Origin of the sequence: Anaeromyxobacter diazotrophicus, from assembly GCF_013340205.1 — a bacterium.
Lineage (GTDB): Bacteria > Myxococcota > Myxococcia > Myxococcales > Anaeromyxobacteraceae > Anaeromyxobacter_A > Anaeromyxobacter_A diazotrophicus.
Genome location: NZ_BJTG01000002.1, coordinates 447,408 through 502,439, shown reverse-complemented (window position 1 = coordinate 502,439; position 55,032 = coordinate 447,408). Strand labels below are relative to the sequence as shown.

Below are 55,032 nucleotides of genomic sequence, written 5' to 3'. Positions count from 1 at the left end.
CGCTACAACGCTGCGCCGATGACCCCTACCCCGCGCCGCGTCCGGGCCGGCCTCGCGCTCGGCGTCCTCTCGGTCTCCTGGGCCGCCATCCTGGTCCGGCTGGCCGACGCGCCGGCGCTGGCGGTGGCCGCCTGGCGCCTCGTGCTCGCCGGCGCGGCCGCGCTCGCCTTCGCGCTCCTGCGGCGCCGCGCCGAGCTCGGCGCGCTCGACCGGCGGGCGCTGGGGCTCCTCGCCGGCGCGGGGCTCGCGCTGGCGCTCCACTTCGCCACCTGGGTGAGCTCGCTCCGGCTCACCTCGGTGGCCTCGTCGGTGGCGCTCGTCACCACCCAGCCGGTGTGGGTGGCGCTCCTGTCGCGCGCGCTCCTCGGCGAGCGCATCGCGCCGCGGGTGGCGGGCGGGATCGCGCTGGCGGTGGCCGGCGGCGCGGCCATGGCGGGGGGCGACCTCGCGCTCGGCCCGCGCGCGCTCGCGGGCGACGCGCTGGCGCTCGCCGGGGCGGTGGCGGCGGCGCTCTACTTCGTGGCCGGGCGGCGGGTCCGGGCGCGGCTCTCGCTCGGCGCGTACGTGGGCGTGGTCTACCCGGCCGCCGCGCTCGGCCTGCTCGCGCTCGCGCTCGCGGCGGGCACGCCGCTCGCCGGCTACGGGGCGCGCACCTGGGCCGCGCTCGCGCTCCTGGCCGTGGTGCCGCAGCTCCTCGGGCACTCGCTCCTCAACTGGTCCCTGCGCTGGCTCTCCGGGACCTTCGTGGCGGTCACCATCCTGGCCGAGCCGGTCATGTCCACCGTGCTCGCCATCCCGGTGCTGGGCGAGCGGCCGACGGCGACGCAGCTGGTGGGCGGGCTGGTGCTGCTCGGGGGGGTGGTCCTGGCCGCGAGCGGCGAGCCGGCCGCCCGCGAGGTGGCGGCGGACGAGGCGGGCTGACCGATCGACCTCGCGGGCCGGCGGGCCGGAGGCGCGTCAGACCCGCTGCAGGAGCCCGGGCAGCGACTCCCCGACGCCGTCGATCATGAACTGGATGGCGATGGCGGCGAGCAGGAGGCCGCTGGCGCGCTCCAGGATGTTGAGCCCGGTCCGGCCGAGCACGCGGTCGACCTGCACCGCGCCGCGCATGATGAGGTAGGCCGCGAAGGCGGTGATCGCGATGGCGGCCAGCACCGCCAGCGCGTGCCAGGCGTGCGCCGAGCGGGCGCGCCCCATGAGCACCACCACCGTCGCGATCGAGCCGGGGCCGGCCAGGAGCGGCATGGCGAGCGGCACGATGGCGACGTCGTCCTTGGACACGCCCGACTCGACCTCGCCGGCGGTGATGCGCGCCTCGGAGGGCCGGGTGCGGAGCATGTCGACCGCCATGATGAGGAGCAGCACGCCGCCCGCGATCTTGAAGGCGCCCAGGCTGATGCCGAGCACCCGGAAGACGACCGCCCCGGTGAGCGCGAAGCCGGCCAGCACCGCCCCGGCGGCGAAGGCCGCCCGCCGCGCCGTCTCGCGCTTGCTGGCCGCGTCGTCGCCCGCCGTCATGGCGAGGAAGAACGGCACCGCCGCGAACGGGTCCACCACCACGAAGACCGCGGAGAGGCAGACGAAGGCGAAGGTGAAGAGCTCTCTGGTCACGTGGTCCTGGCGAAGCCGCTCCGCCGAATCGACCACACCTTCGAGATGGCTTCCAGCACGATCCGCCGCGACATCTTCGAGTGCCCCACCCGGCGGTCCTCGAAGACGATGGGGGTCTCGACCACCCGGAACCCCTTCTTGACGGTCCGGTAGGTGAGCTCGATCTGGAACGCGTAGCCGGAGCACTCGACCGTGGGGAGGTCGATGGCCTCGAGCACCTCGCGGCGGAAGCACTTGAACCCGCCGGTGAGGTCGCGGACGGGCAGCCCGAGGATGGTGCGGGCGTAGAGCGAGCCGCCGCGCGAGAGGAGCTTGCGGCCGAGGCCCCAGTTCACCGTCCCGCCGCCGGCGACGTTGCGCGAGCCGAGGACGAGGTCGGCCTCGCCGGCCAGCTCGATCATGCGCGGCAGGTAGCGCGGGTTGTGCGAGAAGTCGGCGTCCATCTCCAGCACGAGCGCGTACCCGCGCTCGAGCGCCCAGGCGAACCCGGCCAGGTACGCCTTGCCCAGGCCGGCCTTGCCCGGCCGGTGGAGCACGTGCAGGCGCGGCTCGGCCGCGGCGAGGCGGTCCGCCAGCTCGCCCGTCCCGTCGGGCGAGTTGTCGTCGATGACGAGGATCTCGAGCTCGGGAGAGGCGTCCAGGATCGCCCGGACGATGGGCTCGAGGTTCTCGCGCTCGTCGTAGGTGGGCAGGCACACCAGCGCGCGCCGTCGGTTCGGTGAGGAGGTCATGTCGTCTCGAGGTGGGTGAGCAGTTCTTCCGCCACGCGGCGCGGGGCCCCAGGCTCCCCGAGCGAGGCGCGCACCTCCGCCAGTCCGCGGAGCTGCTCGGCGCGCGCGGCGCCGTCGTCGAGCAAGGTGAGCACCTCGGCCGCCATGCGCTCGGGCGACGCCTGGCGCTGCAGCAGCTCCGGGACCAGGGTCCGCCCGGCGAGGAGGTTGACGAGCGCGAAGTGCGCCAGCCGGACGAACAGCCGGCCGACGAGGTAGCTGAGCCACGACAGCCGGTACACCACGACCATCGGGCGCAGCATGAGGGCGGCCTCGAGCACCGAGGTCCCGCTCTTCACCAGGGCGGCGTCGGCGGCGCCGACCGCCTCGTCCACGCGCCCCGGCGCGAGCTTGACGTCGAGCGCGGCGTGGCGCGCGAGGAAGGGCCTGAGGGCCGCCTCGGAGAGCGTGGCGGCGACCGGCACGACGAACTGGACGTCCGGGTGGGCGGCCCGGATCCGCTCGGCCGCCTCGAGCATGGGCGGGAAGATGCGCTCGAGCTCCGAGCGCCGGCTCCCCGGCACGAGCGCGACCGTCGTCCGGGAGGGCGCGAGCCCGAGCGCGGCGCGGTAGCCGGCCGCCGGGCCGGGGGGCGGCCGCTCGAGCAGCGGGTGGCCGACGAAGCGGGCGGAGACCCCGGTGCCGGCGTAGAACCGCTCCTCGAAGGGGAGGATGCACAGCATCCGGTCGACCACCCGCGCGATGGTCTTCACGCGCCCGCGCCGCCAGGCCCACACCGAGGGCGACACGTAGTAGACGACCGGGACCCCGGCGCGCTTGAGGCGCTTCGCGAGGGGGAGGTTGAAGTCGGGCGAGTCGACGAGGAGCGCCACCCCCGGGCGGCGGGCCGCGGCGGCCGCCGCCAGCTCGCCCAGGATGCGGAGGATGGCGGGGATCCTGGGGAGCACCTCGGCCACGCCCATGACCGACATCTCCTCCGCGTCGCGCAGCGCGTCGAAGCCGGCGGCCCGCAGCCGGGGGCCGCCCATCCCGAAGGCGCGCAGGCCGGGCCGGAGCAGGCGCAGCTCCTCCAGCACGCGCGCCGCGTGCAGGTCGCCGCTCGCCTCGGTGGCGACGATGAGGATCTCATCCGTTCCGGCCATGCCGGCGCGGCTTATAGCACACGGGCGCGCGCCTTCCCCGCGGCGCGTGTCCCTCGTTCGCCGCGCCGCCGGCGCGGCGGGTCCAGGGGGCCACGCCCCGTGCGAGGTCCTGACGGGAGGGGCGGGTTCCGCGTAGAGAGGTGCCGTGAGCGGCCGCCGGCGTAGCGCGATGTCGCCCGCGCGGATGGTCCTCGCGTACGCCGTCCTCGGCGTGGCCTGGATCTTCGCGACGGACAGCTTGGTCGATCTGCTCGGCGCGCCGCCGGAGTGGCGCGCGCCCCTGCACGCGGCCAAGGCCCTCGTGTTCCTCGCCGGGACGGGCCTGCTGCTCTACGTCCTCCTGCGGGGCCAGCACGCCGAGCTGCGCGTCCACGACGAGGAGCTGCGGACGGTCCTCGACAGCATGCCCGACGCGGTGCTGGTGGTGAACCGCGAGGGGCGGGTGGTGGACGTGAACCGCGCCGCGGTCGAGCTCGCCGGCGCGCGCGATCGGCAGGAGCTGCTCGTGCCGCTGGGCGCGCTGGTCGAGCGGGTCGACCTCCGGCACGCGGACGGCCGGCCGCTCGACGTCCCGCGCCTCGTGCTCCGCCGCTCCCGGGCGCCCGAGCGGGTGAGCGGCTTCGAGGCGCTGGTGCGGCGCTTCGACGGCCGCGAGCTCTTCATCAGCATCTCCTCCTCGCCGGTGCGATCGCGCCAGGACGGCCCGGCGCGCCTGGCGGTGGCGGTGGTGCGCGACATCAGCGAGGTGCGGCGCTTCGAGGAGATGCGCGAGGACTTCCTCGCCACCGCCGCCCACGAGTTCAAGACCCCCCTGGCGGTGGTGAAGGCCTACGCGCAGCTCATGCACAAGCGCGGGCAGGGGGACGCGAACGCCCTCGAGGTCATCGCGCGCCAGATCGACCGGATGACGCGGATGGTGCAGCAGCTCCTCGACGTGTCGCGGTTCCGCGTCGGGGCGGCCGAGCTGTCGCGCGAGCGGTTCGACCTGCCGCGGCTGGTGGCGGAGGTGGCGATCACCGTCCGGACCGAGGTGGAGGGCCGCCGGATCCTGGTCGCGCCCGCCCCGCCCACCCACGTCCTGGCCGACCGCGATCGCATCGGGCAGGTGGTGGCGAGCCTGCTCGAGAACGCGGTGCGCTTCTCGCCGCAGGGCGGGGACGTCGAGGCGGAGATCAAGCGCCTCGACGCGGAGGCGGTGGTCTCGGTGCGCGACCACGGCCTCGGCATCCCCCGCGAGCGCCAGGCGCGGGTGTTCGAGCGCTTCTACCGGGCGCACGCCGGCACCGACCACGACTACGGCGGGCTCGGCATCGGGCTCGACGCCAGCCGCGAGATCGTCGCCCGCCACGGCGGCCGGATCTGGTTCGAGAGCTCCCCCGGGCAGGGCTCCACCTTCTCCTTCAGCCTGCCGCTCGCGCCGGAGGAGGCGGCATGAGCGGCGGCGTGCTGGTGGTGGAGGACGACCCCGACCTCCTCTCCCTGGTCGAGATGATCCTCCGCGACGCCGGGCACGAGGTGGCGGTGGCGAGCGACGGGCTCCAGGCGCTGGCCCGCGTCGAGGAGCGCATGCCGGCGGTCATCCTGCTCGACATGCGGATGCCGGTCATGAACGGCTGGGAGTTCGCGCGCGAGTACCGCGCCCGCTACGGCCACCCGGCGCCCATCGTGGTGGTGACCGCCGCCGAGGACGCGCGCGCCCGCGCCCAGGAGATCGGCGCGGACGCCTGGCTGGAGAAGCCGTTCGACCTCGACGACGTGGTGCGAATGGTCGATCGCTTCGCGGCGCCGCCGGGCGGCACCGCGCACGCGCCCTGAACCGCGCCGCCCGGCGGCGGCTCTGATGGGTGGTGGACGGCGGCCCTGGTCCGCTAGATCCTCGCCCCTCCATGACCGACCCCAGCCCGCAGCCCGCCGCCCCCGCCGCCGGCCAGCCCGTGCCGCCCCGCGACCCCGTGTGCGGCATGCTGGTCGACCCCGAGCACCCGCAGGGCGGCACCGTCGAGCGCGGCCGGTACCGGTACCACTTCTGCAGCGCCCGCTGCCGCCAGGCGTTCGAGGCGGAGCCGGAGCGCTGGTTCGCGCTCGACCCGGTCTGCGGGATGGAGGTGAACCCGAAGGCGCCCAAGGGCGGCTCCCTCGAGCACGGCGGCCGGACCTTCCACTTCTGCAGCATGAAGTGCCTCGCCAAGTTCCAGGCCGAGCCCGAGCGCTATCTCCTGCACGGGCCGGGCGGGATGCCGAAGGACGCGCCGCCTCCGGCGCCGCCCCCCGGCGGCCAGGTGGTGTGGGTCTGCCCGATGGATCCGGAGGTGCGCGAGCCGGAGCCGGTGCCGTGCCCGATCTGCGGCATGGCGCTCGAGCCGCTGGTGGTCGGCGGGATGCCCTCGCTGGGCGAGAAGAACCCGGAGCTCGAGCGGATGAGCCGGCGCTTCTGGCTCGGCCTCGCCCCGGCCGCGCTGGTCCTCGCCCTCGCGATGAGCCACTGGCTCCCGGCGGGCTGGTCGGCCGACCACCTGCTCGGCCCGCGCGTGAACGCGTGGCTGCAGCTCGCCCTCTCCGCCCCGGTGGTCCTCTGGGGCGGGTGGCCCTTCTTCGAGCGGGCCTGGCTGTCCCTGCGCACGCGGCACTTCAACATGTTCACCCTGATCGGGCTCGGGACGGCGGCCGCCTTCGGCGAGAGCGCGCTCGCCACGCTCCTCCCCGCCAGCGCGTTCCCGGAGGCGTTCCGCGGGGCGCACGGCGCGGTGCCCATCTACTTCGAGTCGGCGGCGGTGATCGTGGAGCTGGTGCTGCTCGGCCAGGTGCTCGAGCTGCGCGCGCGCGGCCGCGTCTCCGGCGCGCTCCAGGCGCTCCTCGGGCTCGCCCCGAAGACCGCGCGGCGCGTCGCGCCGGGCGGCGGCGAGGCGGACGTCGCCATCGAGGAGGTGACGCCCGGCGACCTCCTCCGGGTCCGGCCCGGCGAGAAGGTGCCGGTGGACGGCACCGTGGTCTCGGGCGGCTCGGCCGTCGACGAGTCGATGGTCACCGGCGAGAGCGTCCCGGTGGAGAAGGGCCCGGGCGACCGCGTCACCGGCGCGACGATCAACGGGACCGGCAGCTTCGTGTTCCGCGCCGAGCGCGTCGGGAAGGACACCCTGCTGGCGCAGATCGTCCGCATGGTGGCCGAGGCGCAGCGCAGCCGCGCACCCATCCAGCGGCTCGCCGACACCGTGGCGGCCTGGTTCGTGCCGGCGGTGGTGGCGAGCGCCGCGCTCACCTTCGCCGCCTGGGCGCTCCTGGGCCCCGAGCCGCGCCTCGCCCACGCCCTCATGAACGCGGTGGCGGTGCTCATCATCGCCTGCCCCTGCGCGCTGGGGCTCGCGACGCCCATGGCGATCATGGTCGGCACCACCCGCGGCGCGCAGGCCGGCGTGCTGGTGAAGAACGCCGAGGCGCTGGAGCGGCTGGCGCGCGTCGACACCCTCCTCGTCGACAAGACCGGGACGCTCACGCTCGGCAAGCCGCGCCTCGCCCGCGTCGAGGCGACCGGCGCGGTCCCCGAGGCCGAGCTGCTCCGGCTCGCCGCCGCGCTGGAGCGCGCCAGCGAGCACCCGCTCGCGGCGGCGGTGCTGGCGGCCTCCCGGGAGCGGGGCCTCCCGCCCGCGGAGGCGCGCGCCTTCCGTTCGGTGCCGGGCAAGGGGGTCGCGGGCGAGGTCGACGGGCGTGCGGTCGCCCTCGGCAACGCGGCGCTCCTCGCCGAGCTGGGGATCCCGGCCGGCGACCTCGCGGCGCGCGCCGACGCGCTGGCGGCCGGCGGCGCGACGGTGGTGCTGGCCGCGGTCGACGGCGCGGCGGCCGGGCTGCTGGCGGTGGCGGACCCCGTGAAGCCCGGCGCCCCCGCGGCGGTGAAGGCGCTCCAGGCCGGCGGCGTCCGCGTGGTCATGGTGACCGGCGATCGGCGGGCCACGGCGCTCGCGGTGGCGAAGGAGCTCGGCATCGACGAGGTCGAGGCGGAGGTGCTGCCCGGCGACAAGGCGGCGGTGGTGGCACGCCACCAGGGGGCGGGCCAGCGCGTCGCGATGGCGGGCGACGGGGTCAACGACGCCCCGGCGCTGGCGGCCGCGGACGTCGGCATCGCCATGGGCACCGGCGCCGACGTGGCCATCGAGAGCGCGGGGCTGACGCTCCTGCACGGCGACCTCGCCGGCATCGTCCGGGCGCGGCGCCTGTCGCGCGCCACCCTCCGCAACATCCGGCAGAACCTGTTCTGGGCCTTCGCCTACAACATGGTCGGGGTGCCGGTGGCGGCCGGCGCGCTCTACCCGTTCTCCGGGATCCTGCTCTCGCCCATGATCGCCTCGGCCGCGATGAGCTTCTCGTCGGTGACGGTCATCGCCAACGCGCTGCGGCTCAAGCGGGCGCGGCTCGGCTGATCAGAGGCCCCACGCCACCGGGGCGTCGACCGCGTCCGGCCCCTCGTCGGGCGCGGCGAGGTTCGAGACCGCGACCCCGAGCGCGAGCGCGATCATCACCGCGATCGCGACCAGCCAGCCCCGCCCCTCGCTCGAGCCCCCCTCGCCCGCGACGTCGAACGGCAGCACCTCCCGAACCGCGTTGGCCATGGCATCCTCCTGGCGGGAGGACGCGGGAGCTCGCTGGATGCGACTCGGTGGGACCCAAGGAGGATCCGTGCCGCGCAGCGCCCGCGCGCGCACGAGGCGCCATTGCGGAGCGCCGCACCCAGGCGCCGCGCTCGCCGGAACGCGCCCACCGGGACCTCGCCCGCGGCGAGGACTGACCGAAGCACCGCGGCGCGCGCGCGAGCGAGTGGCGGCGGGGTTACACGCTTCGCGCCTCGGTGCGGGCGCTCTTGGGAGGCCCCCTCTCCCGCGCCCCCCCGCTTCGCGGGTCATCATTCATCACATCTCGAGGAGGGCATCCGTCTCAGCGGCCGTCGGTGGGCTTGGCGGGCCGGCGGACTGCGGGCAGAGAGGGGCGCGGCAGGATGGGCGGCCGGGCCCGCGCTGGCGGCCCGGCCTGGGACGGGCCTGAGCCGAGGCCGGCTCCCCCTCCCTGTGGGAGTGGTGCGTCCGCGCCCTCCACCTCAGCGAGGGGGCGGCGGGGCGGCGCATCGCCGCCATGCGCGTGCTGCGGCGGTGCCCGGGGCTCGCAGAGCCCCTGCGCGACGGGCGCCTCTCCCTGTCCACCGCCGCAGCGCTCGGGCCCGTGCTCACGGAGGGAAACTGGGAGGAGCTCGTCGGGCGCGCCGCGTACAAGACCAAGGTGGAGACGGAGCAGCTCGTCGGGTCGCTGCAGCCGCGGCCGGCGCCGCGGGAGGGGCCGACAACCTGAGGCTGTGTTGCCGCAGTCACAATTCGCTGCACGCCGAGCACGTCTTCGGGAGGGAGCACATGGACCAGTTTCGGAAGGGCGCGGACCGTAGCGCTCCACCAACTATCGCCAGCGGAAGCACTTCTGGGGCGTGCGGCACGGGCGCTGAGACGGTTGGCTCGGCGTGAACGCTCGGACAGCGCAGCACCGGATCGTGAGCCGATCTTGCGGCCGGCGCCGCGGCCGGGGAGTGACGCCTCGCTGGCGAAGCTCGCCGGACGGTGCCCTGCCTCGATGGGGCGGCGGCCGCGAGACGGGCACGCACCTCTCTGCTGGCTTTGACGGGCCGGCAGAGACTTGTGGGCAATCATGAGCTTCGCGGGGCGAGGGGAGCAGGACTCGCGACCGACCCCGACCCCGACCCCGACCCCGACCGCGACCGCGACCGCGACCGCGACCCCGATCGTGAACCGCGCGACCTCACGCGCCCGCCCGCCCCTTGAAGCGCTTCAGGCGCACCGCCTCCTCGCGGGCGCGCTCCTCCAGCGCCAGCGAGACCCGGCGCGCCTCGGCGGCGAGGCGCGGGGCGACGAGCTGCTCGAGCGCGTTCACCCGGCGCGTCGTCTGCTGGAGCTCCTCGCCCAGCCGCTCGAGGTAGAGCTCGCGCGAGGCGATCTCGAGCAGCACCTCCAGCACCTCCTCGTGGCGGGTGGCGGCCTCGGCCGCCGCGAGGCCCCAGCGCGCGGGCGGCGCGCCGCGGGCGTCGGCGGCCCGCCGCAGGCGCGGCGCGCTCACGCGGTGCACCGGCACGCCCCACACCCGCCGCTCCTCGACGCTGACCGGGATCTCCCGGGCCGCGCCGTCGCCCAGGGAGGCGAGCGCGGCGTCGCCCTCGAGGGCGCGGGCGAGGACCAGCGCCCGCTGCGCCTCGCGCAGCGAGGCGTCGAGCCGGTCGCGCCCCGCCACCGCCTCGCGGAGGAGCTTGAACATCTCGGCCGCCAGCACCTCCCGCTTGCCGCGGAGCAGCCGCGCCCCCTGCCGCGCCAGCCCGAGCCGGGCGCGCAGCGCGAGCAGCGCCATGCGGGTGGTGGCCTCAGGCATCGCGCTGCGCCTCGGGGTGGTGGCGCGCCGCCAGGTCCTCGCGCCGCACGCGCGAGAGCGAGCTGGCCGGGAACGCCGCGAGGAGCCTCCAGCCCAGGTCGAGCGTCTCCTCGAAGCTGCGGAAGACCTCGCCCTGGCCCACCAGCTCCTGCTCGAAGCGATCCGAGAAGGCGACGAACCGCCGCTCCTCGTCCGAGAGGCCCGCCTGCCCCACGATGGCCGCCATCCGGCGCACGTCGCAGCCGCGGGCGTGGCAGGCGTACAGCTGGTCGGCCAGGCCGCGGTGGTCGGCGCGCGTCTTCCCCTCGCCGATGCCCTGGTTCATGAGGCGCGCCAGGGAGGGGAGGACGTCGATGGGCGGGTAGACGCCCTTCTGGTCGAGCTCGCGCGAGAGCACGAGCTGCCCCTCGGTGATGTAGCCGGTGAGGTCGGGGATGGGGTGGGTGAGGTCGTCGTCCGGCATGGTGAGGATGGGGAGCTGCGTCACCGAGCCCGGGCGGCCGAGGAGCCGACCGGCGCGCTCGTAGAGGCTCGCGAGGTCCGTGTACATGTAGCCGGGGTAGCCGCGCCGGCCGGGCAGCTCCTCGCGCGCCAGCGCCACCTCCCGCAAGGCGTCGCAGTAGGCGCTCATGTCGGTCATCACCACCAGCACGTGGAGGCCGTGGGCGAAGGCGAGGTGCTCGGCGACGGTGAGCGCGCAGCGCGGCGCCAGCAGCCGCTCGATGGGCGGATCCTCCGCCCCGTTCACGAAGGCCACCGTGCGCCCCTGGGCCCCCGACGCCGCGAAGGAGGCGAGGAACGCCTCGCGCTCGCGCCAGGAGGCGCCGACGGCGGCGAAGACCACCGCGAACGGCTCGCCCTCCCCGGCCGCGGCGCCCGGCCGCCGCACCCGCGCCTGGGCCACGATCTGCGCCGCCAGCCGGGCGGCGGGGAGGCCGGCGCAGGAGAACACTGGCAGCTTCTGCCCGCGCACGAGGGTGTTGAGCCCGTCGATGGCCGAGATGCCGGTCTCGATCGGCTCCTCCGGCTTCCCGCGCCGCACCGCGTTCATGGGGCTGCCGGCGAGGGGGAGCCGCAGCTCGGGGATGGGCGGGGGCAACCCGTCCACGGGCCGGCCCAGGCCGTCGAAGGCGCGGCCGAGCATGGCGCGGGCGACGCCCAGCGAGGCCACCCTGCCCGTCAGCACGACCTCGGCCCGCGAGGGCGCCAGCCCGCGCGTCTCCTCGAGCACCTGCACCACCGCCCGCTCCTCGGCCAGGTCGATCACCTGACCGTGCCGCTCCGGGGCGCCCTCCACGCGCAGGCGCACCATCTCGCCGAGCCGCGCCCCGCGCGGCCGCTCCACGAACAGGAGCGGCCCCTCGAGCGCGGTGGCGGTCCGGAGTCGGGGGGTCACGAGGTCCATGGCGCGCCTCTCACCGCTTCCGCGGCCGCCGCCGCGATCTCCGCCTCGGACAGCTCGCCCAGCCGGGCCAGCCCCGAGCCGTCGGCGGCGCGCAGCACCGCCTCGAGCGGCGCGCCCTGCCCCAGCGCGGCCGCCGCCGCGGCGTGGAACCCCAGCAGCGCCGAGAGCATGGCGCGGGCGCGGGCCGGCGGGGTGGAGCGGTCGACCGGGTGGTAGGCGTTCTGCCGCAGGAACCCCTCGCGCACCAGCCGCGCCGCGGCGAGCAGGAGCCGCTCCTCGTCCTGCAAGGCGTCCATCCCGACGAGCTGCGCGATCTCGAGCAGCTCGCGCTCGCGCGAGAGGAGCCGCAGCGCCTCGGCCCGCAGCCGCCCGAACCCCTCCCCCGCCTCGCGCTCGAACCAGCCCGCCACCCCCGGCGCGTCGAGCGACCAGCTCCGGGTCCAGTCCACCGCCGGGAAGTGGCGCCGGTGCGCCAGGTCGGCCGAGAGGGCCCACACCGCGCCGGTGGCGCGCAGGAAGGCCTGCGTCACCGGCTCGGAGAAGTCGCCGCCCGGGGGCGAGACCGCGCCCACCACCGTGATCGAGCCCTCGCCCGCGCCGGAGAGCGGCACGGCGCGCCCGGCGCGCTCGTAGAGCTGCGCCACCCGGCTGCCGAGCGAGGTGGGGTACCCCTCCTCGCCGGGGAGCTCCTCCAGCCGCGCCGAGATCTCGCGCAGCGCCTCGGCCCAGCGCGAGGTGGAGTCGATCATGAGCGCGACGCGCAGCCCGAGGTCGCGGAAGTACTCGGCCAGCGTGAAGCCGGTCGAGATGGACGCCTCCCGGCCCGCGACCGGCATGTTGGAGGTGTTCACCACCATCACCGTGCGGCTCATGAGCGGGCGACCGGTGCGCGGGTCCTCCAGCCGCGGGAACTCCTCCAGCACCTCCGCCATCTCGTTGCCGCGCTCGCCGCAGCCGACGTAGACGATGACGTCGGCGGCGCCGAACTTGGCGAGGGCCTGCTCCAGCACGGTCTTGCCGGTGCCGAAGCCGCCCGGGACGATGGCCGTGCCCCCCTCCGCCACCGGGAAGAGCACGTCCAGGATGCGCTGCCCGGTGAGGAACGGCACCTCCGGCGCGAGCCGGCGCAGGACCGGCCGCGGCCGGCGCACCGGCCAGCGGTGCATGGGCGCGAGCGCGCGGCCGCCCTCGAGGATCACCACCGGCTCGTCCACCCGGACCTCGCCGGCGCGCACCTCCGCCGCCACCCCGTCCGCGTCGGGCGGCGCGAGGACCGGCTCGTCCTCCTCACCGCCCGCGGCACGGACCACCCCGAGGCGCTGCCCGCCCCGCACGGGGTCGCCGCGGCGCACCTGCGGCGTGAAGGCGAGCCGCCGCGCGCGGTCGAGCGCCGGCGCGCGCTCGCCGCGCCCGAGGAAGTCGCCGCTCCGGGCGAGGACGTCGAGCGGCCGCTGCAGCCCGTCGAAGATGCGGCCGAGGAGCCCGGGCCCGAGCTCGACCTCGAGCGGCGCGCCGGTGGGGGTCGCCGGCTCGAGGAGCCCGAGCCCGGCGGTGTCCTCGTACACCTGCAGCGTGGCGAGCTCGCCGCGCACGCGGATCACCTCGGCGGTGAGGCGCTCGGCGCCGACCAGCACCACCTCGTTCAGGCCCACCGCGCCGAGCCCGCGCGCGACCGCCATCGGCCCGGCCACCCTCACCAGCTCACCCGGCATGGGGCCCCTCCCCGAGCTTCACGTGGTAGCCCACCGCCCGCCGCACGATGGCCGCGACGAGCTCGCGCCCGCGCCCGGGCTCCGCGTGCCGGCGCGGCAGCGAGAAGGGGATGAGCACGGGCAGCTCCTGGCCGCGCCGGCGCGCCCGCAGCGCCTCCTCGGCCTGGGGGAGCAGCCCCGCCTCGACCGCCACCACCGCCAGCCCGGGCCGGCCGAGCAGCGCCGCGAGCGCGCGCGGCTCCTCGCCCGGCGCGATCTCCTCGACCGGGGCCCCGGCGAGCCGGAAGCCGAGCCCGTCGCCCGGGCGGACCGCCACCGCCAGCCCGAGATCGGGGTGCGCCGGCCGCGGGGAGGTCATCGCGCCGGGCCCTCCACCAGGTCGAGGAGCGCCTCGCCCGGGAGGCCGTGCTCCTGCCCGAGCCGGACGACGCGGAGGCGGCGCGCCTCGCCGGCGCGGGCCGCCAGGTAGGCGAGCGGCGGCGCGATGGAGAACGGGCGCGCCCGCGCCTCGCGCAGGAGCCACCGCTCGCGGCGTCGGGCGAGGAGCTCGGCGGCGCGGGCGGGCTCGGCGAGGGCCGCCGGGTCGGCGCCGAGCCACCGCGCGAGCGCCTCGCGGCGGCTCGCCGGCGCCTGCTCGAACAGGCGCGCGAAGGCGGGGGCGTCGAGCGCGCCGCCCGCGACGAAGAGCTCGTCCGGGCGCGCCGGCGCCTCGACGGCGAGGAGCGTGGCCGCGTTCACCGCGTCGACGTGCAGCGCGAGCGCCCGCGCCGCGAGCCGCGCGTCCTCCCCGCGCCCGCGCAGCTCGCGGAGGGCGCCCTCGACCAGGGCGCGCTCGAGCGCCACGCCCAGCCTGAGCAGCCGGGGCTCGCGCGCGGAGGCCTTCACCGCCGCCGCCGCGGCGCCGGCGAGCGGGCTGGCGCGCGTCGCCAGCGCCTCCGGCGCGCGCTCCGGGCCGGGCAGCGACGCCAGCGCGGCGAGCGCCTCCGGGCCGAGGCCGGGCGAGGGGGGCGCGCCCCGGAGGATCCGCTCCGGGGGGAGCCGCAAGAGGAGCCCCCGGAGCAGCGCCTCCAGGGTGGGCGCGTCCTCCAGCCGGAGCAGCGCCGCCACCCGGCGGCGCGCCGCGCCGGAGAGGAACCCGAGCACCCGCGCGGCCTCCCGCGCCAGCTCCGCCGGCGAGGACCCCGGCCCCTCGGGCGCGGCGCCGCGCAGGAGCAGCTCGCGCAGCCCGCGATCCCCGAGCAGCCTGGCGCGCCGCGCCGCCACCCGCGCGTTGGCGTAGTCAGTCTCCGCCATGCGCCGCCCCCAGGTAGCGCCGCGCCAGCTCCGGCTCGAGCGCCTCCCACGCCCGCTCCAGCCGCGCCGGCAGCGTGTCGTCGAGCACGAGGCCGGCCTGCGCGAGCTCGAGGCCGCCGCGCGGCGCCGCCGCCGGCCGCACCTCGATCCGCCCGGCCAGCGCGGGGTGGGCCCGCGCGAGGTGCGCCCGCACCAGCGCCTCCTCGCCGGGGTCGGCCACGAGGACCGCCGGCCCCTCGCCGAGCCGGGCGCACAGCTCGTCCACCAGGCGCGGGACGAGGCTCGCGCCGCGGTCGCGGAGCGCCGCCAGGGCCTCCGCGCGGAGCGCCTCCAGCAGCCGGCGCGCCTCGCGCAGCGCGAGCGCCTCCGCCTCGCGGGCCGCCGCCCCGCGCGCCCGCGCCAGCTGCGCCTGCTCTGCCGCCGCCGCTGCCGTCAGCGCGCGGGCGCGCTCGGCCGCCGCTTCGGCGCGCGCCGCGGCGACGAGGCGCTCCGCCTCGCGCGCGCCCGCCTCGCGGGCGGCGGTCGCGTCGCGCGCCACCTCCTCCGACAGCGCGCGCAGGAGGTCGCCGTAGGCCACGTCACGCCTTCCCGAGCAGGATCAGCACCGCCACCACGAACCCCAGGATGACCAGCGTCTCCGGGATGGCGAGCATCACGATGATGGCCCCCCGCAGCTCCGGCTTCTCGGCCAGCGCGCCCGACCCCGCCGCGCCGATGCGCGACTGGACCCAGGCGGTGGCCAGCGCCGAGATGCCGATGGCGAGCGCGGCGGCGACGGCGATGAGGACGCGTTCCATCTGTTCCCTCCCGGCGGGGACGCGCCCCGCCTCTCCGGAGGGCGCGGGGGAGAGCCGTCCCCCGCGACCCTCACGTCAGCCCAGCGCGAGCGGCCGGTAGGGCCGGCCCCCCTCGCAGTAGAACTTGTCCAGGAACTCGACCAGCTGGAGGCGCAGCGCGGCGATGGCGGGCGAGATCGCGCCCATGGTGAAGTTGACGGCGTGCAGCGCCAGCGCCAGCGCCACCCCGCCCGCCCCGGGCAGCGCCGCCGGCATGCCGTTCGCCACCTCGGCCAGCATGGCCGAGGCGACGCCGAGCGCCATGAGGCGGGCGTAGGAGAGGACGTTGCCGAGCGAGAGCACCGCCTCGAGGAGCGCCATCGGCCCCTCGGCCGCCGCCGCGGCCGCGGCGCAGAGGGCCGCGCAGCCCGCGGCCGGCGCCGCCAGCCGGCGCGGCAGGAGCCCCAGCGCGGCGGCGGCGGCGACCGCGGCCGCGCCGAGCAGGAGGAGGCGCGCCGCGCGCGCGAGCGCCTCGCGCCGGTGCCGGTCGCGGAGCGCCTGCCAGGCCCCGAGCGCGAGCCCCACCGCCAGGTGCCCGAGCCCGAACGCGAGCGCGAGCCCGAGCAGCGCGAGGAGCGCGGTGCGCCGGTCGAGGAGCAGCGGGTGCAGCCCGAGCGCCTCGCCGAGGGCGCCGAACGCCTCGCCGAAGAGGAGGCCGAAGAGGGCCGCCCAGGCGCCGCAGGCGAGGACGACGACCGCGGCGCGCCGGCCGAGCGGCCCGCCCCAGCCGCGCCAGCGCGCGGCGAGCGCCAGCCCCATCGCCAGCGCCCCGAAGCCCAGGTCGCCCAGCATGAGGCCGAAGAAGAGCGGGTAGAACAGCGCCATCCAGGCGGTCGGGTCGACCGACCCGTAGCGCGGGAGCGGGACGAGCGCGAGCAAGAGCTCGAACGGCGCCAGCCAGCGCGGGTTCGAGAGCACCACCGGGACCTCGCGCTCCTCGCCCGGGGCGAGCGGGAACTCGGAGACGCTCACCGCGCCCGCGAAGGCGGCCGCCGCGGCGGCGGAGAGCGGCGCCACCTGGGCGCGCGGCGCCCAGCCCCACACCACGAAGGCGTGGCCGGTCTCGCCGCAGCAGGCCGCCGCCTCCAGCCGCGCCAGCGCGGCGCGCGCCGCGCGCTCGGCGGCCGCGACCGACGGCGCGAGCCGGGCCAGGAGCTCGTCGCGCGCGCGCTCGGCGGCGGCGATGGCGCCCGGCAGCGCCCGCTCGCGCTCGGCCAGCGCGACGAGCGCCCGGGCGGGGGCGAGCGCGTCGAGCGCGCCGGGGAGCTGCAGCTCCTCCACGCCCTGCTCGAACAGGAGCGCCCGCACCTCGCGCGCCCGCGAGGACGGGACGATGAGCAGCACCGCCAGCTCGCCCTCGCCCGCGTCGGTGGCGCGCACCAGCCCGCCGCCGGCGGTGAGGCGCGCCACCTCGGACGCGAGGAGCGCCAGCGCGTCCCCGCGCTCGCGGCGCAGCGCCAGGCCGAAGGCACGGGCGCGCGGCGGCGTGGGCGTCTCGGCGCTGAGCGGCACCAGCGCGCGCAGGAGCCGCGCCAGCCGCCGCACCGACTGCCGCTCGGCGAGGAGCGCGGCGCGCCGCTCCTCGAGCTCCCGCAGCTGCGCCTCGAGCTCGTCGAGCGCGGCCTGGAACGCGGGCGTGCCCGGGTCCGGGAGCGCCTGCGCCCGCCCGGCCGGCGGCGGCAGCCGGGCCCGCAGCGGCGCGAGGCGCGCCAGCGCCGCGCGGAGCGCCTCGCCGAGCGCGGAGTCGCCCGGCGAGACCGGCACGCTGCGGAGGCCCGGCGCCCCGGCGGACGGCGGCTCGCGCAGCGCCACCACCCCCTGCCCCTGCAGGAAGCGGAGCGCCTCGGGCAGGAGCCGGCGCGGGCCGAGCACCTCGAGCTTGGCCATGGGGACGATCATGGCGCCTCGCCGGAGGCGGTCCGGACGAGCAGACGGAGCGCGTCGTCGTGCGCCTCGGCCGCGCGGCGCGCGAGCGCGGCGAGCCGCGCGGCGGCCTCGGCCCGCGCCTCCTCCGCCGCGGCCGCGCAGGCCCCGGAGAGCGCCGCCTCGCGCGCGGCCAGCTCCGCCGCCAGCGCGCGGCGCCCGTCCTCGAGGAGCCGCGCCGCCTCGGCCCGGGCCGCCGCCAGCGCGCGGGCCGCCTCCCCGCGCGCCTCCTCGAGCTGCCGATCGAGGGCCGCCTCGTCGTCGCGGAGCCGCGCCAGCGACGCCAGCTCGTCGCCCGGCTCGCCTGGACGCCGCTCCGCGCGCAGCATCGACCCCTCCCGCAGCCGGCCGCCGCGCCCGTGCCGGCGAGCCCTGGCAGGATCGTACGCCTATCACTCAGCGTCGATACGGCCCAGGAGGGCGCGGCGAGGTGCCGCAACCGCGGGGGCTCAGGTCTGGCCCCGGTCGATCCACTTCTCCAGATAGGCCGGCGCGTGGCGCGCGAGCGCGTCGAGGAGCGGCCCCGGCTCGGCGCCGACGAGGAGCAGCGCGCGGTGCTCGGGCCGCAGGAACCGCTCCTTCACCGCATGGTCGAAGAAGGCGATGAGCGGCTGCCAGTACCCCGCCACGTCGAGCAGCGCGCACGCCTTGCGGTGGAGGCCGAGCTGCGCCCAGGTCAGGATCTCGGACAGCTCCTCGAGCGTCCCCATCCCGCCCGGGAGCGCCACGAAGCCGTCCGCCAGCTCGGCCATCCGCGCCTTGCGCTCGTGCATCGAGGCGACGACCTCCAGGCGGGTGAGGCCGTGGTGCGCGAGCTCCTTCGCCTCGAGTGCGCCGGGGATGATGCCCACCACCTCGCCGCCCGCCGCGAGCGCGCCGTCCGCTACCGCCCCCATGAGGCCGACGCTCGAGCCGCCGTAGACGAGGCCGAGCCCGCGCGAGGCCAGCTCGCGCCCGAGCGCGCGCGCGGTGGCGAGATAGGCCGGCCTGGCGCCCGGCGAAGAGCCGCAAAACACGCAGATCCGCTTCATCTTTTCTCCTGGCTCCGGCGCTCGCGGGTTGACGCGTCGCGGCAATTTATTTGTCAAAATACCCATCGGGGGACTGACAGGGATCATTCCCGTTTGGGCTGATCTGTGGTGTTTTGTGCGTCCCGCGGCGTGAAGCCCCTCGAGACGATCCAACCCGCCGCAGGCAGGAGCTCAAGCGCATGAGCGTCACCACGAAGGACGTGGTCATCGGCCCCGGCCCGTCCCGCCTCTCCCTGTTCTGGTTGAGCAACGTCGGCAAGAAGGTGCTGATGGCGCTCTCCGGGATCATTCTCTTCCTCTACGTCATCGCCCATCTGCTGGGGAACCTGCAGATCTACATGGGCAGCGCCGTCATCGACCGGTACGCGCACCTCCTCCACTCCAACGAGGGGCTGCTCTGGACCGCGCGCGTCGTCCTGCTCGCCGCGGTCGGCGTGCACGCGATCGCCGGCATCCAGCTCTGGTTCCGCAAGCGCGAGGCGCGCCCCATCGCCTACCGCTCGAGGGAGAACATCCAGGCGAGCGCCGCGTCGCGCACGATGATCATCACCGGCGTCCTCATCGCGCTCTTCGTCGTCTACCACGTGCTCGACCTCACGATGGGCGTGTTCCTCGGCGCGAACTACGTGGAGCTCTCCCCGGGCCACAACGTGCCGGCCAGCTTCTCGAACCCGGTCTCGGCGGCGCTCTACATCGTCGCCATGACCGCGCTGGGCTTCCACCTCTGGCACGGCGTCTACTCGATGTTCGGGTCGCTCGGCCTCACGCACCCCCTCTACACCGAGAAGGTGAAGAAGGCGGCCGCGGTGGTCGCCACGCTCATCGCCCTCGCCAACATCGCGTTCCCCGTCGCCGTGCTCACCGGCTTCCGCCCCGCCCCCCCGGCGCAGGAGCAGGTCGAGCGCGCTCCCGGCCAGTAGAGAGGACACCCCATGATCATCGACGCCAAGACCGCGAAGATCCCGGCCGGACCCCTCGAGCACAAGTGGACCGAGCACAAGGCCCACATGAAGCTCGTGAACCCCGCCAACAAGCGGAAGTACACCGTCATCGTGGTGGGGACGGGCCTGGCCGGCGGCGCCGCCGCCGCCTCGCTCGGTGAGCTCGGCTACAACGTCCTGAACTTCTGCTTCCAGGACTCGCCGCGCCGCGCCCACTCGATCGCCGCCCAGGGCGGCATCAACGCCGCGAAGAACTACCAGAACGACGGCGACAGCGTTTACCGGCTGTTCTACGACACCATCAAGGGCGGCGACTTCCGCGCCCGCGAGGCCAACGTGCATCGCCTGGCCGAGGTGTCGGTGAACATCATCGACCAGTGCGTGGCCCAGGGCGTCCCGTTCGGGCGCGAGTACGGCGGCACGCTGGCGAACCGCTCCTTCGGCGGCGCCCAGGTCTCCCGCACGTTCTACGCCCGCGGCCAGACCGGCCAGCAGCTCCTGCTCGGCGCCTACCAGGCGCTGGAGCGGCAGGTCGCGGCCGGCACCGTGAAGATGTTCTCCCGCCACGAGATGCTGGACCTCGTCCTCGTCGACGGGCGCGCGCGCGGCGTGGTCGTCCGCGACCTCGAGACCGGCGCCATCCAGTCGTTCGCCGGGGACGCGGTCGTGCTCGCCACCGGCGGCTACGGCAACGTCTTCTACCTGTCGACGAACGCCAAGGGCTCGAACGGCAGCGCCATCTGGCGCGCCTACAAGAAGGGCGCCTTCTTCGCGAACCCCTGCTACACGCAGATCCACCCGACCTGCATCCCGAAGTCGGGCGACTACCAGTCGAAGCTGACGCTCATGTCCGAGTCGCTCCGCAACGACGGGCGCGTGTGGGTGCCGAAGAAGAAGGGCGACCACCGGCCGCCGGACCAGATCCCCGAGGACGAGCGCGACTACTACCTCGAGCGCGTCTACCCCTCGTTTGGCAACCTCGCCCCCCGCGACGTCTCCTCGCGCCAGGCGAAGTACCGCTGCGACGAGGGCCTCGGCGTCGGGCCGGGCGGCCTCGGCGTGTACCTGGACTTCGCCGATTCCATCAAGCGGCTCGGCAAGGCCACCATCGCCGAGCGCTACGGCAACCTGTTCGAGATGTACCAGCGCATCACCGGCGAGGATCCGTACACGGTGCCGATGCGCATCTACCCGGCGGTCCACTACACGATGGGCGGCCTCTGGGTGGACTACAACCTCATGAGCAACCTGCCCGGCCTGTTCGTGGGCGGAGAGGCGAACTTCTCCGACCACGGCGCGAACCGGCTCGGCGCCTCGGCGCTCATGCAGGGCCTCGGCGACGGCTACTTCGTCCTGCCGCTCACCGTCGGCGACTACCTCGCCTCCGGCGGCATCGCCAAGATCGACGCCAACCACGCGGCCTTCAAGGACGCCGAGCGCGGCGCGCGCGAGCGCCTCGACCGGCTGCTCTCCACGAAGGGCACCCGCACCGTCGACTCCTTCTGGAAGGAGCTCGGCACCATCATGTGGGACGAGTGTGGCATGGCCCGCAACAAGGAGAGCCTGACGCGCGCGCTCACCAAGATCCCGGTGCTGCGCGAGGAGTACTGGCGCAACGCCAAGGTCCTGGGCGGCGGCGGCGAGTTCAACCAGGAGCTGGAGAAGGCCAACCGCGTCGGCGACTTCTTCGAGCTCGCCGAGCTGCTCTGCTGGGACGCCCTGCAGCGCAACGAGTCGTGCGGCGGCCACTTCCGCACCGAGTACCAGACGCCGGACGGCGAGGCGCAGCGCAATGACGCGGAGTACGCGTACGTGGCGGCCTGGGGCTTCAAGGGCGATGGGCAGCAGCCCGAGCTGAACAAGGAACCGCTCGTGTACGAGAACATCCAGCTGGCGACCCGGAGCTACAAGTGAGCGCGAACGGACACGGCAACGGCGACATGAAGCTGACCCTCGACGTGTGGCGCCAGAAGAACGCCCAGGACGCCGGGCGCTTCGTCCGGTACCAGGTCACCGCCAACGAGCACATGTCCTTCCTCGAGATGCTGGACGTCCTGAACCAGGATCTCATCGTGAAGGGCGAGGAGCCGGTGGCGTTCGACAACGACTGCCGCGAGGGTATCTGCGGCATGTGCGGCTTCCTCATCAACGGCTCGCCGCACGGGCCGGTGCACGGCGGCACCGTCTGCCAGCTGCACATGCGCCACTTCAAGGACGGTGACGCGCTGACGCTGGAGCCCTGGCGCGCCAAGGCCTTCCCGGTCATCAAGGACCTGGTGGTGAACCGCAGCGCGTTCGACCGCATCATCCAGGCGGGCGGCTTCGTCTCCACCCGCACCGGCAGCGCGCCGGAGGCGAACGCGATCCTGGTCCCGAAGCCGAACGCCGACCGCGCCATGGAGGCGGCGGCCTGCATCGGCTGCGGCGCCTGCGTGGCGGCCTGCCCGAACGCGGCGGCGGCGCTCTTCACGGGCGCCAAGATCACGCACCTGGGCTCCCTGCCCCAGGGCGCGCCGGAGCGCCAGGAGCGCGCCATCGGGATGGTGCAGCAGAACACGGTGGAGGGCTTCGGCCACTGCACGCTCATGGGCGAGTGCGCGGCGGTCTGCCCAGCCCACGTGCCGCTCGAGGTGATCCCGCAGATGAACAAGGATTACTTCCAGGCCATGCTGAAGAAGCGCGACCAGAAGGCCGCCGCCGGCGGCGCCTAGCTCCTCGCGCCTCACGCCTCACCCGCGCCACCCCGGCCCCGGCCGCGGTGGCGCTCTTTTTTGGTGCGGTCGGGTTCGCCGGCCGAGGTCGCGGCCGGTCCAGGTCGCGGTCCAGGTCGTGGTCGAGGTCGTGGTCGAGGTTCATCCCTCTCCCCTCGCCCCGCCCCGCGCCCGCGCGCGCGTCGGCGCCCGTGCTCCGCGCCGCGCCGGAGGTCCCATCGGCCGGAACGCGCACCGCGGCCCACGGGTCGCGCTGCGGAATCTTGCACCGCGGCGCCTCCGCGCCGCGGTGCTTCGGTCAGTCCTCGCCGCAAGGAGTTCCTCTCGGCGCGTTCCGGCGATCGCGTCACCTGGGGCGGCGCTCCGCAATGGCGCCTCGTGCGCGCGCGGGCGCTGTGCGGCCCGGGTGCAGGGGCAGCGCGCGCGTGCCCCCCTGCGCGCGTCACGCCCCCCGCGCGCCCTCCACACCCTCCGCCGCGCTCGCCCGCGCCCGCGCCGGCAGCTTCACCAGCCCGGTGGCGAGCGCGGTCCCGACCAGCACCACCGCGGCCCCGGCCACCATCCGCGCGGTGAGCGCCTCGGCCAGGAACAGCCCTCCCCAGGCCATCGCGAAGGGCGGGATGAGGAAGGTGACCGCGATCGCCTTCGCGGGGCCGACGTGTGCGATGAGCCTGAAGTACAGCACGTAGGCGACGGCGGTGCAGAGGACGCCGAGGGCCACCACCGCCTGCCAGGCGCGCGGCGAGACGGCGTGCTGGGGCCAGAGGACGGCCGCGCCGGGGAGGAGCAGCAGCACGGCGGCGAGCTGGCTCCCGGCGGCCACCGCGAGCGGGTTCACGCCCGTCAGCCGGCGCTTGGTGTAGCTCGCGGCGACGCCGTAGGAGAGCGTCGCCGCGAGCGCCGCGACCACGGCCAGCCCCGCCCCGCCGGGCTTGAAGGACGCCCGGCCCCACATGAGCACCGCCACCCCCGCGAAGCCGACGACGAGCCCGAGGGCGCGGCCGCGGGTGAGGCGGTCCTTCAGCCACACGTGCGCGACGAGGCCGCCCCAGAGCGGCGAGGTGGCGTTCAGGATCGAGGCGAGCCCGGCCGTCACCGACAGTGTGGCGTAGGCGAGCAGGCAGAACGGGAGCGCCGAGTTGAGCGCGCCGACCACGATCACGGGCCAGGCCCGGCCCCGGAGCTGGGAGAGCCCTCCCCGCCAGGCCAGCACCGGGAGGAGCAGGAGCGCGGCGATGCCGACCCGCAGCGCGATGAGGGGCACCGGGCCGAGCTCGGGCGCGGCCACCCGCATGAACAGGAAAGAGCCGCCCCACAGCGCCGCCAGGAGGAGCAGCTCCGCCGCGTCACGCGGGCTCACGGCCGGCTCCGGGACGCGAGCGCGAGGGAGCCCTGGTCTCCCCCGGCGAACGGGCCGCGCCGCGCCAGCACCTCGCGCTCGTGCCCGAGCAGCCACTTCTTGCGCTCGAGCCCCCCAGCGTAGCCGGTGAGCGCGCCGCTCGCGCCGATCACCCGGTGGCAGGGGACGACGATCGAAAGCGGGTTGCGCCCGTTGGCGGCGCCGACCGCGCGGACCGCCGCCGGCGCCCCGAGGCGAGCGGCGATCTGGCCGTAGCTGCGGGTCTCACCGTACGGGATCTCCCGCAGCGCCTCCCAGACGCGGCGCTGGAACGGCGTCCCGCGCGGCGCGAGCGGCAGGTCGAAGGCGGTCCGCTCGCCGGCGAACCAGGCCGCGAGCTGGCGCGCCGCCTCCTGCAGCACCCGCTCCTCCCCCTCCCCCTCCCCCTCCCCTTCCCCGGCGCCCGGCGCCGCGGCCTCCCGGGCCGGCGCGGGCGATCCCATGAACACGGCGACCAGCGCACCGTCCTCCGCCACGAGCCGCAGCTCGCCGATCGGGCTCTCCATCCACCGCTCACGCACCGCCATCGCCGCCTCCTTTCGCCGCGCCGCTCCACAAGTGCATCACCGCGTAGGCGCGCCACGGCCGCCAGCGCTCGGCCCGCGCCTCCGCCGCCCGCGCCGACGCGACCCCGAGCGCGCGCAGGACCCCGAGATCGCCGCCGGGGAACGCGTCGGGGGCGCCGAGCGCGCGCATGGCGACGAGCTCGGCGGTCCACGGGCCGACGCCCGGCACCCCGCGCAGGACCGCGCGGGTAGCCTCGACGTCGCCGCCCCGGTGGAGCTGGAGCCGCCCCTCGGCGCAGGCGCGGGCGATCCCGAGCAGCGTGCGGGCGCGGGCGCCGGGCATGCCGAGCCGCGCGATCCGGTCCTCGCCCGCCGCCGCGACCTGCTCGGCGGAGGCGGAGAGCCGATCGAGCCCGGGGAACGGGGTCGCGACGGGGCCGCCCAGCGCCGCGGCCAGGCGGCCGGCGACGGTGGTGGCGGCGGACACGCTCACCTGCTGCCCGAGCACCACCCGCGCCGCCGCCTCGAAGCCGTCGAACGCGCCCGCGACGCGCAGCCCGGGGTGGCGGCGCAGCGACCGGGCGAGCAGCGGGTCGTCCCCGAGCCGCGCCGCGATGGCGTCGGGGCGCGCGTCGAGGTCGAAGAGCGCGCGGAGCCGCGCCACGAGCGGCATGAGCGCGCCGATGAGCGAGGGCGCCACCTCGACCCGCAGCGCCGGGCGCGCCGGGTCGGCCGTGACGGCGACCCAGCCCTGGTGCGCGCCGAGGTGGACCGTCCGCCGGTAGGTGCCGTCCTCGACCTGCTCGACGCCGGCCGTGCAGCGCCCGGCCAGGAACCCGAGCTGCGTCTCCCAGTCGAACGGAGGGCGGTGCTCGAGGCGCAGCACGAGCGGTGCCCCGGCGGCCCCCTGGCCGTGGTCGCGCCGGATCGAGGAGGGGGGACGCCCGAAGCGATCGCGGAAGATGGCGTTGAACCGCCGCAGGCTCCCGAACCCGGCCGCGAGCGCCACCTCGGCCATGGGCAGGGCGGTGTCGTGGAGCAGCTGCTTCGCGAGCGCCAGCCGCCGCGACTGCGCCAGCTCGACGGGCGAGGCGCCCAGCTCCGCCTGCACCGTACGGCGCAGGTGCCGGGGGGTCACGCCGAGGGCGGCCGAGAGCTCCTCCACCGAGCCCTCGTTGAGGAAGCCGGCTTCGATGCGGGCCGCGGCGGCCGCGACCAGGCGCGGCACCGCGTCCACCGGCCCGGCCCCGGGCGCCAGCTCCGGCCGGCAGCGGAAGCAGGCGCGGTAGCCCTCGCGCTCCGCCTCGGCGGCGCGGGCGAAGAAGGCGACGCGGTCGCGCCGCGGCGTGCGCGCGGGGCAGATGGGCCGGCAGTAGATGCCGGTGGTCCGGACCGCCACGAAGAAGCGGCCGTCGAAGCGGCGGTCGCGGGCGGCCAGCGCGCGGAAGCAGGTGTCGTCGTCGAGCTCCACGCGCTCGTCTCTACCGCGCCCGCCTGGCCCTGTCTGGCCGTTTTCGGACGCGGGGGCGACGCCGCGCGCGGCCGCCCGCCGGGGCGGCCTCAGCGCGCCGGGGCCGCGCCCGCCAGGTCGCCCACGACGACCTTCCACTCGCGGATCCGCCAGCGGGTGACGACGCCGTTCGCGACGTACGGGTCCTCCCGCACGAACGCCTCCACCTCGGCGGCCGAGCCGGCGCGGAACACGAGCAGCGTCCCGTCGGGCGGGTCGAACGCGCCGCCCGCCAGGAGCTTCCCCTCGGCGCGCCACCGCTCGGCGAGCGCGAGGTGGGCGGCGCGGTGCGGCTGCCGCCGCGTCAGGTAGTCGTCCGGGACGTCGCAGAGGAGCGCGAAGAGCATGCCGGTGTCCTACCACGGCCGGCGCGCCCGCGCCGCGGGGAGCGCCCCTCGCCCAGGAGCCCGCGGTAGAGCGCGTCGTAGCTCCGGCGCATGACGTCGACGGCGTGCTCGCGCTCCACCACCGCGCGCCCCGCCTCCCCCAGGCGGCGCGCCAGCGCGGGGTCGCGCAGCAGCCTCACGACGCGCTCCGCGAGCGCCGCGGGCGCGCGGGGGGGCACCAGCAGCCCGGACTCGCCGTCGCGGATGACCTCGGGGGTGCCCCCCACCGCGGTGGCGACCAGCGGGCGGCGCGCGGCCAGCGCCTCGAGGATCGCGTTGGAGAGCCCCTCGGCGTGGCTCGCCGACACGGCCACCGCGGCGCGCGCGAGCAGCGCCGGCACGTCCCGGCGCTGGCCGGCGAACTCGACCCGCCCGGCCAGGCCGAGGTCGCGCGCCAGCGCCTCGAGCAGCGGCCGCCGCGCCCCGTCGCCGACCAGGACGAGGCGCGCCGCCGGCACCTCCCGCGCCACCTCGCGGAACGCCCGCAGGAGGTCCTCCTGCCCCTTCACCGGATGGTGCATGTTCGCGACCTGGATCACCTCCGGCGCGGGCGGCCCGGCCCGTGGCCCCGGCCCGCGCGCGGCGCGATCGAACTCCGCCAGATCCAGGCCGTTGCGCACCAGCGCGATCCGCTCCGGGGCGACACCCTCGGCGAGGCACAGGTCGCGGATGGCGAGCGCGTTCACCAGCACCCGGTCGGCGAGGCGGGAGGCGAGCCGCAGCGCGACGCGCCGGCCGGCGTCGAGGTGGTGCATGAGATCGACGCGGGTCACCACGACCGGCACGCCGGCGAGGCGCGCGGCGAGGCTGCCGAGCAGGTCGGTGTAGAAGTCCTGCGCGTGCACCAGTGCGACGCGCTCGGCCCGGAGCTCGGCGGCGAGCCGCGCCACCTTCGCGAGCGTGCCCGGCCTGAGCGTCTTGCGCACCTCCAGCGAGCGCGGCGCGATCCCGAGCTGCGCCAGGTCCGCGAGGTGCGGCCCCTCCAGCTTGAGGCAGCGGACCACCGGCTCCCAGCGGGCGCGATCGAGCGTCGCGAGGTGGAGCAGCGCCTGCCGCTCCTGCCCACCGACCATGAAGCGGTTCTGGAACAGGAGGACCTTGACCGGGCCCGTCATGCCGCGCGCGCCGCCCGCGCCGGCCCCGCGTCCCCGGCCGCGAGGCGGCGGCGCAGCCGCGCCTGGACCACCACCGCCACCGCCAGGCCGAAGGCGGCGTAGAGGTTGAAGGAGCGGCTGTAGCCGTTCACGAGCTCGCACACGAGGTAGCCGGCGAGGCCGGCGAAGAGCGCGCGGGCCCCCTCCCCACCCCGCTCGCCCCCCACGCTCCACAGGCGCCAGAGCAGCCACGCGCAGTACGTCGCGAAGAGCGCCAGCGCGATGATCCCGAGCTCGCCCAGGACCTCCATGAAGAGGTTGTGGGCGATGAGCCGCTGCCCGAGCGCCTTGAGCGGCGCGTACCGCGTCCACGCCTCCAGGAACGCGCCGGCGCCGACGCCGCTCAGGGGCCGCTCGTGGAAGATCACCTGCAGCATGGTGTAGGCACGCTCGCGGCCCTGGAACGACGCGTCGTCCTCGTACTCGGCGATGGTGCTCTGCCGCATCCAGAAGCTCTCCGGCGCGAGCGCCACCACCGCCACCAGCGCCAGCCCCGCCAGCACCAGCCCCTTCCCCTTGGCGTGGCCGCGCAGGAACGTGAGCAGGAGCGCGGCCACCAGCGCCACCGTCCCGGAGCGCGAGTAGGTGAGGACGATGGCGGCCACGTTCGCGGCGGCGGCGAAGAGGAGCAGCCCCTTGAGCCAGGGGCGTCGCACCTGGCCGGCGAGGAGGATCGCCGCGGGCAGGAACAGCACGAGGCCCATCGCCAGGCGGTTCGGGTCGGCGTAGTTGCCGCGCCACGCGGTGCGGTAGCCCTCGATGAGCGCGTCGCCGGCGAGCCAGCGCTGGATGCCGCCGAGCGACGGCGCCAGGGTGGCGAGCGCGCCGGCGAGGAGCGCCCCGCGGACCCGGCCCGGCGTGTCGAGCGCGTTGATCAGCGCCGCGTAGACCACGAGCAGCTTGCCGATGTCGAAGATGGCGTCCCAGGTGCGCTCCGGGGCGATGGTCCAGGCGAGGGACAGGGGGATCATCGCCGCGTAGGCGAGGAGGAACCCCGCCGCCGGACCGCCCAGCCGGAGCCGCTCGCCGGAGGTCACCCGGCGCATGAGCACCGCCAGCGCGCACACGGCCGAGGTCACCACCCCGAGGCGCATGCGCTCGAAGAGCTCCGGCCAGTAGAACGCCGGGCTGGCGTACAGGTTCACCAGGAACGCCAGGGCCGCGCCGTAGGCGAGCCGGCCCCACCGCTCGCTCGCGCGCGCGAGGCCGGCCGCGCGCCGGTCGCCCGCGGGGAGGAACGCCTCCAGCTCGAGCTCACCGCGCATGAGGCCCCCTCACGCCGCCCGCCGGCCGTCGAGCAGCTCCCCCACGTGGGCGCGGATCTCCTCGACCCGCACCTCCCACGACTCGCCCCGCACCAGCTCCGAGCGCTCGCGGCGCGGCCCGCCCTCGGCGAGCGCGCGTCCCACCGCCGCCAGGAACTCGCCGCGGCTGCGCGCCACCGTGCAGCCCGGCGCCGCCCGCAGCTCCGGGAGGTCGGTGCAGACGTTGGGCAGCCCCGCCGCCACGTACTCGCGCGCCTTGAGCGGGTTCGCGGCGCGGGCCAGCGCGTTCAGCCGGAAGGGCGTCAGCGCGACGTCGAAGCCGCGGCAGTAGCCGGGGAGGTCCGCGTAGGGGCGGTGGCCCAGGAGGTGGACGTTGGGCGCCCCGCGCAGCGCGTCGAGCGGCGCCGCGGTCCGGCCGATCAGGACCACCGAGGCCGCCGGCCAGGCGTCGGCCACCGCGCGCACGAGCCCGAGGTCGATCCAGTCCGCCAGGAGCCCGAAGAAGCCGATCACCGGCCGCGGCAGCCGCGCCAGGTCGTCCGGGACGCGCGTGGCGGGGTCGAGCGCGCGGGCGAAGTGGCGGTGGTCGACCCCGTGCCGCACCAGGCGCACGCGCGGGTGCAGGGCGGACTTGGCCGCGAGGAGCGGCTCCGAGCTGGCGAGGACCAGGTCCGCCCGCGCGAGCAGCTCGCGCTCCAGCTCGGGGACCCGGGCGTCGGCGTCGCTGAAGGCGGAGAACTCGTCCACCACGTGGTAGACGACGAGCGCCTCGCCCAGCGTCCCGGCCACCCCCGCCGCGCTGGGCAGGAACGACCAGCTCACCGGGTGCGCCAGCCCGAGGCGGCGCATCGCGCGGAGCACCTGGAGCCGCACCAGCGCCTGGCTCGCCCGCCGCACCGCCGCGCTCGCGTAGCCGGGCACGTAGAGGGGGGTGAGCACGTGCAGCCCGGGCGCCACCTCGCGCAGCCCGCCCGCCGCCGAGCGGAGCTTCCCGAGCGCGCGCCGCAGGTCGCGCGCGTCGGCGCGCGGCGCGCGGTGCCCCAGCGAGTCCACCCACAGGACGCGGTTCTCGCGCGCGAGGATCCGCATGAGGTGCGTCTTCGAGAGCGGGTCGCCGGCCCAGTCGTTCGAGAAGCAGACGATGTCGGTGCCGGAGAGCGCGCGCACGGGGGTCACGGCCACGAAGGTGGGGCCTCCGCCGGAGCGGCGGAATCCCTCGGCAGGGACGGCGGGCGGGCGAGCGCCCGGTACAGCTCGAGGAGGTCCAGGAACGGATCGCGCGCGGGCGCGACGCCGCCCGGCGGAGGCGGCGCGGGGAGCGCGGCGGCCTCGGCCAGGCGCGCCGCCAGCGCGGCGGCGTCGCCGGCCGGGAAGAGCAGGCACCCGGCGGGCCGATGCCCGACCGCGCTCGCCACCACCCGCCGGCCCAGCGCGAGCGCCTCGCGCACCGACAGCGCGTCACCGTCCGCGCGGGTGGGCCGCACGAACACGTCCGCCCCGGCGATGACCGCCAGCGCGCCGCGGTGGTCGAGCTCGCCGAGCGCCAGCACCCCCCCGCCGAGCCCCGCCGACGCCAGCGCCCCGCGCTCGGTGCCCGGCCCGAAGACCGCCAGCGCCGCCCGCGGCTGCCGTGCCCGCAGCGCCGCGAAGGCGGGGAGCAGGAGGTCCTCGCCGTAGGTCGGTCCCGGCGCCAGCGCGGCCGCGAAGACGGGCGCCCGCGCCGCCCGCAGGCCGGCGAAGCCGCGCGGCGGAGCGCCGGGGACGAGCGCGGCGGCCACGAAGGCGGGCAGCACCTTCACCCGGTGGGCGGGGACCCCGCAGCCGTGGAGCGCCTCGGCGATGGGCGCGCTCACCGCCAGCACCTGGCCGAACGCGGCGCAGGCGCCCCGCGCCGTCCGCCGCGCGGCGGCGCTCCGCGCCAGGTAGGCGGGGCAGAGGCCGGAGTGGAGCGTGAGGACCGCCGGCGGCGACCCGGGCAGCCGGGCCCGGGCCGCGGCCGCGGCGACCGTCCAGCTCCTCGGGTTCGCGCCGCCGGTGTGGACGTGGACGAGCCGCCGCTCGGCCGCGGCCGCGGCCAGCGCGGCGGCGAACCGCAGCGCGCCGCGCGCGGGCACCACCCCCTGGGCGCGGTGGTCGCCCCGCCCGATGTCGAGCACCCGCACGTCCAGGCCGGCGGCGCGGAGCGCCCGGGCCAGCGCCGCGACGTGCACGGCCACCCCGCCGTGCGGGGGCGGGTAGTCGCCGACCAGGGCGATGCGCGGCGCGCTCACCCCGCCGCCCGCTCCGCCGCGCGCGCGACCGGCCCCTCCTCCGGCCGGTCAGGACGCTCGCCGGTCACCGGGCGCTGCCACCCCAGCGCCTCGAAAACGCCGTCGAGGTTGCAGGCGGCCACCGCGGCGCTGTAGCGCGTCGCGCCGAGCGTGCTGTTCTCCCAGATCGTCTTCCGCTTCAGCGCGAAGAGGTCGCCCCCGCGGCGGTTCTCGACGTCCTCGGTGGTCGCGGCGGTGGCGAACCCCGCCTCGGCCACGGCCGCGCGGATCTTGGGGCTGTGGTAGCCGTTCGGGTAGGCGAAGTGCCGCGCGCGCTCCCCCAGGCGCTCCGCGAGGTGCTCGCGGCAGCCGCGGATCTCGGCCCGCGCCTGGGCGAGCGGCACGTTCACCAGCGCGACGTGCTCGACCGAGTGACCGCCCACCTCCACCCCGCCCGCCTCCAGCGCGCGGAGCTCGTCCCAGCCCATGATCCGCGTCTCGGGCGGCAGATCCTGCTCGCGCATCCCGAGCCGCCGCTCCAGCGCCTCGGCGATGGCCCGCAGCCGGTCGTGGGGGAGGCGCGCGATGAGGCGATCGAGCGTGGCGCCCGGCACCCCGCCGGCGCAGGCGTCGAGCAGCGCCTGCAGCTCGGGGGCGAGGCCCGCCGCCTCCGGCAGCAGCCTGCGCCGCTGGAGCTCGGTGAGCGAGGCGAACAGCCGATCGTGCAGCAGCCGCCGCGCGGTCCCGACGTAGCCGGTGGGGACGTAGACCGCGGCCGGGAGGCGCAGCTCGCGCAGCACCGGGAGCGCCACCTCGTGCACGCCGGCGTAGCCGTCGTCGAAGGTGACCACCGCCACGTCCGGCCCGCGCGCCGCCGCGCCCGCCGCCGGCTCGGCCAGCACCGCGCGCGCCTGGTCGAGGGTCACGATCTCGCGCTCGCGGGCCAGCTGCTGCAGCTGGCGGCGCAGCGTCTGCCGCGAGACGAGCAGCGACGGGAGCACCCGCCGGGACGGCTCCGCCAGCTCGAGGGTGGGCAGGTGATAGGACAGGATGAGCACGCGCGGCCCGCCGGCGGCGCGCCGCGCCACCGAGCGGACCAGCCAGCGCGCCCCGGCCGCGCAGAGCGCCCCCGCCACCGCCGCCTTGGCCGCGCGCCGCACCACCCAGGTCGCGCTGTTGTCCGCCCGCTCGCCGGTCATGTCGCGTCCTCCCGCGCCTCGGCCTCGCCACCGCCCGCCCGCCCTGCCGCGCCGGCGAGGCCGTTCGCCGCCAGCTCCCGCCGCACCCGCCGCAGCGCCGTCCACACCCCCGCCGGCGCGAGCGCCCGGGCGGCGCCGCGCGCCCGGCGGAAGACCTCCTCGGCCGCGGCCTCCGCCTCCGGCCGGAGCCCGGGCGCGCGCAGCCTGAGCGCGCAGGTCTCGCGCCGGTCGGCGGCCCAGTCGAGCTTGTGCGGCTCGGTCCCGCGCAGGAAGTCGTAGTCGGAGAGGCCGCGCGCGTACGCGTCCTCGACGGTGCGGCCGAGCAGGACGAGCCCCGGGCTGCGCGCCGCCCAGGCCGGGTCCATGCCGGACTGGTAGTACGAGAAGCGCCGCATGAGCTCGATCCCGTACACGGCGGCGATGGACCGCCCCTCCACCTCCAGCCGGTAGAGCCGCAGCCACCCGCGCGCCGCCAGCAGCGGGGCCAGCTCGCGGTGGAACTCCTCCACCAGGCCGCGCGGGATCCCGTCCGAGCCGCCCTCCGGGTCCCAGCGCAGGTGGTGCAGGCGCAGGAAGTCCTCCATGGCCGGCCCGGCCTCCTCGGGCGAGGACGCCACCGCGATCCGGTAGCCGGGCTGCCGCTCGAGCCAGCGCCGGCGGCGCAGGAAGGTGTCGCGCCGCCGGAAGCCCGCCAGGTGCGCGGCGAAGGTGCCGCGGAGGGCGAACCCCGGACAGACGAAGCGCGGCTCGACCGTCGCCTTCACCCCGCGCGGGCGCAGCGCGGCGCGGAACGCCGCCACGGTCGCGCTGCCGCAGGGCAGGTCCTCGAGATCGAGGAAGTCCCAGCGCGGCAGGGCGGCCCCCAGCGCCCGGGCGAAGGCCTCGCGCACCGGCGCGTCGAAGCCCGGGCGCGCCAGGACGTCCAGCGCGTCGGTCCCGGTGAGCCCGTTCGTGAGGAGCCCCCAGCGCCGGGCGACCCCCAGCGCCGGGCGCGCCGAGAGGACCAGCAGCCCGGCCAGCCGCTCGCCGCGATCGCGCGCCTCCAGGATCCAGAGCGGGCGGCGCTGCGCGAAGGTGCGCCAGAACGTGAACTGCCACTCCCAGGAGAGGAACGGGTTCCCGCCGGCGCGCGCGAGGAACAGCTCGTCCCACTCCGGCCGGAGCGCGGCCAGCCGCGCCGGGTCGTCGCTCTCCACCACCCGCACCGGCGGCAGGACCTGGTTGCGCGCGGGGTTCACGGGAGCGCCTCCTCGACCGCCGCGGCCAGGTAGGCCATGTCGTCCGGGTCGAGATCCTGGTGCAGCGGCAGCTCCAGCACGCGCCGGCGCAGGGCCGCCACCTCGGGGAAGCCGGCCTCGTCGCAGGCGGGGTGGCCGGTGTTCCAGAACTCGACCGTCTCGATCCCGCGCGCGGCGAGCCGCTCCGCCACGCCGGCCTTGTCCTCGACCAGGAGCGGGTAGAACAGCGGGCAGACGCCGGGCGGGAGCTCGAGCTGCACCGGCGGGGCCAGCTCGCGCAGCCGGGCGAAGAGCAGGAACCAGTTGCGCCGGCGCGCCTGGACCGCTTCCTCGAAGTCCACGTTCTCGAGGATGACGCGGGTGAGCGCGCTCATGCCGACGTCGGCCGCGGCGGGGTCGAAGTGCATCGTGCCGGTGGCGAGCGGCCCGACGTGGAGGGCCGCCCGGACCGCGCGCTGCGACCGCCGCAGCCCCTCCCGCACCGCCTCGCCGGCGGGCCCGCCGCGGCGCGCGAGGTGCGCGAGCAGGCTGCCGGTGGCGTGCGAGAGCGTGCTCGCGAGCGGCGCCGCCCGGGCCGGACCCGCCGCGTCGAGCGGGCGGTTCAGGGCGAGGATCCCGCCGTTCGGCACCGGCAGCGACTTGTAGAGGCAGAAGATGCCCACGTCTCCGCGCGCCCCCAGCGGCTCCGCGCCGTCCCGGGAGAGCAGCGCCAGCGCGCAGTCTTCGAGCACCGCCAGCCCGCGCCGCCGGGCGAGCGCGAGCAGCGCGTCCATGGGCTGCGGGAAGCCGAGGTAGTGGATGACGTAGAGCGCCCGGGTGCGCGGCCCGACGCTCTGCTCGAGGTGCTCGAGATCGAGGCGCATCCGCGCGTCCACGCGGACGAACCGCGGGACGGCCCCGGCCGCGACCAGCGCCTCGACCTCCACGCCGTGGTGGTAGGCGGGGACGAGGACCTCGTGACCGGCGAGCCCCAGCAGGCGCGCCGCCTCCCACACCGCGTTGCGGGCGAAGTAGTAGCGCCGCACCTCGGCGCCGCCGAGCGGGAACGGCGCGGGTCCGGCCCGGAGCCGCGGGACGAGCAGCCGCGGCGAGAGCGTCGGCAGGGCGGTCAGCACCCGCCGGCCGGGCGGCCGCGCGGCGAGCAGCCCGGGGCTGCGCGCGGTCTCGGTCAGCGTCGCCACCATTCCACCACCTCCCTCGCCAGCGGCTTCAGCCGGTGCTTCACCGCGTGCAGCGCCGCCCCGGCCACCCCGGGGCGGTAGACGTACAGCCAGTCGTGCGGCCGGTGATCGGGGGCCCAGTCGCGCTTCCACGGCATGTCCGGCCCCAGGAAGTCGAGCTCGGCCAGGCCCGCCGCCTCGCATTCGGCGAGCACCTCGCGCAGGAGGAGCTGCCCGGGCGAGCAGGCGCCCAGCGCCTCGTCGTAGGCCGGCTTCGGGAGCGCGTACACGCCCCGGTAACGGAGGCCGAAGTGCATCGCCACGGGACGGCCGTCGAGCTCGAGCGCGCGCAGCGCGAGCCACCCCTCGCGCGCCCCGGCGCGGGCCAGCGCCCGGTAGAAGGCGACCGCGCGCGGGTCGCGGGCGATGGCGCTGCCGCGCGCCCCCTTCCAGCCCGCCGCCTCCAGGGCCATGAAGCGCTCCAGGTAGTCCTCCACCTCTTCGCCGCCGTCCACCCGGCGGCAGGCGACCGCGCCCGCCTCGGAGAGCTTCCGCAGGCGCCGCCGGAGGTTGGCCGTGAACTTGGCGGGGAGCCGCGCCTCGCGGGGCGCCCCCCCCAGGGCGAGGAAGGGCGACCGGAGCGACTCCCAGCGGCCGGTGAGGTGCCGGTCGGCGCGGGCGGCCGCCTCCAGGTGAAGCGAGGTGGGGCCGGCCCGCGGCAGGTCGCGGAGCACCAGCACGTCCCAGCGCACGCGGTCGCGCAGGTGCGCCCACAGCGCCTCGACGGCGCCGGCCGGGTCGGCGCCCAGCACCCACTCCACGCGCGGCGTGTGGTCGTTGGCGGGGGCGGAGAGCACGGTCAGCCCGCGGCGGCGCGAGGCGATGAGCGGCGCCAGGCCGGCGGCGCGCCCGGCGCGGTCGCGCGCCACCAGCACGGTCAGCTCGGCGCCGGGCGCGAACGCCTCCAGCCAGGCGGCGTGCCACGCGTGCCGGTGGTACGGCGCGTCCACCGGCCCCGAGGCCAGGAGCGCGTCCCACGCCCCCCGCAGCGCGGCGAAGCCGCTGGCGCCGGCGACCTCCTCTACCCGGTAACCGCCGGGCGCGGCGCCGGGCGCCGGTCCGCCGGCCCGCGCCGGCGCGCCCTGGACCTCCGGCGAGATCATTCGACCGTCACGGACTTGGCGAGGTTGCGCGGCTGGTCCACGTCGCGCCCGAGCGCGACCGAGAGCTCGTAGGCGAGGAGCTGCAGGGGGGCGGCGGCGAGCAGCGGGTTGAGCGGCTCCGGCGCCGGCGGCAGCCAGAACACCGCGTCGGCGAGGCGCGCCAGCTCGCGGTCGCCCTCGGTTCCGATCGCCACCACGAACCCGTCCCGCGCCTTCACCTCCTCGAGGTTGGAGAGCGTCTTGGCGTGGAGCCGGTCCTGCGGCGCGACCACCACCACCAGCGTCTGCGGGCCGACCAGCGCGATGGGCCCGTGCTTCATCTCGCCGGCGGGGTAGCCGTCCGCGTGGAGGTAGGTGATCTCCTTCAGCTTCAGCGCCCCCTCCAGCGCCAGCGGGAACCCGTAGCCGCGCCCGAGGTAGAGGGCGCCGCGCTTGTCGAGCAGACGCGGCGCGAGCGCCCGGGCCTGCGCGGCCACCTCGGGCAGCATCGCCTCGAGCTGGTCGGGCACGCGGCCCAGGGCGGCCAGGAGCTCGCGCGCGCCCGACTCCGAGAGCGTGCCCCGCAGCCGGCCGAGGTGCGCCGCGAGGAGGAACAGGGTCGCCACCTGGGTCGAGAACGCCTTGGTGGACGCCACCGAGATCTCGGGCCCGGCCCGCGTGTAGAGGACGCCCTCGGCCTCGCGGGCGATCGAGCTCCCCACCACGTTCACCACCGCCACCGGGCGGGCGCCGCCGGCCGCCGCGGCGCGCATCGCCGCCAGGGTGTCCGCCGTCTCGCCCGACTGGCTCACCGCCACCACCAGCGCCTTGCCGCCGCCCTCCGCGCCGAGCGGCAGCGCCGGGCGGTAGCGGTACTCGCTCGCGACCTCGGCCGAGGCGCGCAGCCGCGCCAGCTCGGCGAGGTGGCGCGTCGCGACCAGGCCCGCGTGCCAGCTCGTGCCGCAGGCGATGAGCTCGACGTGCTCGAGCGCCCGGGCCTCGCCGGCCCCCAGCGCGAGCTCCTCGAGCCGCGGCAGCCCGTCGAGCCCGACGCGGCCGCAGAGCGTGTCGCGCAGGGCCCGCGGCTGCTCCAGGATCTCCTTCCGCATGAAGTGGGGCTCCCCGCCCTTCTCGGCGGTCGCGAGATCCCACTCCACCCGGGCGGCGTGGCGGACCGTGCGCGCGCCGTCGAGGAGCCGCGAGACCTCGACGCCGTCGCGGGTGAGGATCGCCACCTCGCCGTCGTCGAGCACGAGCTGATCGCGGGTGAAGGGCAGGAGCGCCGGGATGTCCGAGGCGAGCAGCCGCTCCCCCTCGCCCTCGCCGACGATGAGCGGGGAGCCGTGCCGCGCCGCGATCAGGACCTCCGGGTCGTCGGCGGAGAGGACCGCCAGCGCGAAGGTGCCCTCGACCCGCCGCAGCGCGCGCCGGACCGCCTGCGCCAGCCCGTCGCCGTTCCGCTGCGACTCGACCAGGTGGGCCAGCACCTCGGTGTCCGTCTCCGAGGCGAAGCGGTGCCCGGCCGCCGCGAGCTCCTCCTTCAGCTCGCGGTAGTTCTCGACGATGCCGTTGTGCACCACCGCGATCCGCCCCTGGCAGTCGGGGTGGGGGTGGGCGTTCCGGTCGCTCGGCCTGCCGTGCGTCGCCCAGCGGGTGTGGCCGATGCCGGTGCGCGCGCCGTGCCCGGCGCCGAGCAGCGCGCCCGCCAGGGCCGAGACGCGGCCGGTGGCCTTGTTGATGACGACCCGCCCGCCCACCAGGAAGGCCGCCCCGGCGCTGTCGTAGCCCCGGTACTCGAGGCGCCGCAGGCCCTCGACCAGGAAGGGCGCCGCCTCACGCCCGCCGATGTAGCCGACGATGCCGCACATGACGCGCTCCTCTCCGCCCGGTCAAGGTTCCCGCGCCGGCGGCGGGTATCACTTCGCCCCCCGCCCCGTCAGCACGATCTTCGCGGTGTGGAAGAGGCAGACGAGGTCGAGGAACAGCGACGTGTTCTTCACGTAGTAGAGGTCGTACTCGAGCTTGCGGGCCTGCTCCTCCATGGTGGAGCCGTAGCGGTACTTGAGCTGCGCCCAGCCGGTGAGCCCCGGCTTCACGAGCTCGCGCAGCGTGAAGAGCGGCCAGCGCCGCTTGAGCTCGTCGAGGAAGACGGGCCGCTCCGGGCGCGGGCCGACGAAGCTCATCTCGCCGCGCAGCACGTTCCAGAGCTGCGGCAGCTCGTCGAGCCGCGTCCGGCGCAGCAGCCGGCCGACCGGCAGCACGCGGGGATCCGCCTCGGTGGCCCAGACCGCGCCGGTCGCCTCGGCGTCGCGGCGCATGGTGCGGAACTTCCAGATGCGGTACGGGCGGCCGCCGCCCCCGGTGCGCTCCTGCGAGTAGAGGATGGGGCGCCCGTCGGCGGCCGCGACCGCGGCGGCGGTGAGCAGCATGACCGGGCCGGCGGCGAGCAGCATGCCCACCGCCAGGCCGAGGTCCACCGCGCGCTTCACCGCCCGCCGGACCGGGCCCGCCCGGAACCCCTCGTCGAAGATGAGCGCGCTCGGCCGGAGGAGGTCGAGCGGGATGCGCTTCAGCGTCGCCTCCGCGAACGCCACGTCGCTCATGACCTGCACGCCGTGGGTGCGGCAGGCGAGGAGCGCGTCCACCGGCAGGCCGGCGCGCCGGTCCTCCACCGCCACCACCACCACCTCGGCCCGGAGCCGCCGCGCCAGCTGGTCGACGGCGCCGGCGAAGGGCAGCGCGGGGTCGGCCGAGCGCGAGCCGCCGTTCGAGTCCGCGAACCCCACCACCTCGAACAGCCCGTCGGCCTCGGTCTCGACGTCGCGCGCGAGCTTCCGCGCCCGGGCGCCGGTGCCGAGCACGAGCACGCGGGTCGGGGCGCCGACCACCGCCGGCATGGCGGCCCGGACGGCGATCACCGCCAGCGCCCCGCCCGCCGCCGCCAGCACCAGCGAGCGGCGCGGGATCCACCCCATGGGCACCACCACCGGCAGGGCGAGGTACGCCAGGGCCAGCACCACCACCGCCACCCCGAGCGCCCGCAGCAGCCGCCGGCCGTCGAACCGGTCGCGGGCGGCCGAGCGGAGATCGTAGAGGTCGCCGAAGTAGAGCGCCCCCGCGAAGGCGAGCGCGGCGATGGCCGCGCGCAGGAAGGCGGCCCCGAGCCCGTGCTCGCGGGTGACGAGCGGGTGCGCCACCGGCCCGAGCGACATCCCCGCCAGCAGCGCCAGCACGAGCGCGCTCTCCTCGGCGATGAAGAAGGCCGCCTTGCGGCCCGAGAACCAGTGGTTGAAGACCCGGACCACGTCGCCGCCTACGGGGCCGAAGCCTCGTGGCGGAGGTAGCGCGCGTACCCTGGCTCCTCCACGCCGTTGAGGACGATCCCGAGCAGCCGATCCCCGAGCGCCTCCACCGCCAGCCGCACCAGCTCGCGCGGCGTCTCGCCCGCCTTCACCACCAGCAGCATGCCGTCGACGGTGCCCTCCAGGCGCGCCGCGTCGGAGAGCGCCAGCGCCGGCGGGGCGTCGAGCACCACCAGCGGGAAGGAGGCCCGCAGCGTGTCGAGCGTCATGGCGAGGCGCGGGTGGCGGAGGAGCGCCGCCGGGTCGCGCGCCTCGCCCGCGCACAGCACCATCACCCCGTCGACGCGCGCCAGCGCCTGCTGCAGCTCGACCTCGCCCTGCACCACCCCGGCCAGCCCGCCGTGCGGCTCGAGCTCGAACAGCGCGGCCAGGCTGGGCCGGCGCAGGTCGCACTCGACGAGCGCCACCTCGCGGCCCTCGCGGGCGGCGGTGAGCGCGAGGTTGGCGGCGGTCATGCTGCGGCCCTCGCCCCGGGCGCAGGAGGTGACCGCGACCACGCGCATGGGCCGGGCGGCCTTCATCCGGTCGAGCCGGGCCAGCAGCACCCGGTACTGCTCGGCCGCCATGGAGTCGGGGCGCGCCAGCGCCAGCAGGCGGCCGTCCTCCTGCGGCGGCGGGGGCGCGGTGAGGCGGTTCTCGGCGGGGACGGGCATGGGGTTCTCCTCTCCTTCTCCCAGTCTCAGGCGTGCTCGCCGGCGCGGCGCGGCCCGATGCGGGGGATGGCGGCCAGCACCGGCACGCCGAAGGCGCTCGCGTCCTGCGGCCCGCGCAGGGTGGTGTCGAAGTACTCGCCGGCCGCGACCGCCAGCAGCGCGGCGCCGAGCGCCGCCGCCAGAGCCACCAGCGCCAGGTTGACCCGGTTCGGCCCGGCCGGGCGGCTCGGCGCGACCGCGGCCTGCACCACCCGGAACAGCCCGGAGGCGTCGGCCGCCAGGAGCGCCTCGGCGGCGCGCGCGTCGGCCGCCCGCGAGAGCGTGCTCGCGTACTTCCCGCGCAGGGTCTCGTAGTCGCGCGCGAGGATCCGGTACTGCTCGCCGAGCTGCGGCGCCGCGTCCAGCCGCCGCTGCACGGCCCCGAGCTCCTTCTGCAGGCGCGCCACCTCCGCCTCGTTGGTCCGGATCTCGTCGTCGATGCGGGCCACCTGCGCGTCGACGCGCTCCTTCACGAACGTCTTCTGCGAGTCGCCGCTGCGCGCCGTCACCACCTGGTACTGGCGCTCAAGCCGCTTCACCTCGGGGTGCTCGGCGCCGTACATGGCGCGCGCCGTCTCGAGCCGCCGCAGCACGTCCTCGGCGTTGCCGCCGGCGAGCCCGGCGGTGCTGAACGCCTCCGGGATGGCCGCGAAGGCGGCGGTGCGGCGGCGCCTCGCGTCCGCCAGCGTGCCGAGGCGCAGGTCGATCTGCGCCATGAGCGTGGCGGCCGCGCGCTGGTTGGCCTCGCTCGCCTCCGGCACCTCCAGCGCGTGCTCGGCCTTGAACGCGACGAGCTTGCGCTCCTCGCCGGCCAGGCGCTGCGAGACCTCGTCCAGCTGCGCCTGCAGCGCGCCGGCCAGGTTCTTCGCCTGGTCCTGCATCACCTGGCGCGTCAGCTCGGCGTAGTAGCGGGGGATGAGGTCGGCGGCCTTGGCCACCTTGGCCCGATCCGCCCCGCGCACCTCCACCACGAAGAGCAGCGACGGCGGCCCGCCCGCCACCTCGCCCTCCAGGCGCACCTCGACCGCGCGGCGGAGCTTCTCGATGGCGTCGTCCGGGTGCGCCTTCCAGCCGGGGACGAAGTCGGTCTCGGCCAGCACCCGCTCCAGCACCGGGCGGGCGAGCACGCCGTGCTTGAGGGTGCGCATGCGCTCGTCGAACGAGGTCACGGAGGTCGGGAAGAAGTCGTGCGGCACCTGGTGCGGCTCGATCTGCATCACCGAGTCGGCCCGGTACTCGTCCGGAGTCCCCACGATGGCGACGGCTCCGATGATCAGCACGACCGCGGCCACCCCGAGCGCCAGCCACCGGCGGCGCCGCACGGCCTCGACCATCTCGCGCAGCGTGTAGGTCCTCTCCATCCCGCCCCCCTAACGATGCTCCAGCTCCCAGCCGACCCGGAGCCCGACGATGTTCCGGTCGTACAAGCTAGTGCCTGCGTCCAGCCGCGCGAACCGGGACCCAGCGAGCGCCACCTTCACGTTGCGCAAAAAGAAATACGCAAGCTCTCCTTCCAGGCCGTACCCCGTCGCGCCGTTCGCCCCCCAGGGGATGTCGCCGCTGCGCCACAGGCCCCCGTCGGCGTGCAGGTGGACCTTCCGGGTGATCTTCCAGGTGAAGGCGCCCTCCGCGGAGTCGAAGAGCCCGGGCGTTCCGAAGATGCCGAGGCCGACGCCGTGCTTCAGGGTGAGCCGCACGTCGCCGGCGCGGCTCGCGCCGAGGAGCTGGGCCAGCGCCTGCGGCAGGACCTGCGTCCCGCCCGCGGCGGGGTTCCAGAAGGCGGGGCCCGCCTGCAGCTCGAGGGTGAGGTGCCGCGTCCAGCGGTAGCGCAGCAGCCACTGCAGCTCGTGCGCGGTGGCGTGACCCGCACCCGGCGTCAAGGCCTGGAAGTAGTCGAAGCGGTAGATGGCGCCCATGTCGAGGCGGTGCCCGAGCCTCCGCGCCAGCTCGACGCCCGGCGTGTGCGAGGCGGAGCCGGTCCCATCCCCGAAGCGCACCACGTACTCGGCGAGGGTGCCCGCCACCGTCCAGTCGTGGTCGAGGCGCCAGGCACCGCGCAGCCCGGCGCGCGCGACGAGGCCGGTGGTCGAGCCCGCCCCGAAGATGCCGAGCCGCGCCAGGCCGACCGGGTCGGAGGCGTAGGTCGCGGTGGCGTCGCCGTCGAACTTGAAGCGCGCGCTCGGGGTGAGGTGCAGCACGAGCTTGCCGCGCTGGTTCCACACCGTCTGGGCGCTCCGGGCCACCGCGGCCGACGGGTACGCGAGGAGATCTCCGCCCGCCACGGCGGCGAAGCTCCAGGTGTGGTCGCGGAGCTGCAGCCCGAGGTCGGGCGCGAGGATCCCCACCCCGGCCCCGCGGCCGTCGTACATCACGTTGGAGTCGTAGCCGCCCTCGAGTGAGAGACGGGCGAGGGGATCCACCTGCACGCTCGCCGCCGCCCGCGCTCCGGAGCACAGCCCCGCGGCCAGCAAGACCGCCTGGCCGAGCCGTCGCGTCCCCATCGCCCGTCTCCTCCTCGGCCCCCGGCCCACGCCGCGCCGGCGGGCAACCGGTTCACGGAACGTAGAGCACGTCGCCCGGCGAGAGCCAGAGCGCGCCCTCGACGTCGCCGTGGACCAGCTCCTTGAGCGAGAGCCGCACCTTCTCCTGCTTCCCGTCGGGCTTCTGGCGCAGCCACACCACCTCGTCCCCGGCGAACTCGTTGGTGCCGCCGGCGGTGGCGAGCGCCTGGGTCACCGAGATGGCGCCCCGCAGCGGGAAGGTGCCCGCGTGCGTCACCTCGCCCATGACCGAGAAGCGGGGGCCGTTGATCTCGCGGACGAGCACCGCCACCGCGGCGTCCTTGACGTAGGGCGTGAGGGCGGTCGTCAGCGCGGTGCGCAGCTCCGCCGGGGTCTTCCCCGCCGCCTGGACCTCGCCGGCCAGCGGCAGCGCGATGAACCCGTCGGGCCGCACCGGCATCACCCGGGTGAGCTCCGGCTCGTGCCACACCACGATCTCGAGCACGTCCTCGCGCCCGATCCGGTACTCGGAGGGCGGCTGCGTCGCGACGCGCTCACCCTTCGTGGTGCTGGCGCAGGCGGCTGCGGCAAGGGACAGCAGCAGGGTCATTCGGCGCATGGCGGTGTCGTTCTCCTGGGGCGCTCCGCGGACCGGTCCATGGACGGTCCGCCGCCCGGCTGCGCAGCACCCTACGCACGCCGCGTGCCACGGCCTGACGGGGGATGGGGCCGGCCGCGCGCGCCTCTCCGCCGGCGAAAAGCGCGGCGCCCGCTGCGAGGGCGCTCGGCGTCCGGGCGGCCGACGGTGAAAACGTTTCCGCTCTCGGGCCCCGGCGCTTCCTCGACCGCGGCGCTCCCGCGGCGTTGCCCCGCGACGGGCGCGACATGACCTTGTCTCAGGTGACGGTGGGGACGGTTCCCGGGAGAGGACGAGGCATGCTCAGGGCGGCGGCGTGGACGGTGGGGCTGTTCTCGCTGGGCGGGGGCATCTGCCACCTGTTCCCCGGCCCGATCGTGGAGCCGCTCGTGCTCCTCGCGCTGGGCGCGACCTTGTTCTTCGTGAGCGGGCGCTCGCCCGCGCCGCGCGCCGAGAGCGCGCCGCCGGCCGCGGACGACGTCGCGCCGCGCGTGGCGCGGCCCTGAGCGAGCGGTTGCCGGTCGCCGCCGCGCGGGCGAGCGCGCCCGGGCGCGCGGCCGCCGGCCCGCGAGGCCACCCCTTCACTCGATCAGGGCGGCGTTGCGCGGATCGACGATCTCGCAGTCCTTGATCTTGTAGAGCAGCGCCTTGTAGCTGATCTGCAGGCGCTTGGCGGCCTTGCGCTTGTTCCAGCCCGTCCGGCCCAGCGCGCGGATGATGGCCTCGCGCTCCGCGATGCGGGCGGCGCGCTTCCCGACCTCCTTGAGCGGCGCGTCCTCGGGGAGCGGCGCGTGCAGGGCGGCGCCGGCCGGCGCGGGGGCGGGCGCCGCCGGCGCGGCGTGCGGCGGCTCGGGCGCGGCGGCGCGGGCGGGCGTCAGCTCGCCCAGCACCATGCTCGGATCCTTCAGCACCACCAGGCGGCGGACGAGGTTCTCCAGCTCCCGGACGTTCCCCGGCCAGTCGTAGGCGTGGAACCGCTCCATCACGTCGTCCGGCACGCGGTCGAGGCCGCCCTGGTAGCGCCGGCGGTACTTCTCCACGAAGTGGTGCACGAGCGGCTCGATGTCCTCCTTGCGCTCGCGCAGCGGCGGCACGCGCAGGGTGACGACGTTGAGCCGGTAGTAGAGATCCTCGCGGAACGTGCCCGCCTCGATCTCCGACTCGAGGTCGCGGTTCGTCGCCACCAGCACCCGCGCGTCCACCCGGAGCGAGCGCTTGCCGCCCACCCGGTAGAACTCCTCGTCCTGCAGGACCTGGAGGAGCTTCGCCTGCAGCCGCGGGTCCATCTCGCCGATCTCGTCGAGGAAGATGGTGCCGTGGTTCGCGAGCTCGAACTTGCCCGGCTTCTCGGCGTGAGCGCCGGTGAAGGCGCCCTTCTCGTGCCCGAACAGCTCGCTCTCCAGGAGCTCGCCCGGCAGCGCGGCGCAGTTGATCTTCACGAACGGCTTGTCGGCGCGGTGGGAGAGCGCGTGGATGCGCCGCGCCACCACGTCCTTGCCCACGCCGCTCTCCCCGACGAGCAGCACCGGGACGTCGGTGTCGGCCACCCGCTGCGCCAGCCCCCACACCCGCTCCATCGCCGCCGAGAGCGTGATGGGCGGCGAGAGCGCTTCGTCGCCGCTGGCGGACGCGAGGCGCGGGCCGGCGCGGCCAGGCGCCCGGCTGTCCAGGGCGCGGCGCAGGACGAGGTCCAGCTCCGAGGGATCGAAGGGCTTCGGCAGGTAGTCGGCGGCGCCGAACTTCATGGCCTTCACGACGTTCTCCGCCTCGGAGAGGCCGGACAGCACGACCACCGCCGCCTGACCCTGCGAGGCGCGATAGCGCCGCAGGAGCTCGAAGCCGTCCATGTCCGGCATGACGAGGTCGAGCAGCACGGCGTCGACGTCGCTGCGCGCCTGGAGCGCGGCGAGCCCCTCGCCGCCGCTCGCGGCCGTCCGCACGCGGTACCCCGCCATCCCCAGGTACTCGCAGAGCGCCGAGCGGGTCGGGGCGTCGTCCTCGACGACCAGGATGGTGGCGTTGCGGTCCATCGCGGGGCACCTCCGTCCGGCGTCGTCTCCGTGGCGGCGGCCGCCCTGTTGGGCCGCTCTCCTGCCCTGGGACGCCCAGCATTTGCCGCTGCGAGGAAGCTGCGTTCCGCGGTCGATTCCCGCACCTGCCCGATCGCGGCGCCCGGCGATCCGGCTGGCGCCTGCCCGTCACCCCGCCGCCGGGGGAGCCGCGGCCGCGTCGCGCGGCGGCGAGCGCGGGCCCGGGCCCGGGCGCGGGTCCCCCTCCCCTCCCGGCCGCGGCCGTGCGATAGAGACCGCGTGCGCCTCTCCCGCTCTCGCGTCGCCCTGCGCGCCGCGCTGCTCGCCGCCGGAGGCGGCTTCATGCTGTGGCGCGCCGCGGAGGCGCGTCGGGCCGCCCGCGCGCTCGAGGGGGGCGAGGCGGCGCTCGCCTCGCGCATGGCCCTCGTCTGGGCGCTGGTCGGCGCGCTCGCGCTCCTCACCGCCGCCGCCGCCGCGCTGGCGCTCAGGCCGCGGCGCCGGCAGAAGTCGCTGCGGCTCGACGACCTGCCGGGCGCGCGCGGCGGCGGACCGCGCCCTCAGTAGATGCGGCCCACCTCCGCCCCCGAATAGTAGGCGCGGAGGATCTCCCGGTAGTCCTGGCCCGCCTCGGCGCGGCCGACCGCGCCCCACTGGCACATGCCCGCGCCGTGGCCCCAGCCGCCTCCCCGGACGACGAGCGCCGGCCCCTCGCGGTCGAGCGCGATCATCGCGCTCGGCAGGTTTCCCAGGAAGCGGCGGATGCGCAGCTCGCCCTCCACCACCCCGGTCCCGGTCTCGCCGGTGACGGTGAGCGAGCGCGCGCGGCCCGACACCCCGCGCGAGGTCACCTCGAGCTGCACCACGTGCCCGACCCCCAGGGGTGCGGCGAGCGCGTCGAGCTCGGCCGGCGAGAGCCGGCGCTCCCAGCGCCACCGCTCCCGGGGCGCGCCGCGGGCGCGGGCACACCACGCCTGGGGGGGCGCGGCGAGGAAGGCGCGCAGCCGCGCCTCGTCGCGCAGCCCGCCCGCCCAGGCCTGGGCGGCGCCCGGGGGCAGATCGGGGTGACCGCGCAGGCTCGCGTCGGGTGGGACCGGCCACACCGCGTCGTTGTCCTCGCCGTGCCCGCCGCACAGGGCGGAGTAGACCGCGTCCACCAGCGCCCGGTCGGCGCGGCCGAAGAGCGCCTCGCCGGCGGTCTCGCGCACGGCGGCGTCGGTGGCGGCGGTCTGGGCCGCCTCGCCGCGGTAGGCCTGGCAGTGCACCTCGCTGCAGAGCACCCACGGGTCGGTCAGGTGGCGCGTCCCGATCTGCGCCAGGACGTTGGAGCGCGCGGTCACCGCCTGGGCCTTGAGCGCCTCGCGCGCCGCGCCGGCGGGGATCTCGCTCGGGACGAGCCCGCGCAGGAGCTCCTCGAGCGGCACCGCCAGCACCGCCGCCAGCCGGCCGGAGGCGTCGAGCGTGACGTGGAGCCGCCCGCGGTAGGCGCGGTCCTCCCGGCCGTGCGCCGCGTAGCCGACGTCGTGCTCGACCGCGCTCACCACCACCCCGGCGTCGCCGTCCACCTCCAGCGTGAGGAGCGCGTCCGCGGCCGCGAGCCGCCGCCCCGCCGCGTCCAGCACCTCGAGCTGCCCGGTCGGGCGGCGCACCACCTCGCTGAAGGTGCCGGTGCGGCTGCCGTACTGCGCCAGCGCCTCCTCCGCGAACTCGTGGGCGAACCCCTCGCTGCCGTCGCCGCTCGCGAGGAGCACGACGCGGCGGCTGTCCACCACCCGCCCGGCGATGCCGTAGATCCCGCCGGTGAGGCGCTGCTCCACCGCCACCCCGCGCTCCTCCCACAGCCGGCGGAGGGCGGCCAGCCGCGCGCGGTCGGCGAACACCGCCTCCCCGAGCAGCGGGTGGTGCGCGAGCGCCGCCGGGAGGGCCCCCACCGCCCGCACCCGGAGCGCCTCGCCGGCCGGGACCTCGAGCACGGCCCCGCCGCGCGCGCGCAGCCGGGCGCGGGCCCGCGGGCGGAAGGCGACCTCGGCCTGGCCCTCCATGAGCCGCACCGTCACGAGCGGCGCGCCGCCGGCGGCGAAGTTGAGCCGGTGGCTCCAGAGGAGGTCGAGCGCGTCGTCCGGCTCGCGCCGGGCGGGCTGCTGCACGGCCTCCGGGGCCGGCAGCGGCGGCGGCAGCGGGTGGGGGGCCGGGGGCGCGAGATCGCTCGCGGCGAGCCAGAGCGCGGCCAGGAGGCGCGTCACCCGCCCTCCTCCAGCCGCCGCGCCTTGCGCGCGGCGAGCCCGGCCGCGATCTCCCGCGCGCGCTCCGGCGGCGCGGCCGCCGCCTCGGCGAGGAGCGCCCGCTCCTCCTCCTCGCGCGCGCGGAGCGCCTCCAGCATGGCCGCGACGTCCGCGCCGAGGCCGCCCAGGAGGTCGCCGCGCCGGAGCGGCCGCGGCCGCGGGAGCACCCCGGCCGCCACCGCCCGGCAGCTGCGCCCCAGCGCGAAGGCCGGCCCGGCGATGCGGTGGGCCCCCACCACCGCGGCGACGCCGAGCGCCACGATCACCACCGCCAGCACCGCCGCCAGCAGCGCGATGCGGCGCCGGTCCTCGGCGCGGAGGAGCGCCGCCACGACCTCGTCGGCCCGGGGATCGGTCAGCGCCACGAGCCGCGAAGCCTCGCGGTAGGCGCGCCACACCTGCCAGCCGAGCGCGAGCGACAGCGCGCTCGCCACCGCCGCCAGCGAGGCGCCCAGGCGGAGCTGCAGGGCGGGGTCGAGCACGAGGCTCTTCCAGCGGCGGCGGGGGCTGGCGCGGCGCGGCGCGGTCTTCATGGCGGGGCTCCTCCCATCGCGGGGCGTCTCCGGCTCACGGCGCCTCGAGAAGGCGCCGCGCCAGGTCCTCGCACAGGCTGCCGGCGGCGGCGGCGAAGGCCTGCGCCTCGAGCTCCTCCACCGGCGCGCCCGCCGCGGCGGTGCGAGCGCGGGCGCCTCCCTCCACCATCGCCGCGATCCGGCCGCTCCCGTCCACCGCGACCACCGAGGCCTTCACCTCGACCCGCGCACCGCCGCCGGCGCGCGAGAGGTCCACCCTGAGCACGGCCGGCTTCAGGTGGTACCCCGCCGCCGCGCGCCCGTCCACCACCGCGAAGCCGCGCCGCGGCAGCTCGGCCGCCAGCGCGCGCTGGAGCGCCGCGCGCGCCGCGGCGCCGCCGCCCTGCGGCTCCTCCAGCACCACCGCCCGGGCGCCCCGCAGCAGCACGTCGAGCGCGCGGCTCGCCGCCTCGCGCACGCTCGGGTCGGGGTCGCGGGCCGAGGCGTCCCGGAGCGCCCACCGGGCCGACGGATCGCCCAGCCGCTGCAGCGCCGAGGCCGCCGCGACGCGCACGGCCGCCGCCTCGTCCTCGGTGAGGGTCCGGCACAGCGCCGGGACCGCCCCGCGGCCGGCGCGCCCCGCCAGCACCTCGGCCGCCCGGGCTCGCACCTTGCGAGAGGGGTCCTGCCGGAGCGCCGCCAGGGCCCGCGCCGCCTGCGCGTCCCCGGCGCGGGCCGGGGGCGTCGCCGCCAGCGCCGCGGCGGCCAGGAGGGCGTGGAGGGGGAACCTGGACATCCGCCGCGACTCTATCCCGGCCCGCCGGCGGCGCGGTCGGCCCTGGCGCGGAACAGCGCCCCGAGCCGGGTGGTCACCGGACCCACTCGCCCCCCGCCCGCGGGCCGGCCGTCGAGCGAGGTCACCGGCAGGATCTCGCGCGCGGTGGAGGTGAGGAAGAGCTCCTCCGCCCCGGCCAGATCCGCGGGGAGGAGCGGCGCCTCGCGCGCCGGCAGCCCGGCCTCGCGCGCGAGCTCCAGCACGAGGGCGCGCGTCACGCCGGCCAGGATGCCGGCCCCGAGCGGCGGGGTCACGAGCGCGCCGGCGCGCACGGCGAACACGTTGGAGGAGGCGCCCTCCGTCACCTGCCCGCCCGCTCCGAGCAGGAGCGCCTCGTGGGCGCCGGAGGCGCGCGCCTCGCGGACGGCGAGCACGTTCGCGAGGTGGGCCCCCGTCTTCGCGCCCGGATCAACCGCGCCGGGCGCCTCGTGGCGCACGCCCACGATCCGGCAGCCGACCCCGGCGCGGTAGGCGGCCAGCGGCGGCGCGCGCAGCGGGCTCGCGATGACGAGCGCGCGCGGCTCGACCGCGAGCGCAGGGTCGAGCCCGAGCTCGCCCGCGCCGCGCGTCATGATGACGCGCAGCGAGAGCTGGCCCTGGTTCCAGGGCGCGGCCTCCGGGTCGGGGTCGGCCTCCGGCGGGACCGCCGCCAGGGTGGCGAGCAGCTCGCGCCGCGTGCGCGGCGCGTCCCAGGCCGGCTCCAGGCCGAGCCGCCCGGCCGAGCGCGCCAGCCGCGCGAGGTGCGCGTCGAGCTCGAAGGGGCGGCGCCGGTACGTGCGCACCACCTCGTAGACGCTGTCGCCGTAGAGGAACCCGCGATCGAAGACCGAGATGGTCGCCTTCGCGGGCGGGACGAGCTTCCCGTCCAGGTTCACCACCGTCGCCATGTCCCCTCCGGGAGTGGGCCAGGAAATTGACCATGCGGTCGGGTGGGGAGATATCTCTCGATGTCATGCCTCACGATGTCGAGTGCACCCACTGCCGCGTCCTCATGACGACCTGGTCGGCCGCCGGCAGCCCGGTGCGCTACTGGCAGTGCCCATTCTGCAACCGGACCCACTCCTCGCTCTACAGCGAGGTGTTCCGGGCCGGGGCCGGGGCGCGCCGCGTGGAGGCCGCCCCCCCCTCCGGCGCGGCGGGGCCGCCGCAGGCGAGCGCCGACGAGATCGCCTGGGCGCGCCTCAAGGCGCGCGCGGCGCGCTGGTTCGCGCGGCTGGAGCAGGAGCAGCTCCCGGCGGCCGTCCGTCCGCCGAGCGCGGCTGCCCCCGCGCCGCGCCTCGCGACCGCCGCCGCCCGCCGCGTCCGCTGAAGCTTCACAGCTCCGGGCCTCCCTCCAGCGGCTCCCCAGGCTGCTCCGCGTCGGGCGACGCCGGCTCTCCCGGCCCTTCGCCGTCCGGCACCAGCCCGCCGCGGGCGATGTCCGCCTCGTTGCGGAACGTCTCCAGGGCGTCCGCGGCGCTGTCGAAGAGGCCGCCGCGGACCGCGGGCCCCACCTTCTCTGCCGCGACCGCGCTCGCCTCGGCCTCGCCCGCGAGCGCGGCCAGGCCGTGCTCGTCCGCGAGCGCCTCCTCCAGGACCACCTTCCACGCCCCGTCCACGCGGCGCAGGGTCGCCAGCGGGCGCTCCTCGGAGAGGACGGTGGCGCGGTCGCCCTGCACCTCCGCCCGGGCGCTGCGCAGCGCGTCCTCCTCCGCCGCCACTCGCTCGGCATAGCCGACCGCGCGGGCGGCCTCGCGGCCGAAGCGCGCCGCGATCGCCTGCTCCAGCGCCTCGTAGGCCCGCGCCAGCTGCACGAAGGCGGCGGTCGCCTCGCCGGCGCGGGGGCCGTCCACGAGCCGCGCCGCCCCCGACGCGTCCCCGGCGTGCAGCGCCCGGTAGAAGGCGCGGGTGGCCTCCAGCGGCGCCGCCTCCGCGGCCGCAGGCGGGCGCGTGCGGCCGGCGGCGCACGCGGCGAGTGCGAGCAGCGCGGCGGCGGCGCGGCCCGCCCGAGCGAATCCGATCATGCGGCCTCCTCGCGCGCCGCTCCTCGTCGCCACCTGCGCTCGCGCGGGGCTCGACGTTACCATCCGGCGACCCGGCGCGGGTGCGGTCCGCGGCCGCCCTCCCGGAGGGGACGAGCGCTGCCGCCGAGGCCCCAGGCGGTCCAGCGCCGCCTTGTGCGCCCGCCGGCGCGTGGGCAGCTTTCTGCCGCAGCGCCGCGCGGCGGCGCGGCCGCCCTCGACCCGTGCCCACGCAACCCTCCCTGCTCGGCCGCGCCGGCCCGCTCATCGCGGCGCGCCTCGCCTCGGCCTGCGTCACGCTCTTCATCCCGCTCGTGCTGGCGCGGATGATGCCGCAGGCGGAGTACGGCACCTACAAGCTGCTCTTCCTCGTCTCCCTGACCGCGGCGGCGGTGCTGCCCCTCGGGGTGGCGCAGAGCCTCTACTTCTTCGTGCCCCGCGCGCGCGAGCCGCGGGTCTACTTCGGGCAGACGCTCGCCTTCATGCTCGCCGCCGGCGGGTTGGGCGGCGCGGCGCTCCTCGCGGCGGCGCCGCTCCTGGCGCGCGCTCTCTCCACCCCGGGGATCCTGGAGCACCGGCTGGAGCTGGCGCTCTTCACGGCGCTGGCGGTGGGGGCGGCCCCGCTCGAGCCGTCGATCACCTCGCAGGGCCGGACGAGGCTGGCGGCGCTGTTCTACCTCGGCTCCGACGCCCTCCGCGCCGCGGCGCTGATCGTCCCGGCGCTGATCGGGCTGGGCCTGCACGGGATGATGCGCGCGATGGTCGCCTGGGCCTCGCTGCGGCTCGGCACCGCCTGGGCCATCACGCTGCTCGCCCAGCGCGGGCGGCTCTGGGACCGGGCGCTGTTCCGCCAGCAGCTCGCCTACGCCCTGCCCTTCGGGATGGCCATCGTCTTCGCCATCCCGCAGCAGTACGCGCACCAGTTCATCGTCGCGCACGCGGTCGGCCCGGCGCTCTTCGCGGTGTACGCGGTGGCCTGCTTCGAGCTCCCGTTCGTGGACCTCTTCTACACGCCGACCGGCGAGGTGCTGATGGTCCAGCTCGGCGAGCTCGACCGCGCCGGCCGCCGCAGCGAGGGCGCGGCGGCGTTCCGGGACGCGGTGGCGCGGCTCGCGGCGCTGCTGCTGCCGCCCATCGCCTTCGTCTTCGCGGTGGCGCCCGCCTTCATCACCACCATGTTCGGGCCTCGGTTCGCCGGGGCGGCGCCGCTCTTCCGCGTCTGCCTGCTGGTCATGCCGCTCGGGATCTGGCCGCTCGACGCGACGCTGCGGGCGCGGGGCGAGACGCGCCACATCCTCCTCACCTACGTCCTCAAGGCGGCGGTCAGCATCCCGGTGGTGTGGCTGGCGGTGGAGCGCTTCGGCCTCCCGGGCGCGGCCGCCGCCTACGTGGGCTCGGAGTTCCTCGGCCGGGCGCTCCTCGCCTGGCGCGTGCCGCGCGCGCTGTCGTCGCGCGGCCACGCCGTGCGGCTCGGCGAGCTCGTCCCGGGGCGCGCGCTCGCGCGCACGGTCGCGGTGGCGGTGGGGCTCGCCGCCCTGGGCGCGGCCGCCTACCAGCTCGCGGCGCGCTTCGAGGTGGCGCCGCGGGGGTCTTCCCTGCACCGCGTCTTCGCGCTGGGGGTGGCCTCGCTCGTGTTCGGCGCCGGGTACCTGTGGCAGCTGCTCGCCTCCGGGGCCCAGGTGCCGGGCGCCCTCGGCGCCCTGCTGGAGCGCCGCCGCGCGAAGCGGGCGGTGGCGGCGGCGCCGTAGGGGCTACGCGGCCCGGGCCGCCTCGGCCCGGCGCGCCAGCCGCCGGTACAGCCGATCGTGCTCGGCGATCATCCGGTCGAGGCCCAGCTCCTCCTCGACGAAGCGGCGGGCCGCCTGGCCCATGCGCCGGGCGCGGGCGGGGTCGGCCAGGATGCGCAGCATGGCCTGGGCGAGCGCGTCCGGGCGCTCGGGAGGCACGACGAACCCGCGGGCGCCGTCCTTCACCAGCTCGGCGTTGCCGCCGGCGTCGGTCACGACCATGGGCAGCCCGGCCGCCATGCCCTCCATGACGGCGTTCGAGAGCCCCTCCTGGCGCGAGCAGAGCACGCCGAAGGTGGCGCGCGCCAGCAGCGCCGGGACGTCCTTGCGGGCGCCCAGGAAGTGGACGGCGCCCTCGAGGCCGAGCTCGCGCGCGTGCGCGGCCAGCTGCTCCTGGCGCCGCCCCTCGCCGACGAGGAGCGCCTGCGCCTCCGGCACCCCGCGCCGGACCTGCGCGAAGGCGGCCAGGAAGTCCTCGTGCCGCTTCACCTCGTGCCGCATGTTGGCCACCAGGATCGCGAGCGGCGCCGCGCCGGTGTCGGGGAGCGGACCCTGGAGCGGCGCGGCGCGCAGGGCGTCGAAGCGCGGCAGGTCGAGGCCGTTCCGGATGACGATCGCCTTCTCCGGCGCCACCCGCTCCACGTGCACGACCAGGTCGCGCACCGCCTCGCAGTTGGCCACCACCACGTCCGCGGCGTGCGAGGCGGCCGCGAAGGCGAGGTGCCGCGCCCGGCCGTGCCAGTGCACGAGGTCGAGCCGGCTCACCGCCACCGGCACCCCGGCCATCCGCGCGGCCGGGACCGCGAGGAGCGCCGCGTAGAAGTCGTGCGCGTGGACGAGGTCGATGCGCTCGCGGCGCAGCCACTGCCCGAGCCTCATGGTCTCGGCCAGCGCCGCGGGGCGCATGAACGAGCCGCCGAGCGGGTGGACGATCGGCTCGTAGCCGAGCGCCCGCGTCTCCTCGAGGAGCGGCCCGCTCCGGTCGAGCGCGTGCAGCGACACCTGGTAGCTGGCCGGGAGCCGCCGGAGGAGCTCCAGCACCTGCACCTCCCCGCCGCCCACGTGGAAGCAGTTGGTGAACTCGACGACGCGGAGGCGGGGTGGGCTCATGTCCCTGGAATATGGGCACGCCCGGCGCCGCGGGCCGGGGCGGAGGCGGCGCCCAGGCCCCGAGGGAGGCGCTGGGCGGGCGGTGGCCGTGCGGGCGAGGAGCGTGCACCCTTGTACGCGAGGGGAGGCTGGATGGGCGTGGCGGCGGCGGCGGAGCGGGGCGACGGGTCGCGCGCGAGCGGGGGCGCACCGGCGGCGGCGCGGCTCCCGCGGGTCTGCCTCCTCACGGCGCTCTTCCCACCGTCCATCGGCGGGATCCAGAGCCACACCCTGCGGCTCGGCCTGAAGCTCGCGGACCGCGGCGCCGAGGTCCACGTGGTGACGCGGCTCCAGCCGGGGCTCCCGCGGTTCGAGCGGATGGGCGGGGTCCGCGTGCACCGGGTCGGGCTGGCGCGCGCGCAGGGCGCGGCGGGCAGCCTCGCCTTCGTCGCCGGCGGGGTGCGCGCCGTCCTGCGGCTGGCGCGCCAGGTGGACGTGCTGCACGCGCACCAGCTGCTCTCGCCCTCGACGGTGGGGCTCGCCGCCGGACCGCTGGCGGGGCTTCCGCTCATCGTGAACCCGCACGCGTGCGGAGAGATCGGGGACGTCGGCGTGCTCTCCCGGAGCGCGGTGGGGCGGGCCCGGCTGCGGGCGGTGGTGACGCGGGCCGACGCCTTCGTGGCGGTGAGCCGCGCCATCCGCGACGAGCTCCTGGCGGCGGGCGCGCCGCCGGAGAAGCTGTGGAGCATCGGCAACGGCGTGGACACCGAGCGGTACGCGCCGGCCGGGGCCTCGGAGCGCGCCGCCCTGCGGCGGGCGCTCGGCCTCCCCGCCGGCCCGCTCGCCGTCTACACGGGCCGCCTCGCGCCGGAGAAGGGAGTGGACGTGCTCGTCGAAGCCTGGCCGGAGGTGGCGGCGCGGGTGCCGGGCGCGCGCCTCGCCCTCGTCGGCGCCGGGGCCGAGCAGGCGCGGCTCGAGCAGCTCGCGTCGGCGCGCGGCGCGGGCGGGTCGATCGCGTTCGTGGGGGCGGTGCCGGACGCGGCGCCCTACCTGCGCGCCGCCGACGCCGCGGTGCTCCCGTCGCGCACGGAGGGCCTGCCGGTGGCGCTCCTCGAAGCCATGAGCTGCGGGCTGCCGGTGGTCGCGACGCGGGTGGGCGGCTCGGCGGAGGTGCTGGCCGACGGCGGCGCCGGGCGCCTGGTCCCGCCCGAGGATCCGCCGGCGCTGGCGGCGGCGCTGGCGGAGGCGCTCCAGGGCGGCCCCGGCGCCGCCCGGCGCGGGGAGGCGGCGCGGGCGCTCGTGCTCGCCCGCTTCGGGCTGGAGCGGATCGTGGACCTCACGCTCGACCTCTACGCGTCCGTCGCCGGCCGGCGCGCCGGCTCCTCCCGGTGACCGCGATGACGCCTTCCCCGGAGCCCTCCGCCCGCGTCGGCTACCTCATGTCGTGGTACCCGGCGGTCACCGAGACCTTCATCCTGCACGAGATGCTGGAGCTGCGGCGCCTGGGCGTGGACCTCGAGATCTTCCCGCTCTTCGGCGCCGCCACCGGCCTGCGCCAGCCCGGGGCCGAGGCGCTGACGGAGCGGGTCCACTACCACCGCGGCCTCTCGGCCGAGCTCGTCCTGGCCCAGCTCCACTGGCTGGCGCGGCGGCCGCGGGCGTACCTCGGCGCCTGGGCGCGGGCGGTCGCCGGGAACCTCCGCTCGCCGGCGTTCCTGGCCAAGGCGCTGGTGGTCGTGCCGCGCGCCGCGGTGGTGGCGCGGCGGATGGAGGCGCGCGGGGTGGCGCACGTGCACGCCCACTGGGCGACGCACCCGGCGCTGGCGGCCTACGTCGTGGAGCGGCTGACCGGCATCGGCTACAGCTTCACGGCGCACGCGCACGACCTCTACCTGGACCGCGCCATGCTGGAGCAGAAGCTCGCGGCCGCCCGGTTCGTGGTGACGATCTCGCGCTACAACCGCGCGCTGCTGGAGCGGCTCTACGGGCCGGCCGCGGCGGCGCGGACGGTGGTCATCCCGTGCGGCGTCGACCCGCGGCTCTTCCCGCGGCGCCCGCCCCGGAGCCCGGACGGACTCTTCCGCGTGGCGTGCGTGGCGGGCCTGCGCGACTACAAGGGGCACCGCTGGCTGGTGGAGGCCTGCGCGCTCCTGCGCGACCGCGGCGTGCCGATCCGGTGCGTGCTCGTCGGCGACGGGCCGGAGCGGGCGGCGGTCGAGCGCCAGGTGGCCGCGCTGGGCCTGGGCGACCGGGTCGCGCTCGTCGGGAACCAGCCCCAGGACCGGATCCGGGCGCTCCTGGAGGGCTCCGACGCCATGGCCCTGCCGAGCGTGGTCACGCCGGCCGGGATGAT

General features: G+C 77.0%; 52 protein-coding genes and 1 pseudogene (1 of these 53 cut by a window edge). 14 read left to right on the top strand and 39 right to left on the bottom strand.

The window, feature by feature from the left end; genetic code table 11:
- Nucleotides 1-18 precede the first annotated feature (18 nt).
- Nucleotides 19-921, top strand: a complete 903-nt coding sequence (locus tag HWY08_RS05320; RefSeq protein WP_176063666.1) for an EamA family transporter — start codon at nt 19-21, stop codon at nt 919-921.
- A 36-nt stretch (nt 922-957) separates the two neighbouring features.
- Here HWY08_RS05320 and HWY08_RS05315 read toward each other — a convergent pair whose 3' ends face one another.
- The 3 genes from HWY08_RS05315 to lpxB are packed head-to-tail and all read right to left on the bottom strand — an operon-like array spanning nt 958 to nt 3,484.
- On the bottom strand, nt 958-1,611 hold the full coding sequence (locus tag HWY08_RS05315; RefSeq protein WP_176063664.1) for a MarC family protein: 654 nt from the start codon (nt 1,609-1,611) through the stop codon (nt 958-960).
- On the bottom strand, nt 1,608-2,342 hold the full coding sequence (locus tag HWY08_RS05310; RefSeq protein WP_176063662.1) for a polyprenol monophosphomannose synthase: 735 nt from the start codon (nt 2,340-2,342) through the stop codon (nt 1,608-1,610). The genes HWY08_RS05315 and HWY08_RS05310 overlap by 4 nt, the downstream gene beginning before the upstream one ends.
- Nucleotides 2,339-3,484, bottom strand: a complete 1,146-nt coding sequence (lpxB, locus tag HWY08_RS05305) for a lipid-A-disaccharide synthase (RefSeq protein WP_176063660.1) — start codon at nt 3,482-3,484, stop codon at nt 2,339-2,341. The genes HWY08_RS05310 and lpxB overlap by 4 nt, the downstream gene beginning before the upstream one ends.
- 184 nt (nt 3,485-3,668) lie before the next feature.
- Between lpxB and HWY08_RS05300 the strand changes: the two genes are divergently transcribed.
- From HWY08_RS05300 to HWY08_RS05290, 3 genes are all read left to right on the top strand, one after another.
- The gene (locus HWY08_RS05300) at nt 3,669-4,919 is read left to right on the top strand and encodes a sensor histidine kinase (protein ID WP_176063659.1); all 1,251 of its coding nucleotides are present in this window, start codon (nt 3,669-3,671) and stop codon (nt 4,917-4,919) included.
- Nucleotides 4,916-5,299, top strand: coding sequence for a response regulator (locus tag HWY08_RS05295; RefSeq protein WP_176063657.1), 384 nt, complete (start codon nt 4,916-4,918; stop codon nt 5,297-5,299). Before HWY08_RS05300 ends, HWY08_RS05295 begins: the two co-directional genes overlap by 4 nt.
- A gap of 71 nt (nt 5,300-5,370) precedes the next feature.
- Complete coding sequence (locus HWY08_RS05290) at nt 5,371-7,896, top strand: heavy metal translocating P-type ATPase (protein ID WP_176063655.1); 2,526 nt, start codon at nt 5,371-5,373, stop codon at nt 7,894-7,896.
- On the opposite strand, the gene HWY08_RS05285 is transcribed toward HWY08_RS05290, so the two are convergent.
- The gene (locus HWY08_RS05285) at nt 7,897-8,085 is read right to left on the bottom strand and encodes a hypothetical protein (protein ID WP_176063652.1); all 189 of its coding nucleotides are present in this window, start codon (nt 8,083-8,085) and stop codon (nt 7,897-7,899) included.
- A gap of 433 nt (nt 8,086-8,518) precedes the next feature.
- Between HWY08_RS05285 and HWY08_RS05280 the strand changes: the two are divergent.
- Nucleotides 8,519-8,803, top strand: a pseudogene (locus HWY08_RS05280) (HNH endonuclease); the annotation flags it as partial.
- A 471-nt stretch (nt 8,804-9,274) separates the two neighbouring features.
- On the opposite strand, the gene HWY08_RS05275 reads toward HWY08_RS05280, so the two are convergent.
- The 10 genes from HWY08_RS05275 to HWY08_RS05230 form a co-directional block, all read right to left on the bottom strand.
- Nucleotides 9,275-9,895, bottom strand: coding sequence for a V-type ATP synthase subunit D (locus HWY08_RS05275; RefSeq protein WP_176063649.1), 621 nt, complete (start codon nt 9,893-9,895; stop codon nt 9,275-9,277).
- Nucleotides 9,888-11,300, bottom strand: coding sequence for a V-type ATP synthase subunit B (locus HWY08_RS05270; RefSeq protein WP_176063647.1), 1,413 nt, complete (start codon nt 11,298-11,300; stop codon nt 9,888-9,890). Before HWY08_RS05270 ends, HWY08_RS05275 begins: the two co-directional genes overlap by 8 nt.
- Nucleotides 11,288-13,012 carry a V-type ATP synthase subunit A gene (locus HWY08_RS05265; protein WP_176063645.1) on the bottom strand — a complete coding sequence of 575 codons (1,725 nt, stop codon included), beginning with the start codon at nt 13,010-13,012 and terminating at the stop codon, nt 11,288-11,290. Before HWY08_RS05265 ends, HWY08_RS05270 begins: the two co-directional genes overlap by 13 nt.
- A complete protein-coding gene (locus HWY08_RS05260; protein WP_176063643.1) occupies nt 13,002-13,370 on the bottom strand; it encodes a V-type ATP synthase subunit F in 369 nt (122 codons plus the stop codon). The genes HWY08_RS05265 and HWY08_RS05260 overlap by 11 nt, the downstream gene beginning before the upstream one ends.
- Nucleotides 13,367-14,305: a V-type ATPase subunit gene (locus HWY08_RS05255; protein ID WP_176063641.1), complete on the bottom strand. Its 939-nt coding sequence runs from the start codon at nt 14,303-14,305 to the stop codon at nt 13,367-13,369. Before HWY08_RS05255 ends, HWY08_RS05260 begins: the two co-directional genes overlap by 4 nt.
- Nucleotides 14,292-14,882 carry a hypothetical protein gene (locus HWY08_RS05250; RefSeq protein ID WP_176063639.1) on the bottom strand — a complete coding sequence of 197 codons (591 nt, stop codon included), beginning with the start codon at nt 14,880-14,882 and terminating at the stop codon, nt 14,292-14,294. The genes HWY08_RS05255 and HWY08_RS05250 overlap by 14 nt, the downstream gene beginning before the upstream one ends.
- Nucleotide 14,883: 1 nt before the next feature.
- Nucleotides 14,884-15,102, bottom strand: coding sequence for an ATP synthase subunit C-like protein (locus HWY08_RS05245; RefSeq protein WP_176063637.1), 219 nt, complete (start codon nt 15,100-15,102; stop codon nt 14,884-14,886).
- 75 nt (nt 15,103-15,177) lie between these two features.
- Nucleotides 15,178-17,028: a V-type ATP synthase subunit I gene (locus HWY08_RS05240; RefSeq protein WP_235969466.1), complete on the bottom strand. Its 1,851-nt coding sequence runs from the start codon at nt 17,026-17,028 to the stop codon at nt 15,178-15,180.
- A gap of 8 nt (nt 17,029-17,036) precedes the next feature.
- Nucleotides 17,037-17,393 (bottom strand): hypothetical protein, encoded by a 357-nt coding sequence (locus HWY08_RS05235; protein WP_176063634.1) that lies wholly within the window; start codon nt 17,391-17,393, stop codon nt 17,037-17,039.
- Between the two features lie 120 nt (nt 17,394-17,513).
- Nucleotides 17,514-18,095: an LOG family protein gene (locus tag HWY08_RS05230; protein WP_176063632.1), complete on the bottom strand. Its 582-nt coding sequence runs from the start codon at nt 18,093-18,095 to the stop codon at nt 17,514-17,516.
- A gap of 179 nt (nt 18,096-18,274) precedes the next feature.
- On the opposite strand from HWY08_RS05230, the gene HWY08_RS05225 reads away from it, so the two are divergent.
- From HWY08_RS05225 to HWY08_RS05215, 3 genes are read left to right on the top strand one after another with little or no spacing between them, the layout of a single operon-like run.
- Entirely contained in the window at nt 18,275-19,015 is a 741-nt protein-coding gene (locus HWY08_RS05225) for a succinate dehydrogenase cytochrome b subunit (RefSeq protein WP_176063630.1), read from the top strand.
- 12 nt (nt 19,016-19,027) lie between these two features.
- Nucleotides 19,028-20,950 (top strand): fumarate reductase/succinate dehydrogenase flavoprotein subunit, encoded by a 1,923-nt coding sequence (locus HWY08_RS05220; RefSeq protein WP_176063628.1) that lies wholly within the window; start codon nt 19,028-19,030, stop codon nt 20,948-20,950.
- Nucleotides 20,947-21,747, top strand: coding sequence for a succinate dehydrogenase/fumarate reductase iron-sulfur subunit (locus HWY08_RS05215; protein WP_308469063.1), 801 nt, complete (start codon nt 20,947-20,949; stop codon nt 21,745-21,747). The genes HWY08_RS05220 and HWY08_RS05215 overlap by 4 nt, the downstream gene beginning before the upstream one ends.
- A gap of 442 nt (nt 21,748-22,189) precedes the next feature.
- Here HWY08_RS05215 and HWY08_RS05210 read toward each other — a convergent pair whose 3' ends face one another.
- The 18 genes from HWY08_RS05210 to HWY08_RS05125 form a co-directional block, all read right to left on the bottom strand.
- Complete coding sequence (locus tag HWY08_RS05210) at nt 22,190-23,107, bottom strand: DMT family transporter (protein WP_176063626.1); 918 nt, start codon at nt 23,105-23,107, stop codon at nt 22,190-22,192.
- Entirely contained in the window at nt 23,104-23,673 is a 570-nt protein-coding gene (locus HWY08_RS05205) for a methylated-DNA--[protein]-cysteine S-methyltransferase (protein ID WP_176063624.1), read from the bottom strand. The genes HWY08_RS05210 and HWY08_RS05205 overlap by 4 nt, the downstream gene beginning before the upstream one ends.
- Entirely contained in the window at nt 23,660-25,123 is a 1,464-nt protein-coding gene (locus HWY08_RS05200) for a DNA-3-methyladenine glycosylase 2 (protein WP_176063622.1), read from the bottom strand. The genes HWY08_RS05205 and HWY08_RS05200 overlap by 14 nt, the downstream gene beginning before the upstream one ends.
- Nucleotides 25,124-25,212: 89 nt before the next feature.
- Nucleotides 25,213-25,509, bottom strand: a complete 297-nt coding sequence (locus HWY08_RS05195) for a YciI-like protein (RefSeq protein WP_176063620.1) — start codon at nt 25,507-25,509, stop codon at nt 25,213-25,215.
- A complete protein-coding gene (locus HWY08_RS05190) occupies nt 25,467-26,663 on the bottom strand; it encodes a glycosyltransferase (protein ID WP_176063618.1) in 1,197 nt (398 codons plus the stop codon). The genes HWY08_RS05195 and HWY08_RS05190 overlap by 43 nt, the downstream gene beginning before the upstream one ends.
- Nucleotides 26,660-27,967, bottom strand: coding sequence for an O-antigen ligase family protein (locus HWY08_RS05185; RefSeq protein WP_176063616.1), 1,308 nt, complete (start codon nt 27,965-27,967; stop codon nt 26,660-26,662). The genes HWY08_RS05190 and HWY08_RS05185 overlap by 4 nt, the downstream gene beginning before the upstream one ends.
- 9 nt (nt 27,968-27,976) lie before the next feature.
- Nucleotides 27,977-29,134, bottom strand: a complete 1,158-nt coding sequence (locus tag HWY08_RS05180) for a glycosyltransferase (protein ID WP_176063950.1) — start codon at nt 29,132-29,134, stop codon at nt 27,977-27,979.
- Nucleotides 29,135-29,139: 5 nt separating this feature from the next.
- Complete coding sequence (locus HWY08_RS05175; protein WP_176063614.1) at nt 29,140-30,237, bottom strand: glycosyltransferase; 1,098 nt, start codon at nt 30,235-30,237, stop codon at nt 29,140-29,142.
- Complete coding sequence (locus HWY08_RS05170) at nt 30,234-31,415, bottom strand: polysaccharide deacetylase family protein (protein ID WP_176063611.1); 1,182 nt, start codon at nt 31,413-31,415, stop codon at nt 30,234-30,236. Before HWY08_RS05170 ends, HWY08_RS05175 begins: the two co-directional genes overlap by 4 nt.
- Complete coding sequence (locus tag HWY08_RS05165) at nt 31,412-32,653, bottom strand: GNAT family N-acetyltransferase (protein ID WP_176063609.1); 1,242 nt, start codon at nt 32,651-32,653, stop codon at nt 31,412-31,414. The genes HWY08_RS05170 and HWY08_RS05165 overlap by 4 nt, the downstream gene beginning before the upstream one ends.
- On the bottom strand, nt 32,650-33,834 hold the full coding sequence (locus HWY08_RS05160; protein WP_371869295.1) for a DegT/DnrJ/EryC1/StrS family aminotransferase: 1,185 nt from the start codon (nt 33,832-33,834) through the stop codon (nt 32,650-32,652). The genes HWY08_RS05165 and HWY08_RS05160 overlap by 4 nt, the downstream gene beginning before the upstream one ends.
- Complete coding sequence (locus tag HWY08_RS05155; protein WP_176063604.1) at nt 33,822-34,976, bottom strand: GNAT family N-acetyltransferase; 1,155 nt, start codon at nt 34,974-34,976, stop codon at nt 33,822-33,824. Before HWY08_RS05155 ends, HWY08_RS05160 begins: the two co-directional genes overlap by 13 nt.
- A complete protein-coding gene (gene glmS, locus HWY08_RS05150) occupies nt 34,973-36,823 on the bottom strand; it encodes a glutamine--fructose-6-phosphate transaminase (isomerizing) (RefSeq protein ID WP_176063602.1) in 1,851 nt (616 codons plus the stop codon). Before glmS ends, HWY08_RS05155 begins: the two co-directional genes overlap by 4 nt.
- Before the next feature lie 48 nt (nt 36,824-36,871).
- Complete coding sequence (locus HWY08_RS05145; RefSeq protein WP_176063599.1) at nt 36,872-38,260, bottom strand: exopolysaccharide biosynthesis polyprenyl glycosylphosphotransferase; 1,389 nt, start codon at nt 38,258-38,260, stop codon at nt 36,872-36,874.
- Nucleotides 38,261-38,268: 8 nt separating this feature from the next.
- Nucleotides 38,269-38,970: a CpsD/CapB family tyrosine-protein kinase gene (locus HWY08_RS05140; RefSeq protein ID WP_176063598.1), complete on the bottom strand. Its 702-nt coding sequence runs from the start codon at nt 38,968-38,970 to the stop codon at nt 38,269-38,271.
- A 26-nt stretch (nt 38,971-38,996) separates the two neighbouring features.
- On the bottom strand, nt 38,997-40,370 hold the full coding sequence (locus HWY08_RS05135) for a GumC family protein (protein WP_176063596.1): 1,374 nt from the start codon (nt 40,368-40,370) through the stop codon (nt 38,997-38,999).
- 9 nt (nt 40,371-40,379) lie between these two features.
- Nucleotides 40,380-41,510 carry a hypothetical protein gene (locus HWY08_RS05130; protein ID WP_176063594.1) on the bottom strand — a complete coding sequence of 377 codons (1,131 nt, stop codon included), beginning with the start codon at nt 41,508-41,510 and terminating at the stop codon, nt 40,380-40,382.
- Between the two features lie 52 nt (nt 41,511-41,562).
- Nucleotides 41,563-42,129: a polysaccharide biosynthesis/export family protein gene (locus tag HWY08_RS05125; RefSeq protein ID WP_176063592.1), complete on the bottom strand. Its 567-nt coding sequence runs from the start codon at nt 42,127-42,129 to the stop codon at nt 41,563-41,565.
- A gap of 317 nt (nt 42,130-42,446) precedes the next feature.
- Between HWY08_RS05125 and HWY08_RS05120 the strand changes: the two genes are divergently transcribed.
- Entirely contained in the window at nt 42,447-42,653 is a 207-nt protein-coding gene (locus HWY08_RS05120) for a hypothetical protein (protein WP_176063590.1), read from the top strand.
- A 75-nt stretch (nt 42,654-42,728) separates the two neighbouring features.
- Here the strand turns inward: HWY08_RS05120 and HWY08_RS05115 are convergent, their stop codons facing one another.
- Nucleotides 42,729-44,177, bottom strand: coding sequence for a sigma-54-dependent transcriptional regulator (locus tag HWY08_RS05115; protein ID WP_176063588.1), 1,449 nt, complete (start codon nt 44,175-44,177; stop codon nt 42,729-42,731).
- Nucleotides 44,178-44,456: 279 nt separating this feature from the next.
- Between HWY08_RS05115 and HWY08_RS05110 the strand changes: the two genes are divergently transcribed.
- Nucleotides 44,457-44,741 carry a hypothetical protein gene (locus HWY08_RS05110; RefSeq protein ID WP_176063586.1) on the top strand — a complete coding sequence of 95 codons (285 nt, stop codon included), beginning with the start codon at nt 44,457-44,459 and terminating at the stop codon, nt 44,739-44,741.
- Here the strand turns inward: HWY08_RS05110 and HWY08_RS05105 are convergent.
- The 4 genes from HWY08_RS05105 to HWY08_RS05090 are packed head-to-tail and all read right to left on the bottom strand — an operon-like array spanning nt 44,735 to nt 48,690.
- The gene (locus HWY08_RS05105; protein ID WP_176063584.1) at nt 44,735-46,417 is read right to left on the bottom strand and encodes a SpoIID/LytB domain-containing protein; all 1,683 of its coding nucleotides are present in this window, start codon (nt 46,415-46,417) and stop codon (nt 44,735-44,737) included. The two genes, HWY08_RS05110 and HWY08_RS05105, sit on opposite strands and share 7 nt — an antisense overlap.
- Entirely contained in the window at nt 46,414-46,989 is a 576-nt protein-coding gene (locus HWY08_RS05100; RefSeq protein WP_176063582.1) for a hypothetical protein, read from the bottom strand. Before HWY08_RS05100 ends, HWY08_RS05105 begins: the two co-directional genes overlap by 4 nt.
- Before the next feature lie 34 nt (nt 46,990-47,023).
- Nucleotides 47,024-47,764 (bottom strand): HEAT repeat domain-containing protein, encoded by a 741-nt coding sequence (locus HWY08_RS05095; protein ID WP_176063580.1) that lies wholly within the window; start codon nt 47,762-47,764, stop codon nt 47,024-47,026.
- Between the two features lie 11 nt (nt 47,765-47,775).
- Nucleotides 47,776-48,690, bottom strand: coding sequence for an aminotransferase class IV (locus HWY08_RS05090; RefSeq protein WP_176063578.1), 915 nt, complete (start codon nt 48,688-48,690; stop codon nt 47,776-47,778).
- A 65-nt stretch (nt 48,691-48,755) separates the two neighbouring features.
- Here HWY08_RS05090 and HWY08_RS05085 point away from each other — a divergent pair, with 65 nt between their 5' ends.
- Nucleotides 48,756-49,112, top strand: a complete 357-nt coding sequence (locus tag HWY08_RS05085; protein ID WP_176063576.1) for a hypothetical protein — start codon at nt 48,756-48,758, stop codon at nt 49,110-49,112.
- A 4-nt stretch (nt 49,113-49,116) separates the two neighbouring features.
- Here the strand turns inward: HWY08_RS05085 and HWY08_RS05080 are convergent, their stop codons facing one another.
- On the bottom strand, nt 49,117-49,806 hold the full coding sequence (locus HWY08_RS05080) for a hypothetical protein (protein ID WP_176063574.1): 690 nt from the start codon (nt 49,804-49,806) through the stop codon (nt 49,117-49,119).
- Between the two features lie 221 nt (nt 49,807-50,027).
- Between HWY08_RS05080 and HWY08_RS05075 the strand changes: the two genes are divergently transcribed.
- Nucleotides 50,028-51,551 carry a lipopolysaccharide biosynthesis protein gene (locus HWY08_RS05075; RefSeq protein ID WP_263858063.1) on the top strand — a complete coding sequence of 508 codons (1,524 nt, stop codon included), beginning with the start codon at nt 50,028-50,030 and terminating at the stop codon, nt 51,549-51,551.
- A 3-nt stretch (nt 51,552-51,554) separates the two neighbouring features.
- Here HWY08_RS05075 and HWY08_RS05070 read toward each other — a convergent pair whose 3' ends face one another.
- Complete coding sequence (locus tag HWY08_RS05070) at nt 51,555-52,700, bottom strand: glycosyltransferase (protein ID WP_176063572.1); 1,146 nt, start codon at nt 52,698-52,700, stop codon at nt 51,555-51,557.
- Between the two features lie 111 nt (nt 52,701-52,811).
- Here HWY08_RS05070 and HWY08_RS05065 point away from each other — a divergent pair, with 111 nt between their 5' ends.
- Nucleotides 52,812-54,071 (top strand): glycosyltransferase family 4 protein, encoded by a 1,260-nt coding sequence (locus tag HWY08_RS05065; RefSeq protein WP_176063570.1) that lies wholly within the window; start codon nt 52,812-52,814, stop codon nt 54,069-54,071.
- Nucleotides 54,072-54,076: 5 nt separating this feature from the next.
- On the top strand, nt 54,077-55,032 hold the 5' portion of the coding sequence (locus tag HWY08_RS05060; RefSeq protein WP_235969465.1) for a glycosyltransferase. It continues 361 nt past the right edge of the window; 956 of the gene's 1,317 nt are visible here — the first part of the coding sequence; it begins with the start codon at nt 54,077-54,079; its stop codon lies off the right edge, out of view.

Coding starts and splice junctions, on each gene's coding strand:
- HWY08_RS05185 (WP_176063616.1), bottom strand. CDS start 27,967: ATGCGCGGTGAGCTCGAGCTGGAGGCGTTCCTCCCCGCGGGCGACCGG.
- HWY08_RS05155 (WP_176063604.1), bottom strand. CDS start 34,976: ATGATCTCGCCGGAGGTCCAGGGCGCGCCGGCGCGGGCCGGCGGACCG.
- HWY08_RS05235 (WP_176063634.1), bottom strand. CDS start 17,393: ATGCTGCGCGCGGAGCGGCGTCCAGGCGAGCCGGGCGACGAGCTGGCG.
- HWY08_RS05100 (WP_176063582.1), bottom strand. CDS start 46,989: ATGAAGACCGCGCCGCGCCGCGCCAGCCCCCGCCGCCGCTGGAAGAGC.
- HWY08_RS05295 (WP_176063657.1), top strand. CDS start 4,916: ATGAGCGGCGGCGTGCTGGTGGTGGAGGACGACCCCGACCTCCTCTCC.
- HWY08_RS05225 (WP_176063630.1), top strand. CDS start 18,275: ATGAGCGTCACCACGAAGGACGTGGTCATCGGCCCCGGCCCGTCCCGC.
- HWY08_RS05125 (WP_176063592.1), bottom strand. CDS start 42,129: ATGCGCCGAATGACCCTGCTGCTGTCCCTTGCCGCAGCCGCCTGCGCC.
- HWY08_RS05195 (WP_176063620.1), bottom strand. CDS start 25,509: ATGCTCTTCGCGCTCCTCTGCGACGTCCCGGACGACTACCTGACGCGG.
- HWY08_RS05300 (WP_176063659.1), top strand. CDS start 3,669: ATGGTCCTCGCGTACGCCGTCCTCGGCGTGGCCTGGATCTTCGCGACG.
- HWY08_RS05230 (WP_176063632.1), bottom strand. CDS start 18,095: ATGAAGCGGATCTGCGTGTTTTGCGGCTCTTCGCCGGGCGCCAGGCCG.
- HWY08_RS05170 (WP_176063611.1), bottom strand. CDS start 31,415: ATGACCGGCGAGCGGGCGGACAACAGCGCGACCTGGGTGGTGCGGCGC.
- HWY08_RS05285 (WP_176063652.1), bottom strand. CDS start 8,085: ATGGCCAACGCGGTTCGGGAGGTGCTGCCGTTCGACGTCGCGGGCGAG.
- HWY08_RS05320 (WP_176063666.1), top strand. CDS start 19: ATGACCCCTACCCCGCGCCGCGTCCGGGCCGGCCTCGCGCTCGGCGTC.
- HWY08_RS05260 (WP_176063643.1), bottom strand. CDS start 13,370: ATGACCTCCCCGCGGCCGGCGCACCCCGATCTCGGGCTGGCGGTGGCG.
- HWY08_RS05255 (WP_176063641.1), bottom strand. CDS start 14,305: ATGGCGGAGACTGACTACGCCAACGCGCGGGTGGCGGCGCGGCGCGCC.
- HWY08_RS05115 (WP_176063588.1), bottom strand. CDS start 44,177: ATGGACCGCAACGCCACCATCCTGGTCGTCGAGGACGACGCCCCGACC.
- HWY08_RS05245 (WP_176063637.1), bottom strand. CDS start 15,102: ATGGAACGCGTCCTCATCGCCGTCGCCGCCGCGCTCGCCATCGGCATC.
- HWY08_RS05135 (WP_176063596.1), bottom strand. CDS start 40,370: ATGGAGAGGACCTACACGCTGCGCGAGATGGTCGAGGCCGTGCGGCGC.
- HWY08_RS05130 (WP_176063594.1), bottom strand. CDS start 41,510: ATGGGGACGCGACGGCTCGGCCAGGCGGTCTTGCTGGCCGCGGGGCTG.
- HWY08_RS05290 (WP_176063655.1), top strand. CDS start 5,371: ATGACCGACCCCAGCCCGCAGCCCGCCGCCCCCGCCGCCGGCCAGCCC.
- HWY08_RS05120 (WP_176063590.1), top strand. CDS start 42,447: ATGCTCAGGGCGGCGGCGTGGACGGTGGGGCTGTTCTCGCTGGGCGGG.
- glmS (WP_176063602.1), bottom strand. CDS start 36,823: ATGTGCGGCATCGTCGGCTACATCGGCGGGCGTGAGGCGGCGCCCTTC.
- HWY08_RS05085 (WP_176063576.1), top strand. CDS start 48,756: ATGCCTCACGATGTCGAGTGCACCCACTGCCGCGTCCTCATGACGACC.
- HWY08_RS05190 (WP_176063618.1), bottom strand. CDS start 26,663: ATGACGGGCCCGGTCAAGGTCCTCCTGTTCCAGAACCGCTTCATGGTC.
- HWY08_RS05275 (WP_176063649.1), bottom strand. CDS start 9,895: ATGCCTGAGGCCACCACCCGCATGGCGCTGCTCGCGCTGCGCGCCCGG.
- HWY08_RS05310 (WP_176063662.1), bottom strand. CDS start 2,342: ATGACCTCCTCACCGAACCGACGGCGCGCGCTGGTGTGCCTGCCCACC.
- HWY08_RS05240 (WP_235969466.1), bottom strand. CDS start 17,028: ATGGCCAAGCTCGAGGTGCTCGGCCCGCGCCGGCTCCTGCCCGAGGCG.
- HWY08_RS05220 (WP_176063628.1), top strand. CDS start 19,028: ATGATCATCGACGCCAAGACCGCGAAGATCCCGGCCGGACCCCTCGAG.
- HWY08_RS05080 (WP_176063574.1), bottom strand. CDS start 49,806: ATGATCGGATTCGCTCGGGCGGGCCGCGCCGCCGCCGCGCTGCTCGCA.
- lpxB (WP_176063660.1), bottom strand. CDS start 3,484: ATGGCCGGAACGGATGAGATCCTCATCGTCGCCACCGAGGCGAGCGGC.
- HWY08_RS05090 (WP_176063578.1), bottom strand. CDS start 48,690: ATGGCGACGGTGGTGAACCTGGACGGGAAGCTCGTCCCGCCCGCGAAG.
- HWY08_RS05140 (WP_176063598.1), bottom strand. CDS start 38,970: ATGCCCGTCCCCGCCGAGAACCGCCTCACCGCGCCCCCGCCGCCGCAG.
- HWY08_RS05205 (WP_176063624.1), bottom strand. CDS start 23,673: ATGGCGGTGCGTGAGCGGTGGATGGAGAGCCCGATCGGCGAGCTGCGG.
- HWY08_RS05265 (WP_176063645.1), bottom strand. CDS start 13,012: ATGCCGGGTGAGCTGGTGAGGGTGGCCGGGCCGATGGCGGTCGCGCGC.
- HWY08_RS05095 (WP_176063580.1), bottom strand. CDS start 47,764: ATGTCCAGGTTCCCCCTCCACGCCCTCCTGGCCGCCGCGGCGCTGGCG.
- HWY08_RS05070 (WP_176063572.1), bottom strand. CDS start 52,700: ATGAGCCCACCCCGCCTCCGCGTCGTCGAGTTCACCAACTGCTTCCAC.
- HWY08_RS05270 (WP_176063647.1), bottom strand. CDS start 11,300: ATGGACCTCGTGACCCCCCGACTCCGGACCGCCACCGCGCTCGAGGGG.